Below are 55,297 nucleotides of genomic sequence, written 5' to 3'. Positions count from 1 at the left end.
CGACGCGCCGGTGCAGCGGCTTCCCGTACGCGGTGACGGTGCCCGCGGCCGGGGCGATGACGCCGGCGGCGGTGAGCAGCGTCGTGGTCTTGCCGGCGCCGTTGGGGCCGAGCAGCGCGACGACCTCGCCCTCGCCGACCTCGAGGTCGAGGTCCCGCACGGCGGGGACGCCCGCGTAGCCGGCGGTGACGCCCGCCAGCTTCAGGACGGCGGTCATGAGGGCACCTCCTGAGGGGCGCCGGCGTCGGCTTCTGACGGGGCGTCGGCTTCTGACGGGGCGCCGAGGTACGCGGTCCGCACGGCCGGGTCGGCGCGGACCTCGTGGGGCGTGCCGGCGGCGATGACGGCGCCGTAGTCCAGGACGTACACGCGGTCGCAGACGTCGAAGACGAGGTTCATGTCGTGGTCGATGAGCAGCACGCCGAGGCCCGCATCGGCGATCGCCCGCACGTGCCCGCCGAACTCGGCGCTCTCGTCGGTGTCGAGCCCGGCGGCAGGCTCGTCGAGCAGGACCGCCTCGGTCCCGCCGGCGAGGGCGCGGGCCACCCCGACGATCTTCTGCCGGCCCAGGCTCAGCTCGCCGGGGCGCCGGTCCGCCACGAACTGCAGGCCGAACATCTCCAGTGCCGCGTCCACGTCGCCGGCACGGGCGGCCCGCCCGGTCAGGTCGCTCCACAGGTTGCGCAGCGGCCCCCGGGCGGCGGCGACGGCGACGTTCTGCCGGACGGTCAGGTCGCCGAAGAGCTCGCCCGCCTGCCAGGTGCGGGCCAGCCCGGCGCGGCGGCGGGCGTGCGGCGGGAGCCCGTCGAGGCGCCGCCCGGCGAGGGTGACGGTGCCGCGGGCGGCGGTGAAGCCGGTGACGGCGTCGACGAACGTGGTCTTGCCGGCGCCGTTCGGCCCGATCAGCCCGACCACCTCGCCGGCGCCGACGTGGAGGGTGACGTCGGTGTTGGCGAGGACGCCGCCGTACCGCACCGTGAGTCCGGTGGCTTCCAGGAGTGTCATGCCGCGACCTTCCTGCGGTGGAGATGTCCGGCGATGACCTTCCGGCGGTGGAGGCTGCCGGCGATGCCGGAGGGGTTGAGCACCGCGGTGACGACGAGCGCGCACGCGGCGATGAGCGTGTAGTACCGGCCGAGGCCGAACGTCGTGTTGAGCAGCGTGTACAGCACCCCGAGCGGCGCGACGAGACCGGCGATGACGGCGCCGCCGATGCGGGTGATGCCGCCGACGTAGGTCATGCACAGCACGCCGAGGCCGACGATGACGTTGAACGACTCCGCGGACAGCTGCGAGCGGCTGTACCCGATGAGGCAGCCGCCGACGCCGGCGAGGAACGCGGCGACGGCGAACCCGGCGAGCTTCGTGCGGGCCACGTCGATGCCGGCCGCGGCCGCCGCGCGCTCGTTGGCGCGCACCGCGAGGAACGCCTGCCCGGTCGTGCCGGCGAGCAGCCGCGCGACGGCGGCGGCGAGCACCCCGACCACGACGACGACCGTGCCGGCGAACGCGGTCGTCGTCAGGTCGGTGCCGCGCCGCACCTCGAGGTTCCAGCCGAGGAGGGTGGGCCCGTCGATGAGGTTGCCCTCGAACGGGGTCAGCGCCGGGTTGGCGAACACGAGCTGCTGGATGGCGATCGCGCCGGCGAGCGTGACCACCGCCAGCTGGGCGCCGCGGATCCGCAGCGCCGGCAGGCCGACGGCGACACCGACGAGCGTGGCGACGCCCGCCGACACGAGGATGGTGAGCGGGAAGGGCAGCCCCCAGGCGACGGTGGCCCTGGAGAGCACGAAGCCACCCGTACCGGCGAAGGCCATGGACGCGAGGGAGATCTGCCCCAGGTAGCCGGTGAGCACGACCAGGGACAGGGCGATCAGCGCCATGATGATCGAGGTGACGACCCCGAAGCGCCAGCTGCCGGACGTGAGGGCGATCGCGGCGGCGGCCGCGCCCGTGAGCAGCAGGCCCGCTCGCAGCCGGCGCCGGGGCAGCGCCACCGCCGGCATCCGGTCCGCGCCGGGCGCGCCGCGGGCGGGGATGCCGCGGCCGAGCACGACGAGCGCGACGACGACGAGCACGAACGGCACCGCGTCGCCGAGCCCGGCCTGCGCCCAGGCGGGCCAGCCGTCGACGGTGCTCGCCAGCAGCAGCAGCGACTGGAAGCAGCCGATGCCGACGCCGGCGAGCCCCGCGGTCATGACCGACGTGAGCCGGGCCAGCAGCGCCGCGGCGAGCCCGGGCAGGACGTAGAACATGTAACCGATCGGGTCGAGCCCGACGGTCGGCGCGGCGAGGACCGCGACCAGCGCCGTCGCGGCGCCGGTGCACAGCCACGCGACGGCGGCGAGCCGGTCCGGCGAGAGGCCGGTGAGCCGGGCGGCCCGCTCGTCCTCGGCGCAGGCCCGGGTCGCGACGCCCCAGCGGGTCCGGCGGAAGTACACCGCGAACGCCACGGTCGCGGTCAACGCCACCGCGAGGAGGATCAGGTCGCTCACGTTGAGCCGCGTCCCGGCGACCCCGAGCGTCCGGTCGGTGAGCAGCGGCGCCGCGAGCGCGCCGTCGGTCCGGAACCGCAGGGGCACCAGCGAGCCGATCGCGAGCATCAGCCCGACCGACGCCACCACCTGCGACAGCGGTGGCGCGCCGCGCAGCGGCCGGAACACCAGCCAGTGCGCGGCGAACGCCAGCGCCGCGGTGCTCAGCACCCCGAGCGCCACCGCCGTCCACGCGGACATCGGCCCGTCGGCGAGCGGCACCGACCCGACCGGCAGCACGAGCGTGCCGCTGCGGCGCAGCTCGGCGACGACCCAGACGCCCCACAGCGCGAGCGATCCCTGCGCGAAGTTGAGGACCCCGGTGGCGACGTGCAGCGCCACGATGGACGTGGCGATGACCGCGTACACGGCGCCGGCGGCGAAGCCGAGCGTGAGGAAGAGCAGGACCTGATCCATGGTGCTGCTACACCGCGCCTGGGATCGCGGCGAGGACCTGCGGGACCGGCGTGATCCAGGTGTCCGTGACGGGTTTCGCCGAGCCGTCGGGCTGCACGACGTACAGCAGGATCTGCGTGGTGCAGTTCGGTGAGGTGGCGCTGCCGCAGTTGAGCCGCGGGCCGAGGAAGCTCGGGAAGTCCTTGAGGCCCTTGAGCGTCTTGAGCACGCCGGGGCCGGTCAGGTCGGTCTCGGCGGCGCTGGACATCGCCTTGGCGAAGTTCACCAGCAGCGCGAACTCGCCGACGGCGTAGTAGCCGCCGGTGCCGCCCTCGACGCCGTCGATGTACTTCGTGGCCAGGGACAGCTCCCGTTGCAGCTCGGCGGGCACGTACTTCGCCGCGACCGGCAGCCAGTTGGAGGAATACAGTGCCCCGCCGGCGGCCTGTGCGGGGCCGGCCTTGATGTAGTCGGTGCAGGCGGCGGTGAAGATGTCGCCCTTGTACTGCAGCTGCCGCAGCGCCTTCACCAGCGCCGTGCACACGGCCTCGCTGGGGGAGGCGACGAGGCCGCCGACGTCGGGCTTGTCCTGGGCGATGGTGGAGGCGACGGCGGTGAAGTTGGGGTTGGTGGGGGAGAAGTAGATGCCCTTGGCGGTGATGCCGAGGGTCTTCGCCAGCACCGGCAGCAGGTTGTCGATGGTCTGGTGTGACGACGGGGTGTCGACGAGCGCGAGGGTGACCGACGTCTTCCCGGCGGTCTTGAACGCCTGGAGCGCGCCGACGAGGAACGACGCCTGCGGGGCGGCGAAGAACACCCGGTTCTCGGCCTTGGCGCCGGTGACGGAGTCGAACGGGATCATGCCGACGAGCGGGATCTGCGCGGCGGTCAGCGCGGGCAGGGTGGCGCTGGAGGACAGGTTGTAGCCGTCCATGACGGCGACGACCTTCTTCTCCACGAACGTGTTGGCGCACGACTGCGCCTTCTCCGGGGTCGTGTCGGTGTCGCAGTACACGACCTCGAGCGGGTGGCCGTTGATGCCGCCGAGCTCGGTGTTGACGTACTTGAGGGCGGCCTTGACGCCGGTGTCGGTGCCGGGCTGCGGGACCGGCCCGCCGTTCGGGTTGAGGAAGCCGACGGTGATCGGCGGCTTCGAGAAGCTGGGGGTGGCGCGCTGCGGTTCGGCGGTGTCCTCGGCGCAGGCGGCGGTGACCAGGACGAGGGCGGCGGCGGTAAGGGCTTTGATTCGGAGCATGGGAACTCCACTTCGATCACATGGTTGCCTCGAGGGGGCGGGCGGGGCCCGTGAGGCGTCGCGGCGCGCTTTCCCGGCGACGCCCGTGGGGCGCCGCCGGCATTGCCGGCGACGCCCGTGGATCGCGTAGGAGGCACTGTAAGTCAGCGTTAACTTCTTGGGAAGTATCCGCGCGGCACTACTGTGAATCTCTGCTAACTTCGTGCAGTCCGTAGGTCTTGGCGATGATGTCGCGCTGGATCTCGCTGGTGCCGCCGTACACCGTGGAGACGATCGACGAGCGGACCAGGCGCTCCATGTCGAACTCGGTGGCATAGCCGTAGCCGCCCATCATCTGCATCGCGTCGAGCGTCACCCGGCGGGCGGTCTCGGTCGCCTTCAGCTTCGCCATCGACGTCTCCCGCGGCAGCACCGTGTCGGGCGCGCGGTCGACCTGCGCGGCCGTCGCGTACACGAGCAGCCGGGCGCACTCGATCTCGGTGGCGAGGTCGGCGAGGCGGTGCCGCAGCACCTGGAACGAGCCGATCGGCCGGCCGAACTGCCGGCGCCCCTTCACGTAGTCCACGACGTCGTCGAACGCGCGCTGCGCGGTGCCGAGCATGAGGCTGGCGAGGATCAGCCGCTCCAGGTTGAGCCCCGCCATCAGCTGCCGCCAGCCGGCGTCGAGCGTGCCGACGACGGCGTCCGCGGGCAGCGCGCAGTCGGTGAAGTACAGGTCGTTGACCTCCCGGCCGCCCATCGTGTCGATGCCGGAGACGGTCAGCCCGGCGGCCGTCGTGGGCACCTGGAACATGGTGAGTCCACTGTGGTCACCGGCGCGGCCGCCGGTCCGCGCGACGAGCAGGATGCGCTCGGCGAGGTGCGCGTTGGAGCACCACGTCTTCTGCCCGTTGACCACCCACTCGTCGCCGCGGCGCTCGGCGCGGCAGCTGAGGTTCGCCACGTCCGAGCCGGCCTCGGGCTCCGACATGGCGATCGCCTCGATGGCGCCGCGGGCGACCCCGCCGAGGACGACCTTCTTCTGCTCGGGTGAGCCGAAGCGCTCGTACGCGGCGGCGACGATGATCGAGGTGGTGAAGCCGCCGATCGGGGCCATCGCCTTCGCGGTCGTCTCCAGGAACAGGCACAGGTCGACCATGCCGGCGCCACCGCCGCCGAACTCCTCCGGCAGCGCCATGCCGAGCCAGCCGAGGTCGGCCATCTTGCGGTAGAGCTCGGGGCTGTGGTTCTCCCTGCCACCGTCGGTCAGCGCCAGGCGCTGCTCCCGGCTGCCGGCCTCCCGGCGGCAGAAGTCCTGCACCGCGGCCACCAGTGATCGTTGTTCGTCGTTGTATTCCACAGCTGGGTCCTCCATGGATGCCGTTGTGAACGCGGGGATTGACACCGAGGCTAAACTATCGAATATCAAATGTCAGGGAGGTCTCGATGACGTCGACCGTCGCGCACGAGGTGGCTGTTGAGGCGGCGGTGGAGCGCGCCCGCGCTGCCGCCGGCTGGTGGGCGGGCCTCACCGCCCGGCAGCGACGGCACCATCTGCTGGCGTTCAAGGCGTCGATCGCCCGAGGGGTCACCGAGCTCGCTTCGCTGATCCGCGAGGAGACCGGCAAGCCGCTCGCGGGGGCGCTGCTGGAGGTGATGCTCACCGTCGAGCACCTCGACTGGGCCGCCCGCCACGCCGGCCGCGTGCTCAGGCGGCGCTCCGTGTCCTCGGGCATGCTCGCCTTCAACCAGGCCAGCACCGTCGAGTACGTGCCGTTCGGGGTGGTCGGCGTGATCGGCCCGTGGAACTACCCCTTTTACACGCCGATGGGCTCCATCTCCCACGCGCTCGCCGCCGGCAACGCGGTCGTGTTCAAGCCCAGCGAGTTCACGCCCGGCGTCGGGTCGTGGCTCGCCTCGCGCTGGTCTTCGTTGGTGCCCGAGCACCCTGTCCTGCAGGTGGTCACCGGCGATGGCGCGACCGGCGCCGCGCTGTGCCGGGCGGGCGTGGACAAGATCGCGTTCACCGGCTCCGCGGCCACGGCCCGTCGCGTCATGGCGGCCTGCGCGGAGCGGCTCACCCCGATCGTCATCGAGGGCGGCGGCAAGGACGCGCTCATCGTCACCGCCGACGCCGACCTGCCGGCCGCGGCGAGCGCCGCGGTGTTCGGCGGCCTCGGCAACGCGGGCCAGACCTGCGCCGGCGTCGAGCGCATCTACGTCGTCGACGCCGTCCACGACGCGTTCCTGGCCGAACTGACCCCGCTGCTGCGCGAGGTGCGGCCGGGCGCCGAGGCCGACGCGCCGTACGGCCCGATGACCACGCCCGCGCAGCCGGAGATCGTCCGGCGGCACATCACCGACGCGATCGACCGCGGCGGCCGGGCCGTCGTCGGCGACGCGGCCTCGGTGCGCCCGCCGTTCGTCGACCCGGTCCTGCTCGCCGACGTCCCCGAGGACAGCGCCGCCGTCACCGAGGAGACGTTCGGCCCGGTGCTGATCGTCAACCGGGTCGCCGACGCCGACGAGGCGCTGCGCCGCGCGAACGCCACCGCCTACGGGCTGGCCGGCTCCATCTTCACCCGCCGCCGCGCGACCGGCCGGGCGCTCGCCGCGGGCCTGCGGGCGGGCGCGGTCTCGGTCAACTCGGTCCTCGGCTACGCCGCCGTGCCCGCGCTGCCCTTCGGCGGCGTCGGCGACTCAGGCTTCGGCCGGGTCCACGGCGCCGACGGGCTGCGCGAGTTCAGCCGGGCCAAGTCCGTGACGTGGCAGCGCTTCCGCCCGCCGATCGACCTGCTGACCCTGCAGCCCGCCGAGAAGGCGATGCGGACGTCGCTGACGATGTTCAAGCTGCGTCACGGGCGCGGGTGAGGCCATGTGCGAGCTGCGTCACGGGCGCGGGTGAGGCCATGTGCGAGCTGCGTCACGGGCGCGGGTGAGGTCGGCCGTTGCGAAGCCCGTCCACAAGCCCGTCGAGGTGCCCGTCCAACCCGTCGATTAGCCCGTCCACGAGCGCGTCGACATGTCCGTCGAGTAGCCCGTCCACGCGCCGGTCGAGCAGCCTGTCCACGAGCGCGTCGAGGCGCCCGTCCAGAAGCTCGTCCACGAGCCCGCCGAGTAGCCCGTCCACGCGCCGGTCGAGCAGCCTGTCCACGAGCGCGTCGACATGTCCGCCCAGAAGCTCGTCCACGCGCCGGTCGGGTAGCCCGTCCACGAGCCCGGCGACATGCTGTCCGTTCAGAAGCCCGTCCGCGGGTGAGTCGCGTCCGCTGGCCTGGGGCCCGTCCACCAGTGCGTCGCGTCTGCTGCCATCCTCGCCCGCGAGCTGGAGCCCGTCCGCGAGCTGGTGCCCGTCCCCGTCCGCGGGCGCGTCGGCGAGTCCGTCCAGACGTCCGTTCGGAAGCGCGTCCAGCAGTTCGTCCAGCAGTTCGTCCAGCAGTTCGTCCAGCAGTTCGTCCAGTGGCGAGGCGGCATGCCGTGATCGGGTGGATTCCGGTGTGCTGCGTTCCGCTCTCAGAGCACCTTACAGCATCTTTCCAAACCGGCAGGTCACGCGTGCTGTCACCCTATCACTCACCGTGACGGGTGTCGGTGGGCGGCAAAATGCCTGGTCAGGCGGTCCAGAGGCCGAGGTCGTCGAGGTGCTTCACGAGGCGCTCGGCGCCGTCGGTGAAGTGGCGGGCCATGACGGGGCGGGCCGCGTCGGCGTCGTTGGCCGCCAGGGCCGCCAGCAGCGCCTCGTGGTCGGTGACCATGGCGGCGCGCCAGGCGGCGTCGGCGGCGTAGAAGCGGGTCGGCGTGTAGCGGGTCGCGGCCCGCAGCAGCCACGACAGCTTGCGGGCGTCGGCGAGCCGGTTGATGCCGCGGTGGAACTCGAACTCCAGCTGCTCCACCTTGCTCGCCTGCCGCGCCTGCGCGGCCCTGGCCAGCCGCTGGTGCACCGCGCGCAGCTCGTCCAGCTGCGCCGGGGTGATGACGGCGGCGACCCGGGCGACCAGCTCCCCGGCGATGTGCCCCTGCAGCCCGAAGACGTCGATGATGTCCTGCCGGGACAGCGGCGCGACCACGTGCCCGCGGCGCGGCTGCAGCTCGACCATGTCCTCGGCGCGCAGCATCAGCAGCGCCTCGCGGACCGGGGTGATGCTCAGGCCGGTCTCCTCGGCGACCTGCTCGAGCCGGATCCGCGAGCCGGGGCGCAGCTGGCCGGACATGATCCGGTCCCGCAGCAGGCTCGCCACGGTCTCCGACAACTGCGGGCGGCCGTCTGACAGCTTGGACATGCCCGCAATAGTATCAAATGTCAAAAGTCAAAGAGGGAGTGCGATGAGCAGTGGCCTGCGGGTCGAGACCCGCGACGGCGTACGCACGATCTGGTTCGACCGGCCGGACCACCGTAACGCCATGACGTGGGAGATGTTCCGCGACTACTACGCGGCGCTCAAGGCGGCCGACGACGACCCGGCGGTCCGCGCGATCGTCGTCACCGGCGCCGGCGACTGGTTCTGCGCCGGCGCCGACCCCGCCGCGCTGCAGGCGTTGCTCGACCCCGGGCACCGCGACCAGCTGCTGCACGAGCTCGGCTTCGAGCCGCACCTGCCGCTGACCCTCGGCACCCCGATCGTCGCCGCGGTCAACGGCAGCGCCGCGGGCCTCGGGCTCGTCCACGCCCTCTACGCCGACGTGCGGTTCCTCGCCGCCGAGGCGCGCCTGTCCACCGCGTTCAGCCGGCTCGGCCTCATCGCCGAATACGGCAGCGCCTGGCTGCTGCCCCGCCTCATCGGCGTCGGCAACGCCATGGACCTGCTCGTCTCCGGCCGCAAGATCGACGCGGCGGAGGCGCAGCGGATGGGCCTGGCGCAGCGGGTCCTGCCCCGCGCCGAGGTCCTGCCCGCCGCCCAGGCCTACGCCGCCGACCTCGCCGTGCACTGCGCGCCGTCGTCGATGGCGATCATCCGGCGCCAGGTGTGGGCCGGCTTGGACAGCACCGCACAGGACGCGACCGCCGACGCCGTCCGCCTGATGGGGGAGTCCCTGTCAGGTCCGGACTTCCATGCCGCGGCGGCGGCGTTGGTACAGGGCAGCACGCCGAGGTGGGACGCATGACCGGACCGGAACACAGCGCAGGAGCCGCGAATCGGCGGCGCGGGGCGGAGGTGGCGGCATGAGCGGTCCGGAGCGCAGCGGAGGAGCCGTGAATCGGCATTGCAGGTGTGGGTCAGGCCGACGCCGGAGCGTAGCGGAGGTGGCGGCATGACCGGACCGCTCACGGGTGTCAGGGTCCTGGAGCTCGCCGGTATCGGGCCCGGCCCGTTCGCCGCCATGCTGCTGGCCGACCTCGGCGCCGACGTCGTGCGCGTCGACCGCCCCGAGCCCGGCCCGCTGGCCGCCGGCGACCCCCGCACCGACCTGCTCAACCGCGGCAAGCGCTCGATCGTCGTCGACCTGAAGGACCCCGCCGGCCCCGGCCGGGTCCTCGACCTCGCCGCGAAGGCCGACATCGTCGTGGAAGGCTGGCGCCCCGGCGTCGCCGAACGCCTCGGCGTCGGCCCGGACGCGGCCCTGAATCGCAACCCGGCCCTGGTGTACGGGCGGATGACCGGCTGGGGTCAGGACGGCCCGCTCGCGCAGACCGCCGGGCACGACGTCGACTACATCGCGCTCGCCGGTGCCCTGCACCCGATCGGCGCCGCGGCCGGCCCGCCGCAGATCCCGCTCAACCTCGTCGGCGACTTCGGCGGCGGCTCGCTGTACCTCGTCGTCGGCTGCCTCGCCGCGCTGCACGTCGCCCGCACCACGGGCGTGGGGCAGGTCGTGGACGCCGCGATCGTCGACGGCACCGCGCACCTCACCACGATGTTCGCAGGGTTCCTCGCCACCGGCGCCTGGCGCCCGCAGCGGGGGCGGAACCTGCTGGACGGCGGCGCCCCGTTCTACGCCGTCTACGCCACCGCCGACGGCGGGCACATGGCCGTCGGCGCGCTGGAGCCGCAGTTCTACGCAGAGCTGCTGCGCCTGCTCGGCCTCGACGCCGACCCGGACCTGCCCGCCCAGCACGACGTCAAGGGCTGGCCCGTACTACGGGAGCGGCTCACAGCGGTATTCGCCACCCGTACCAGAGCGGAATGGACCGCGGTGTTCGACGGCACCGACGCGTGCGTGTCGCCGGTGCTGTCGCTCGCCGAGGCCGCGGGCCACCCGCACCTGGTCGCGCGCGGCACCTTCGAGGTCCACAACGGCATCGTGCAGCCCGCCGCCGCGCCCCGCTTCTCACAGACCCCGGGCGCGATCGGTGGCCTGCCACCGGTGCCCGGGCAGCACACCGACGACGTCCTCAAGGACTGGCTGGGAGGCCCCTGATGCGCATCGCCACCGCACTCCCGGTGGACGCCGACCCGAGGGCGGCCGCCGACCGCGTCGCGGCCTGGGAGGACGACGGGCTCGACATCGTGTGGGTGTCCGAGGCGTACGGGTTCGACGCGCCGACCGTCATGGGCTACCTCGCGGCGAAGACGACGAGGCTCAGCATCGGATCCTCGATCCTGCCGCTGTACTCCCGTACCCCCGCGCTCATCGCGCAGACCGCCGCCGGCCTCGACGCGGTCTCCGGCGGCCGTGCCATCCTCGGCGTCGGCGCATCCGGGCCGCAGGTCGTCGAGGGCTGGCACGGCGTCCCGTACGACAGGCCGCTCGCCCGCACCCGCGAGCTGATCGGCATCTGCAGGAGAGTGTGGCGCCGGGAGACGCTCGTCAACGACGGCGCCTACCAGCTACCGCTCCCGCCCGGTGCCGGGACAGGCCTCGGCAGGCCGCTGAAGATCCTCAGCCACCCGGTCCGCGACAGCATCCCGATCTACGTCGCGGCGCTCGGCGACCGCAACGTGCGGATGACCGCCGAGCTCGCCGACGGCTGGATGCCGTTCCTGTACGACCCTTCCCGCGCCGCCGACGTGTGGGGCGCCGCCCTGGCCGCCGGGCGGGAGAAACGCGACCCGGCGCTGGGGCCGCTGGAGATCGCCGCCGGCGGGCCGCTCGCGATCGGCGACGACGTCATCGGGCTGCGGGACCTGGCCCGCCCGCTGATCGCGCTCTACGTCGGCGGGATGGGCGCCAAGGACCGCAACTTCTACCACGACCTCGTCAGCCGGTACGGGTTCGCCGCCGAGGCCGACCGCATCCAGGAGCTGTACCTGGCCGGCCGCAAGGAGGAGGCAGCCGCCGCCGTGCCGGCGGAGCTGCTGGAACGGACCAGCCTCATCGGGCCGGAGCGCTACGTCCGGGACCGGGTGCAGGCATACCGCGACGCCGGCGTCACGATCCTCAACGTGACGCCCCTCGGGCCCGACCCGCGCCGCCTGATCGCCGCCGTCAAAGCCATGACCCAGTAGGGAGTCACCGTGGAGCGCACCGTCTTCACCGCCGAGCACCGGGCGTTCGCCGAGCTGGTGCGGGCGTTCATCGACAAGGAGATCGCCCCGCACCACGAGCGGTGGGAGGCCGACGGGGTCGTCGACCGGGATGTGTGGCGGGCCGCCGGCGCCGCCGGCCTGCTCGGGTTCTTCGTCGACGAGCGCTATGGCGGCGCCGGCGTCACCGACCGGGTGTTCAGCGCCGTCCTCACCGAGGGCCTCGCCCGCGCCGGCGCGACCGGGCCCGCGTTCGGCCTGCACAACGACATCATCGGCCCGTACCTCACCGACCTCACCGACGAGGAGCAGAAGCGGCGGTGGCTGCCGGGCTTCTGCTCCGGCGACATCATCACCGCCATCGCCATGTCGGAGCCGGGTGCGGGCAGCGACCTGCAGGGCATCACCACCACCGCGGTGCGCGACGGCGACACGTACGTCCTGAACGGGCAGAAGACGTTCATCAGCAACGGCATCCTGTCCGACCTCGTCATCGTCGTCGCCCGTACCGACCCGGCGGCGGGGCACCGGGGGATCAGCCTGCTCGTCGTCGAGCGCGGCATGGCCGGCTTCGAGCGGGGCCGCAACCTCGACAAGATCGGGCAGAAGGCGCAGGACACCGCCGAGCTGTTCTTCTCCGACGTGCGGGTGCCGGCCGCGAACCTGCTCGGCGAGGAGGGGCAGGGCTTCGCGTACCTCATGCGGAACCTGCCCTTCGAGCGGCTGTCGATCGCCGTCGCCGCGCTCGCCGCGGCCGAGACCGTGTTCGAGCAGACCGTGGCGTACTGCCGGCAGCGGCAGGCGTTCGGCAAGCCGATCGGCAGCTTCCAGCACAATCGGTTCGTGCTGGCGGAGCTGGCGACGGAGCTGCGCCTCGGCCGGGTCTTCGTGGACCGCTGCCTGGTCGAGCCGACGCTGACGGCCGAGACGGCGGCGATGGCGAAGTGGTGGTGCACGGAGCTGCAGCAGCGCACCGTGGACCGGTGCCTGCAGCTGCACGGCGGTTACGGGTACATGCGCGAATACCCGGTGGCGAAGGCGTTCCTGGACTCGCGGGTGCAGACCATCTACGGCGGCACCACGGAGATCATGAAGGAAGTGATCGGCCGGTCGCTGGGGCTGTGAGCAGGCCCGCCTCCCGCACCTGGGTCAGGGAGACCGTGGCCAGGCTGAGCTCGTGCGGCGCCGGATCGTCGACGAGGACGATCCGGCGCAGGCTCGGCAGGTCCGCGAGGATCGGCCGCCACCGGGCCAGCTCGGCGGCGCTCTCCAGCACGAGCAGCTGCGGTGCGGCGTGCCGGGCGAGGTGCCGCAGCCGGTCGGGGCGCGTCGCCGGGTCGACCGCCGCGGGCACCGCGCCGAGCGAGGCGGCGGCGAGGTCGATCAGCCACTGCTCGGCCCGGCCGGGCAGCACGATCAGCAGCCTGCCGCCGGGCCTGAGCCCGATCCGGGTCAGGCCGCGGGCGAGCAGTGCCACCTCGGGGGGAAGGTCGGCGTCCATGGCTTCATTCCGGGCGCAGCATCGGCACGAGGAACTGGCGGGCGACCGCCGCCAGCTGCTCGTCGTCGTCGAGGTCGACGACCTTGCTCGGGATCGCGAGGAACGACGCGGAGACCCGGACCATCATCTCGGCGACGAGGTCGGCGTCGAGGTCGCCGGGCAGGTTGCCGGCGCGCTGCTCCTGGCGCAGCTGCCCGGCGACGAACTGCCGCACGGTGGCGAGGGTCTGCCCGCCGTCGCCGAGCATCGACGGCATCAGCAGGTCGGGCTCGGCGGCCATGAGCCCGCCGATGAGCGGGTTGCGCCGGATCGCCCGCAGCGAGCTCACGAAGCCGAACACGACCCGGTCGGCGACGGTCTCGGCCTGCTGGATGTCGGTGAGGAACACCTCGAAGTAGCGCCGGAACTCGCGGCGCACGACGTGCTCGACGAGGAGGTCCTTGGTGGCGAACCGCCGGTAGACGGTGATCCGGGAGACGCGGGCCCGCCGGGCCACGTCCTCCATGGTGGAGCGCTGGATGCCCATGCGGCAGAACTGCTCGTAGGCCGCGTCGAGGATGCGGCCGCGGGCCTCGTCGAGGTCATCGACGCGCTCGACGGCGTCGAGGTAGGCGCGCTCCAGCAACGACTGGTCCGGGTCCACGATCACCTCCTGCTGGTGCCGATTCTGCCCTGCCCGGCAGTCGATGTCACTGGATGCCTTGTGATTGCCGACACCATGTGTTGTCATCGATGATACGCGGACGCGGGATGCGTTTCATCGTATCACCGCCGGTCCGGTACTCGAAGGAGGCGAAGGCATGGGCAACATCAGCCGGCGCAAGGTATTGACCACCGGCACTGCATTGGGCGCGCTCGGGGCGCTGAGCGTCGCCACGCCGGCCTGGAGCTGGTCGCCCGCCGGGTCGGTGGCCGGCGCGGGACCCGGCGCCGACCCGCGCTGGGTGTGGGACGACGAGGCCGACCCGCTGGTCGCGTCGCTGCTCGACCGCGGCGACGTGCCGCAGGTCAACGCGCTGCTGCGCACCTGGAAGAAGAACGGCCAGCCGCTGCCCGACGGGCTGCCGGCCGACCTGCGCGACTTCATGGAGCGGGCCCGCCAGCTGCCCGCGTGGACCGACCAGCGCAAGCTGGCCCTGGCCGTCGAGTTCAACCGCAAGCGCGGCCTCTACCTCGGCGTCCTGTACGGCCTGGCCAGCGGCATGATGAGCACCGTCATCCCGCACGAGGCCCGGGCCGTGTACTACTCCCAGGGCGGCGCGGACATGAAGGACCGCATCTCCAAGACCGCCAAGCTCGGCTACGACATCGGCTCGCTCAAGGCCTACCAGCCCGACGGCGAGATGATCGTGACCTGCGTCAAGACCCGCCTCGTCCACGCCGCCGTGCGCCACCTGCTGCCGCAGTCGCCGTACTGGCCGGGCGCCGCCGACGAGCAGATCCCGATCAGCCAGCGCGACATGATGGTCACCTGGCACAGCCTGCCCACCACCGTGATGCAGAAGCTGACCGACTGGCGGGTGCCGATCCCCGCCGCCGAGTCCGACGCGTTCCTGCACTCGTGGCAGGTCGGCGCGCACATGCTCGGCATCCGCGACGAATACATCCCCGCGTCGTGGGCCGAGGCCAACTCGCAGGCCGCCCAGGTCCTCACCCCGGTCCTGGCGCCGACCCCGGAGGGCATCAAGCTCGCCGACATCCTGCTCGGCCTGGGCGCGGTCATCGACGCCGGCCTGCTGACCAAGCCGATCCTGGGCTCGTTCACCCGCTTCATGCTCGGCGACCAGATCGCCGGGTGGCTGCGGATCCCGCGCGAGCCGCTGTGGGACAGCCTGCTCAAGGTCGCCTGGGGCCCGTTCATCGCCGTCCGCGAAGGGTTGTTGCCGTTCCCGCTCGCCCCGCAGGCGTACTGGCTGTTCGACGAGTTCCTGCGTAAGGCGGCGCTGCTGTTCCTGTCCGACGCCGGCCCGATCAGCATCGAGATCCCGCAGACCAACCGACCTTCATGAATTGGATATCATCGATATGACGGAATTGAGCAGACGCAAAGTGCTGATGGCCGGCGGCGCCCTCGGGGCGCTCGGCGCGCTGAGCGTCGCGACGCCGGCCTGGACCTGGGCCCCCGAAGGGTCGATCGCCGGCGCCGGCGCGGGCGCCGACCCGCGCTGGGTGTGGGACGAGGAGGCGGACCCGCTCGTCGCGTCGCTGCTCGACCGCGGCGGCGTCCCGGAGGTCAACCGGCTGCTGTGGGACTGGACCCGCAACGACCAGCCCACGCCCGCCGGCCTGCCCGCCGACGTGAAGGCGTTCATCGACCACGCCCGGCAGCTGCCGGACTGGGCCGACCGCGGCAAGCTCGAGGCCGCCGCCACCTTCAACAAGTCCCGCGGCCTCTACCTCAACCTGCTCAACGGCGTCGGCGGCGGCATGCTGAGCACCGCCATCCCCAAGGAGGCCCGCGCGGTCTACTACTCCAAGGGCGGCGCCGACATGGAGGACCGCGTCGCCAAGACGAGCATCCTCGGCTTCGCCGTCGGCGCGCTCAACGCCTACCGCCCCGACGGCAACTGCATCGTCAACGCCGTCAAGACCCGGCTCGTGCACGCCGCCGTCCGGCACCTGCTGCAGCAGTCCCCGCACTGGGACGGCACCATCCCGATCAGCCAGGAGGACATGCTCGTCACCTGGCACACCCTGCCGACCTTCGCGATGCGCAAGATGCGCGAGTGGAAGGTGCCGATCCCCGCCGCCGACGCCGAGGCCTACCTGCACGTCTGGCAGGTCACCGCGCACCTGCTCGGCATCCGCGACGAGTACATCCCCGCCACGTGGACCGCCGCGAACGCCCAGTCCGACCAGGTCCTGCCCCGCAACATGGGACCGACCCCCGAAGGCGTCATCCTCACCGACGTCCTGCTCGGCCAGCTCGCCGAGCAGACCAGCCCCGGCAGCGTCAGCCGGCCGCTGTGCAACGCGCTCGCCCGGTATCTCGTGGGCAACCAGGTCGCCGACTGGGACGCCATCCCGCGCGAGCCGGTGTGGGACCCGCTGATCGCCACCGTCTGGCCGCCGCTCGTGAAGTTCCGCGAGGGCCTCATGCCGCTGCCGCTCGTCCCCGCCGCCGCGTGGGTCGTCGACGAGGCGGTCCGCCAGTACATCCTCTTCTACCTCACCAAGGGTCAGGAGACGAAGATCGAGATCCCCACCATCAACCGGCCGTCGTGAGCGAGGGCATCCGGCGGCGGCAGTTCATCGGCTTCGTCGTCGCCGCTCCTGTACTGGTGACCGCCGCCGCACTGGATGCCCCGGCACCCGCCTCCGCCGCCGCCGACATCACCGACATCGTGGACCTCAACGACCTCATGACCGTGGCCGCCCTGCCGACCTCGGGCCTCATCTCCGTCGAGGTCACCCCGGACGGCACCGTGTCGTTCGCGCTGCCCCGCGCCGAGGTCGGGCAGGGCATCACCACCTCCACCGCCATGCTGATCGCCGAGGAACTGTCCGTGCCGCTGGAGCGGGTGCGGGTGACGCTCGCCGACGCCCGGCCCGAGCTGCTGTTCAACCAGCTGACCGGCGGCTCCAACACCACCATCGCCACCTACACGCCGATCCGGGTCGCCGCCGCGATCGCCCGGACCCGGCTCCTGCAGGCCGCCGCCCAGTCCCTCGGCACCGCCGTGGCCGACCTGACCCTGCGGGCCGGAGTGATCACCGATCGCTCCGGCCGGTACCTCGACATCGGAGCGCTCGCCGTCGCGGCGGCGAGCGCCCGCACCACACCGATGGCGGTGGAGCTCACCGCCCGCGAGAGCTTCACCGTCATCGGCAAGCCCCACAACCGCGTCGACGCCCGCGACGCCGTCACCGGCCGCAAGCGCTTCGCCATGGACCTCGACGTCCCCGACGCCAAACCGACCATGGTCTGCCGCCCGCCGACCATCAACGGCAAGGTCGGCTCGGTCGCCAACCTCGCCGAGGTCCAGGCGATGCCCGGCGTCACCCACGTCGTCGTCATCGGCACCGGCGTCGCCGTCCGCGCCCAGACGTTCGGCCAGTGCATCGACGCCGTCCGCGCCCTGCGCGTCACCTGGCGGCCCGGCACCGCCGAAGGCAAGTCCGACCAGACCATCCGGCAGGAGCTCGCCCTCGCCGAGCTGCCGATCGGGCTGCGGGCGCCGACCCCGGTCGTCGACGCCCGCTTCACCTTCCACTTCCGCAACAACAGCGCCCTGGAGCCCAACTGCGCCATCGCCGACGTCCGCGCCGGCCGCGCCGAGATCTGGTCGGCGCTCAAGGCACCGATCGTCGCCAAGCAGGCGATCGCCGCCAAGCTCGGCCTGCCGGCCGGCGCCGTCACCGTCCACGTCACCGAGGGCGGCGGCTCGTTCGGCCGCAAACTGTTCTTCGACGCCGCCCTCGAGGCCGCCGAGGTGTCGCAGAAGATCGGCCGGCCGGTGAAGCTCATGTGGCACCGCGCCGACGACTCCCGCCAGGGCCGGGTGCACCCGATGGCGACGTCGCGGGTGCGCGCCGGGTACCTCGGCAACACCGTCCTCAGCTACGACCAGCGGCACACCAGCGTCGCCACCGACCTCAGCCACGGCCTCGGCGAGATCATCACCGCCTTCGCCGCCCGCCTGCCCGTCGGCGACATCGGCTTCTCCGAGACCTTCTTCCAGCTCAGCCAGACGATGTCCTACGACTTCGGGGTCACCAGCCGGCTGCTCAACGAGACCGACAAGGGCTTCAACACCGGCAGCATGCGCAACGTCTACTCACCCGACGTCACCTGCGCCCGCGAGCTCGTCGTCGACCAGCTCGCCGCCCGCATGGGCCGGGACCCGTACCAGTTCCGGCGGGCCTTCCTGCGCGACGACCGCTCCCGCGCCGTCCTCGACCGGGTCGCCACCGCCGGCGGCTGGGGCCGTTCCCTACCGGCCGGCGTGGCGCAGGGCATCGCGTTGCACGCCGAGTACAAGGCCGTCAGCGCCGTCCTCGTCGAGCTCGACTGCCGCCCCGCCACCGTCAACCGCTCGATCCGCGACGGCGTCGCCGGCCCCCGCGTCACCCGCGCGGTGGTCGCCGTCGACGTCGGTCTCGCCGTCAACCCGCGCGGGCTGGAGGCGCAGATGATGGGCTGCGTCATGGACGGCATCGCCCTGGCGCTGACGTCCAGCCTGCACCTGCGCGACGGGTACTTCCTCGAGGCCAGCTGGGACAACTACTTCTACACCCGCCAGTGGAACACCCCACCCGACCTGCAGGTCATCGTCATGCCCAGCACGTCCGACCAGCCCGGCGGCGCCGGCGAGCTCGGCGTGGCCGCCTCGATGGCCGCGGTCGCGTGCGCCTACGGCCGGGCCACCGGCACCATGCCGACCACGTTCCCGATCAACCACGGCACGCTGTCCTTCACCCCCAAGCCGACCGTCCCGCCGATCCCGCCGTCGCCCACCGACGGGCTTGCATAGGAGCCGCTCGCATGCCCCAGCACACCTTCCGCGTCAACGGCTCCCAGGTCACCGTCGACGCCGCCGACGACGAGCGCCTGCTGTGGGTGCTGCGCGACCTCCTCGGGATCACCGGCCCCAAGTACGGCTGCGGTATCAACGTCTGCAAGGCGTGCACCAGCCACCTCAACGGCCGGGCCGTGAACCCGTGCGCCATCCCGGTGAAGGACCTCGCCCCCACCGACGAGGTCACCACCATCGAGGGCCTGGCCGCGACCGCCGGCGGCGACCTGCACCCCATGCAGCAGGCGTGGCTCGACCACGACGTGGCCCAGTGCGGCTACTGCCAGCCCGGCCAGATCATGGCCGCCGTCGACCTCGTCCGCCGCACCGCCGCCGAGGGCCGCGACATCACCGACGCGGACCTCGACACCCTGCGCAACATCTGCCGCTGCGGCACGTACCCCCGCATCCGCGCCGCCATCAAGGACGCCGCCAAACGCATGTAGCCCGCGTCATGCCGGGCAGCACGGTTCCCATGGCCGTCATGGCGGCCGTCGAGCTCGCCACCACGCATGCGGACGCCATCGAGCTCGCCGGCAGCGAACGACGGCCTCATGCGATCGACGGCGGCGACGGCCGGCTCTGGGCACGCACCGTGGCGTGACCAGAGCCGATCGGCGGCTACGCGGCGAGGGCGGCGAGGAGGTTGTCCACCGCGGCCTCGGCCGCGCGGCGTGAGCTCTCGGCCGTGGCCGCGCCCAGGTGCGGCGTCGGCACCACCCGGGGCTGACGCAGCAGCTCGGAGGGCTCCGGCGGCTCGCGGTCGAAGGCGTCGACCGAATAGAGCGCGATCCGCCCGGCCCGCAGCTCGGCCAGCAGTGCGGCCTCGTCGACCAGCGTCGAGCGGGCCGTGTTGAGCAGCACCACGTCGTCGCGCAGCAGGGCCAGCTCGGCCGCGCCGAGCAGCGGCCCGTCCGGGGACGGAGGCACGTGCAGGGACACGACCTCGCTCGTGCGCAGCAGCACGTCGAGGGACACCAGCGGGACATCCGCGACGTCGACGAACGGGTCGTGGGCCATCACCGTCATGCCGAGCCCGCGGGCCAGCCCGGCGAGGCGGCGCCCGATCGCGCCGTAGCCGACGATGCCCAGGCTGCGCCCGGCCGCCTCCCGGCCCGTGCTGCGCTGCCACGTGCCCGAGCGCAGCGCTTCGGCCGCCTCCGGCAGGCCGCGCAGGCCCATCAGGGTCAGCGCCAGGGCCAGCTCGGCGACGCCCTGCGCGTTGGCGCCCCGGGCGGTGATGACCCGCACGCCGTGCGCCTCCGCGGCGCGCGCGTCGATCGCGTCACTGCCGGCACCGTTGCGGCTGATGACGCGGAGGCGGTCGGCGCGGGCCAGGACCTCGGCACCGATCGGCTCCACGCCGGCGACCCAGCCGACCACGCCGGGCACGGCGTCGAGCAGTTCCTCGGTGGTGGGCTGGCGCCCGGGCGACGGGGTGACGATCTCGTAGCCGGCGGCGCTGAGCCGGTCCAGCGCGGGCGAGCCCGCCGCCGACATGCTGCGCGGCGTGACCAGGACCTTCATGCGGCCACGACCGGCGCGACGGGGTTGAGCACGCGGATGAGGCGGGTGACCTCGGCGGCCATGACGTCGCGGGCGGGGGCCACGTACTTGCGGGCGTCCATGAGCTTCGGGTCGGCCTCCAGGCGGGCGCGGACCACGGCGGTGAAGCACTTGTTGAGGTGGGTGGCGATGTTGACCTTCGTCATGCCGGCGGTCACCGCCCGGGCCAGCGTCTCGTCGTCGACGCCGGAGGAGCCGTGCAGCACGAGGGGCACCGGCACCCGGGCCGCGATCGCCGCGACCAGCTCCACGTCCACGACGGCGTCGCGGGTCGCCATGGCGTGCGACGTGCCGACGGCCACGGCCAGGGAGTCCACGCCCGTGTCGGCCACGAACGCGGCGGCGTCGCCGGGGTCGGTGCGCACCCCGGGGGCGTGCACGCCGTCCTTGCCGCCGACCTCGCCCAGCTCGGCCTCGACCGCGACCCCGGCGGCGTGGCAGAAGGCCACGACCTCGCCCGTGACGGCCCGGTTGCGCGCGTCGTCGAGCCGGGAACCGTCGAACATGACCGAGGTGAAGCCCAGGTCGACCGCCTCGTGGACCAGGTCGACGTCCTCGGCGTGGTCCAGGTGCAGCACGACCGGCACCGTCGCGGCCTCGGCGAGGGCCCGGGCGGCCAGCGCCAGCGGGCGCAGGGAGCCGTGGTAGCGGACCGCGTTCTCGCTGATCTGCATGATGAGCGGCGCCGCGGCCGCCTCGGCGCCGGCGACGAGCGCCTCGGCGTGTTCGAGCAGGGTCGTGTTGAAGGCGCCGATGCCGTGCCCGCTGGCGCGGGCGGCGGCGAGGATGGGGCGTGGATCAGCGAGGGGCACGGTGGAACTCCAAGAGCGTTGAGCGTTATGTGACTTCGGACTGGGCTCGCACGGCCGCGCGGGCGGCGTGGAAGCGGGCCCGGGGCAGGGCATAGTCGGCGGCCGCACCGGCGCGCGGGACGACGACGTCGGCCTCGCCGGTGTCACGCCCTCCCGGCAGCTCCCGGGTGTCACGCCCTCCCGGCAGCTCCCGGGCCTCGGTGCCGGCGGCCAGCGGGGCGGTCGAGTCCCAGGCGCCGATGCCGAGCCAGCCCAGGGCCGCCGCGCCGAGCGCCGCGCAGTGCTGGGCGTCGGCTGGGCGGGTGACGGGCCGGTCGAGCAGGTCGGCGAGGACCTGGAGCAGGAGGGCGCCGCGGGCGCCGCCGCCGACGGCGGTGATCGGGGCGCCGGGCGGCGCGCCGGCGAGCATCACCGCGGCGGCGTCGGCCAGGCTGAAGCCGATGCCCTCCACGACGGCTCGGGCGACGTGGCCCTGGGTGTGGCCGAGGTCGAGTCCGAGGAATGCGCCGCGCACGGAGGGGCCGCCTTCCGCGACGGTGCCGCCGGCGAGCGTCGGCACGCAGGTCAGGCCGGCGGCGCCGACGGGGGCCGCGGCCGCCTCGGCCAGCAGCGCGTCGAGGTCGCCGTCCCGCCCGAGCAGGCCGGCGAGCCAGGTGAGGCTGCTGCCGCCGCCGAACGTGGACAGCGCCGAGACGTACAGGCCGGGCAGCACGTGGTCGAAGACGAACGGCCGCTGCACGGCGTCGAGGACCGGCTCGGCGCCGGCGACGGTGACCCAGTTGGACGAGCCGAGGGAGAGGTACGCGGCGCCGGGCCGGTCCAGCCCGGCGCCGAGGGCCATGCAGGAGTTGTCGACGCCGCCGGCCACGACGGGCACCCCGGCCGGGATGCCGGTCTCGGCGGCGGCCGCCGCGGTGACGGTGCCGACGACCGCGGTGGAGGCGACGATGTCGGGCCACCAGCCGGCCGGCACGCCGAGCGCCGCGAACACGTCCGGGCGCAGGGCGCGGGTCAGCAGGTCGTAGGCGCCCGACCCGGAGGCGTAGCTGGGGTCGGTGGCCTGCACGCCGGTGAGCCGGGCGTTGATCCAGTCCTTGCTGCCCAGGATGCGCGCGACCCGTGGGCCCAGCGGCGTCTCGGACCGCAGCCAGGCCGCCTTGAACACGGTGTACATGCCGGCGGGGAAGCCGTTGCCCGTGGACGCGTACCAGTCGTGCTCGGCCGCGTGCCCGAAGAAGGCCGTCGCGGCGGCCTCGCCGCGCACGTCCGACCAGATGGGCACGGACTCCAGCAACAGTGCGCCGTCCGCGTCGACCGGCACCATCGCCAGGCTGTGCCCCGACAGCGCCACGGCCCGGACCCGGTGCCCGGACAGCGGCAGCCGGCTCGTCGCGGCGGCCAGGGCGGCCCACCAGTCGGCCGGGCGCTGCTCGTGGCGACCCGGGGCCGGGTAGGCGGTCGGGTAGGCGACGAACGCGGTGGCGAGCACGCGCGCGGAGGCGTCGACGAGGGCGGCCTTGCAGCCGCCGGTGCCGAGGTCGAAGGCGAGGACCACATCAAGCGTCGTCATGCGCGCGGCATCCCCGATCGCATCCGGGACAGCCGCGTCTTCATGGTGCGGATGTCCTCCAGGGCGGACTCCTCGCGGCGCAGCAGCACCATCGTGGCGAGGATGTCGACGACGACGAGCTGGGCCAGGCGCGAGATCGTCGGCGTGTAGACGTCGGTGTTGTCCAGCGACTCGACGAGGATGGCGATGTTGGACAGCTCGGCCAGCGGCGACGGGCCGCCGGTGATGCCGATGACGGTGGCGCCGCGCTCCCGCGCGACGCGCACGGTGTCGAGGATGGACACGGTGCGGCCGGTGTTGGAGATCGCCACGAACGCGGTGTCGGGCCGGCTGGTCGAGGCGGCCAGGAACTGCTGGTGGGTGTCGATCTGGGCCGAGCACGGCACGCCGAAGAGGGGGAACTTCTGCTCGGCGTCCATCGCCACGATCCCGGACGCGCCGAGGCCGATGAACACGATGTTCGAGCAGGAGGCGAGGGTGTCCACGGCCCGGCCGATCGCGTCGAGATCGAGGTGGCGGCGCACGTGGTCCAGCGAGGTGATGGAGAAGTCGAAGATCTTGCCGACCGTGGTGGCGGTGTCGTCCTGGGCCTCGATGACCGACTGGGTGGCCGGCACGCCGAGCGCGACGCTCTGCGCCAGCTGGATGCGGAAGTCGTGGAAGCCGTCGCAGCCGATGGCGTTGGCGAAGCGCACGATCGTGGGCTGGCTGACCCCGGCCGCCTCGGCGAGCTCGGCCAGGGTCATCTGCACCACGCCGCGCGGGTTGGCCAGCACCACGTCGGCGACCTTGCGCTCGGAGCGGCGCAGCTGGTCGAGGTGCTGGTTGATCCGGACGAGCACGGGGCCGCCGGCCGGGCCGTTCATCGACGCCCCCGCAGGATCATCGTGGCGCCGTGCACCGGCAGCTGGACGGTGACGCCGAGGCGCCCGGCGAGGCCGAAGTCGAACCCGGCCGGGTCAGCGGAATTGAAGGCGAACATGCCCCAATGATGTGGGACGAGGGTGCCGATCCCGGCGGCGGCGCACAACCGCACGGCCTCCTCGAAGGTGAAGTTGCCGGGCACGCCGTTGTCGCGGCGGTGCGCGTCGCGCCCGTTGACCGGCAGCAGCGCCACGTCGACGGCCATGGACCCCAGCCACTCGGCCAGGCCGTCCCAGGGCGCGCAGTCGCCGGAGTGGTAGACCCGGGTGCCGGCGGCGTCGATGACGTAGCCGAGGAACCGGTCGTCGCCGTGCTCGTCGAACTCGCGCTCCTCGTGGGCGGAGGGCACCGCGCTGATCGCGAACGGGCCGTAGCCGGTCTGCTCGCCTGCGCGCAGCGGATCCAGCCGGGACGCGTCCGCGCCGCTGCGGCGCAGTGCCTCCCCGGTGACGGCGCGCGGGCAGACCAGGCGCAGCCGCGGCTGGTCGGCCATGAGCGGGGTCAGGGTCGCGGGGTCCATGTGGTCGGTGTGCGCGTGGGTGCACACCACGGCGACCAGCGGCGGCAGCTGCCGCGGAGCGAGCGGGGCGGGGCGCATGCGGGTGTGCGGGAACAGGCGCCCGGCGTACTTCTCGGCGAGTGAGTCCGACAGGTACGGGTCGACGGCGAGGTGCGCCACCCCCGCGGTGAGCACGAACCCGGCCTGGCCGAGCCAGCGGGCCAGCAGGGTCACCGGACCTCCTGCGCCGCGGCGTAGAGCCGGTCGAAGCCGGCGCCCTCCGTCGGCAGGCCGAGGTCGAAGACGGCGTCGATGGCGCGGGTCCAGCCGTGCACGAAGTACCGCCATCCGTCCTCGACGGTGAGCGCGTCGGCGGCGGCGCGGGCCCGGGCCTGGCGCAGGAAGCCCAGCTCGCCGCGGTAGTTGAACTCCCAGACCGCCCCGCCGTGCGGGAAGACGGCCGCGTCGCTGAGCGGCGAGCCGGGCCGGTCCTTGCCCATCCCGGTCGCGTTGACCACGAGCGCGCCGGGGGCCAGCTCGGCCAGCAGCGCGTCGTGGTTGTCGCCGCGGGCCAGCAGGCGGGACTGCCAGGCGATGCCCGGGTCGCCCCCGGCGGTCGCCTTGACGATGGCGGTCAGGCGCTCCTCGGCGATGTCGGTGACGACGACCCTCGCGGGGGCGTCGGGGCCGGACCGGTGGGCGAAGTAGTCGCACAGCGCGAGGGCGGCGCCGCCCGCGCCCATGACGAGCACGTCGCGCCCGGCGAGGGCCGGCACGATCGCGTGCAGTGACAGCTCGCTGGTGATGGTGTCCAGCGCCAGCCCGTCGATGAAGCCGTCGCCGGCGACGAGGGCGCTGACCTCGTGCAGCCGCGCGGCGTCGCCGTTGACGCCGCGCAGCTGGTCCTGGGTGGCGGCGTAGAGGTCGAGTTTGTGGGTGGTGACCAGGGCGCCGCGGGAGAGGGGATCGTCGCGCAGGTGGGCCACGACCGCGCGGTAGTCGGGGGCGGGCGCACCGACGGGGATGTCGATGCCGGTCAGCTCGACGCCGTCGAGGCCGAGCAGGGGGCGCCAGGCGGCGAAGACGCGGTGGATGGCGGAGGAGCCGGTGGTGACGCCGACGAAGTACATGGTCGGCGCGGTGGCCGGGACCAGGGTGGCGGGGGTGAGGACGGTGGGCATCAGGCGCCGGCCTCGGCGACGAGCCGCACGGCGATGGCGGTGTTGATGCCGAAGCGGGTGGCGCCGGCGGCGATCAGCGCGCGGATCTGCTCCAGCGAGCGGACGCCGCCGGAGGCCTTGATCTCGGGTCCGGGGCCGGCGGCCGCGCGCATGATCTCGACGTGCCGCGGGGTGGTGGCCACGCCCTGCCAGCCGGTGCCGGTCTTGAGCGAGGTGGCCCCGGCGTCCAGGGCGGCGCGGGCGGCGTCGCGGAGCTGCCCCTCGTCGAGCAGCCCGACCTCCAGGATCACCTTGACGGGCACCGCGCCCCCGACCGCCGACAGCACCGCCGCCACGTCCCGGCCGGCCGCGGCGAGCTCGCCCGAGCGCACCAGGCCGATGTTCATGACGACGTCCATCTCCTGTACGCCGGCCTCGATCAGCCACCCGGCCTCGGCGACCTTGATCGGGGTGGCCGAGCCGCCGGAGGGGAACCCGACCGGCGAGCCGGCGTTGGTGGTGGACCCGGCCAGCAGCGGGCGCAGCACCGGCAGCCAGGCCGGCAGCACGTGCGCGGCCACGAAGTCGCCCTCGAGGGCGTGCCGGGCAAGGGCCTCGACGTCGGCGCGGCCGTGCTGGGCCTGGACCGCGCTGATGTCGACCATGCGGGCCAGGGTGCGGCCGGTCAGCTCATCGGGCGACATAGTTGGGGTTCTCCTTCAGGCGCCATCCGCCGGCCTCGCCGACGGCTAGGTGCCGCATGCCGCCGGCGCGGGCGATGATGCCGTAGTCCTGTCCGGCGTCGGCCGGGTAGCAGAAGACGGTGACCAGGTCGGTGTCGCCGACGTTGACGCTGCGGTGGATGTGCACCGGCGGGACGTAGGCGATGACGCCCGGCCGCAGCTCGGTGACGACGGTCTGCCCGTCGAGCGTCTCCATCAGCATGAGGCCGTGCCCGGCCAGGCAGTGGTAGATCTCGGTCCGGTCGTGCTGGGCGTGGATGTGCCCGCGGGTCATGTGGAACTCGTCGCCGACCTTGCCCGGCGAGAGCGTGGAGATGCCGGTGATGAGGTCGCCGGCCGCCTCGGACGGGCGGAACTCGTCGACGTGGTAGATGACCCGGTCGGCCTCCTGGGCCAGGCGGGCGGCGAACGCCCCGGCGTCGGCAAAGAGGCCGTCGAGGTCGGCCAGCCGCTTCTCGTACCGGCCCGTGCGGTTCGTCAGCCCGTCCGGCGTGACGACCAGCTCGGGGCCGCTGCGCACTTCGCTCACCGTGCTCCTCCGTCGTGCGTGGTGCTTGCTGGCTTCAGTTTGTAGCAAACTTACAAGACCGTGTCACGTGGAAGTTGAATCCACTACACAAAGCCACCTCGGATGTAGTGAAGTTCCACGATATTGCGACCGGCTATCTGGCTCAATGCCCATCTAACCGGACATAAGCGCACGCATATTCGGGCGGCGCTGACACGCGTACGTAAAGATCACAAAATCTTGCGTTGACAACTTCTGGACCGGATGTAGTGTGGCTCCACAAGCGATGTGGGTTCACCCACAACCCCCACACGGAAATCCACAGGGGCTCCGTGCAGGCGGCATGGAAGGGAGGTGGCGCGATGCAGGCGGCCGAGCGCCGGCGCGAGATCACCGAGATCGTCCGCAGCAGCGGGCGCGTGCAGGCAGCCGAGCTGTCGAGCCGCTTCTCGGTCAACGCCGAGACCATCCGCCGCGACCTGTCGGCGCTGGAGGCCGCGGGCGACCTGCAGCGGGTGCACGGCGGCGCCGTGGCCCGCGCGACGCTCGCCGCCGAGGGGCGCGTCTCCAACCGGATCGCCGAGCGGCGCGACGAGAAGATCGCCATCGCCCGGGCCGCGGCCGAGGAGATCCCGCCCTTCGGCGCCATCTTCATCGAGGCCGGCTCCACGACAGGCCACCTCGCCGCACTCCTGCCGGACCGCGGCGACCTGCTCATCGTCACCAACGCCCTGCAGATCGCCCTCGCCCTGACCGACCTGGGCCACTCCACGGTGATGACGATCGGCGGCCGGGTGCGCCCGGCAAGCTACGCCGAGGTCGACACCTGGGCCCTGGAACGCCTGGCCGGGCTGCGCTTCGACGTCGCGTTCGTCGGTGCCAACGCGATCGACCTGGCGTGGGGGCTCTCCACGCCCGATCCGGCCGAGGCGGCCGTCAAGGCGGCCATCCTCGCCTCCGCGCAGAAGTCGGTGCTGCTCACCGACAACAGCAAGTTCGGCCTCCAGGCCGCCTGCCGCTACGGCTCGATCGAGGACATCGACCTCGTCGTGACCGACAGCGGCCTCAGTCCCACCGTCGTCGAGGAGATCCGGGCCCTGGGCACCGCGGTCCGCCTCGCCGGCGGCTGAACCACGACCCCCCGAAACACCGCATCCCCAGGCCCCGCACGGCCGCATGGGCGAACACACCCCTTGGAGGACAGATGAACCTACGCACCGGGATCCGGTCGCTCACGCGCGGCACCGCCGTGCTGGTGGCCGTCGCGATGCTCGCCGCCGCATGCGGTGGTGGCGATGACAGCAAGGCCGCCTCCGGCCCGTCCGACGTCATCAGCGGCCGGCCCGCGCCGACCGAGCAGAAGCCGGACAAGCAGGTCAAGGTGGCGATGATCGGCTTCGCGAACAACCCGTACTGGGTGTCGGTGAAGTCGGGAGCGGACTACGCCAACCGGGTGCTCGCCTCCCGCAACGGCAAGGTCGACTGGATCGTCGCCGGCGACAACATCGACGTGCAGACGGTGTCGAGCGCGATCAAGGGCGCCGACGCGCAGGGGTACAAGGGCATCGGCTTCTTCATCGCCGGCGAGGGCAACTGCGCCGACATCAAGACGCTGTCGGCCAAGGGCGACAAGCTCGGCGCGTACAACACGCTGTTCGACTGCGTCGGCTCCTCGGGCGGCACGGTCAACTACGCGCAGGAGCAGTACAAGGCCGGCCAGACCGCGGCCAAGGAGATGATCAAGGCGACCGGCGGCAAGGCCGGCAAGGTCGGCATCATCGTCAGCCAGTTCACCGCCCCGGGCTCCGAGCAGCGCCGCAAGGGCTTCGTCGACGGCCTGCAGGGCTCCAGCCTGACCCTCGTCGGGCAGGGCGTGGAGGCCAAGGACTCCGCCTCCAACACCTTCACGGCCGCGCAGAACTACCTGCAGTCCAACTCGGACCTGGTCGGCATCTACGCCACCGCCGGCGGCCCGTTCGGCGCCGCGCAGGCCGTAGCCGCCGCCAAGAAGCAGGACACGGTCAAGGTCATCGGCTTCGACATCACCACCGAGAACATCGACGCGATCAAGAACGGCTCGATGTACGGCGTGATCGGCCAGGACGCGTTCGGCCAGGGCTACAACGTCGCCATCCAGCTGTACAACGCCGTCGTCACCGGCAAGAACCCGGACCAGGTCGCCCAGGAGGCCGAGGCTCCGTTCGTGACCAAGGACAACCTGGCCCAGCACGACCCGTCCTCCGTGCCGCTGGGCACGCCGGGCGCTTCCTGACCGGTAGCACCTGAAGGTTGTGGCAAGCATGACGAGCACTGAGAAGCCGGCGGCCCTCGCGGTCGCCGGCCTGGCGAAATCGTTCGGCGCCGTCCGGGCCGTGCGTGACGTGTCGCTGGCCTTCCCGGCCGGGCAGGTCACCGGGCTGCTCGGCGAGAACGGCGCGGGCAAGTCCACCCTCATCCGGCTCTGTTCCGGAGAGATGCGCCCCGATCGCGGGCGGCTCACCCTCGCCGGGCAGGAGGTGAGCTTCGGCTCGCCGCTCGAGGCGATCGCCGCCGGTGTCGTTGTCGTGCACCAGGAGCCGCTGCTGATCAGCGAGCTCACCATCGCCGACAACCTGTTCCTCTACGACCTCGGCGAGCGGCCCGCCTACGCGGCCGCCCGCCGGGGCGAGAACGTCGCCCGGGCCCGCGAGCTGCTGCGCGACCTGGGCATGACCGACTACCTGCCGGACCCCGCGACGCTGTGCCGCGAGCTGTCGGCCGCCTCGCGGCAGATGGTGGACATCGTGCGGGCCCTGTCCCGCCAGCCCAAGGTGCTGTTCCTCGACGAGCCCAACTCCAGCCTCACCCACGAGGAGTCGGAGCGGCTGTTCAGCGTCGTGCGGCGGCTGCGCGCCGACGGTGTGGCGGTGGTGCTGGTCAGCCACCGCCTCGCCGAGGTGTTCTCGATCGTCGACCACGTCATCGTGCTGCGCGACGGCACGTTCGTCGCGGCCGGCGACCCGACCGAGATCAACGAGCAGCGGGCCGTGGCGCTCATGGCCGGCGAGCGCAAGCGGGCCGTGGTCGCCGAGACCGTCGCGGAGCGCCGCGACGCCGTCGCGCACGCCCGGGACGCCGAGGTCGCGCTGGAGCTCGCCAACCTCTCGGGCGAGGGCTTCGCCGACGTGAGCTTCGCGCTGCGCCGCGGCGAGATCCTCGGCATGTCCGGCCTGGTCGGCGCCGGGCGCACCGAGATCGCCGAGGCGGTCATCGGCGCGCGGCGCATCAGCGGCGGCCGGGTCCTGGTCGGCGGCCGCCCGGCCCGCATCTCCGGCCCCGGGCGGGCCCAGAAGCTCGGCATCGCCTACGTCGCCGAGGAGCGGCGCACCGAGGTCTTCCACGCCCAGACGGTCGGCTACAACCTCACGGTCCGCATCCTGTCCACGCTCGGGCCGTTCGGCTTCGTGTCGGCCCGGCGCACCAACGCCGCGGCGCGCGAGCTCACCCGCCGCTTCGGGGTGAAGACCGCCTCCACCGAGGCGCCGATCACCGCGCTGTCCGGCGGCAACCAGCAGAAGGTGCTGCTGGCCCGCGCCCTGGCCGCCAAGCCGCGGGTGCTGATCCTCGACGAGCCGACCCGCGGCGTGGACGTCGGCACGAAGGCCGAGATCTACGCGACCCTGCGCGAGCTGGCCCACACCGAGGGCCTCGCCGTGTGGTTCATCTCCTCCGAGCTCGAGGAGGTCGTGGAGCTGGCCGACCGCGTCGTGGTGGTCCGCCAGGGCCGGCTGACCCTCGACGCGCCCAACACCGCAGGACCGCAGCCCATCGTGGCCGCCGCCATGGGATCGACCGAAGGATGAGCATGTCTGCCCCCACCGTCACCGCACCGGCCCCGCAGCGCAGCCGCTCCGCGAAGGACGTCGCGCGCGCGGTCTTCAAGCGGCAGGAGACCGGCCTGCTCGGCGTGATCATCCTGCTGGGCTTCGTCGTCAGCCTCATCAACAGCAACTTCCTGCGCACGGACAACCTCTACAACGTCCTGCAGACCGTCGTCGTGGTCGGTGTCATCGCCGTCGGCCAGACGTTCGTGCTCATCGCCAAGGAGATCGACCTGTCGGTCGGCTCCGTGCTGGCGCTGTCCGCGGTCACCGCCGGCTCCGTCTACGGCAGCGGCGCCAACCCGTGGATTGCCATGCTCGCCGGCATCGCCGTCGGCGGCGTCTGTGGCCTGCTCGTCGGCACCGTCGTGGTCATCGGCCGGGTCAGCTCGTTCATCGTGACCCTCGGCATGCTGTCCATCGCCCGCGGCCTGACCCAGCTCGTCACCGGCGGCCTGCCCCAGTCGATGCCCTCCGAGCTGTCATTCATCGGGCAGGGCCGGGTGTTCGGCGGCGTCCCGGTCAGCGTCATCATCTTCATCGTGCTGGTCCTCCTCGGCCAGCTGCTGCTCACCCGCACCGTCTTCGGCCTGCGGGTCACGGCGATCGGCGACAACGACGCCGCCGCCCGCACCGGCGGCATCCCGGTCGGGCGCACCCGCATCCTCACGTTCGTGCTCATCGGCCTGCTCGCGGGTCTGGCCGGCATCATCTTCTCCACCCAGGTCGGCGTCGCCGAGGCGCAGGCCGGCACGGGCTACGAGCTCGACGTCATCGCCGCCGCGGTCATCGGCGGGGCCAGCCTCTCCGGCGGCCGTGGCTCCATCATCGGCGCGTTCCTCGGCGCCTGCCTGCTCGGCGTCCTGCGCAACGCGTTCATCCTGCTCGCCCTCTCCCCGTTCCTGCAACAGCTCAGCATCGGCCTGGTCATCGTCCTGGCCGCGCTGTTCGACCAGGGCCGGCAGGGCAACCTGCGCCACCTGAGCCCGGCCGCGTTGCGCCAGCGCTTCCTGTCCGGCCGCTGAGCCGGCTCCGTTCTCCGAAAGGACCCTGAGATGAAGCCCCAACCCTTCCGCGTCCATGACCAGCGGGTCGTCAAGGCGTTCGTCGAGGCGCGCCGCTCCCACACCGCCAACGAGCCGCGCCTGAAGTTCGGCTGGAGCAACTGGGGCTTCGGCACCGAGGAGCTCGGGGTGTCGGCGCAGCGGCTGGCGAAGTACGGCGTGCAGTACATCGAGCTGCACGGCAACCTGTACTCCGACGACTTCGGCTACAAGCCTGACGCCACCCTCAAGACCCTCGGCGACCACGGCATCACCGTCTCGGGCATCTGCGGCATGGTCACCCCCGACCAGGAGTTCGCGCACAACAAGCCGCACGTGCGCGCCCGGGCCGTGGAGTACTTCCGCCGGCAGGCCGCCTTCACCCAGGCAGTCGGCGGGACCTACCTGCTCTTCGGCGCGGGCTCGGTCGGGCGCCCGGCCGCGTTCGACTCCTACGAGCTGGAGCGTTCGGCCAGCACCATGCGCCACGTCGCCGACGACTTCGCCCAGGCCGGGATCCGCGGCGCCGTCGAGCCGATCCGTCCCGAGGAGACGAGCGTCGTGCACACCTTCGAGCAGGCGCTGCGGCTGCTCGACCTCGTCGACCACCCGGCGATCTCGCACATCAACGGCGACACCTATCACATGCTCAGCGGCGAGCTGCACATCGGCGCCACGCTGCTCGACCACGGCCACCGGATGCTCAACCTGCACCTGGCCGACACCAACCGGCGCGCCCTCGGCCACGGCCTGCTCGACCTCGACGTCATCATCATGGCGTTGTACGCGATCGGCTACCAGCGCGGCGACAACTACTGCTCGGCCGAGCCGCTCGGCGCCGGCGGCAACCCGTACGCGGCGATGAACCTGCCGCCGCAGGCCGACAGGCTCGACGAGCTCGTCCGGGTCACCGCGCAGACGTTCCGCGAGCGGGAGCAGGAGGTCCTCGGGGCCACCGACGAGGAGCTGTTCGCGCTGTACCAGATCGACGGCGAATAGTGACAGGCTTCACCTTGCATGTGGTCTGTCCCAACCCGGCCCTCGACCGGCTGCAGGTCGTCGAGCACTTCGCGCCGTTCGAGGTCAACCGGGTCGTGGACGTGCAGAGCCTTCCCGGCGGCAAGGGCATGATCGTGTGCCGGGGCGCCCGGCGCCTCGGGGCGACCGTCGCCGCCCACGGGTTCGTCGGCGGCTTCGTCGGCCAGGTCATCCGCCGCGGCTGCGAGGAGATGGGCGTCGCCGACCGGCACATCGAGATCGCCGGCGAGACCCGGGTGACGCCGGTCGTCATCGAGCGGTCCACCGGGCGCTCGACGGTGCTCAACGAGCGCGGTCCCCAGGTCACCCGCGGCGAGCAGGAGCAGCTCGCCGCGGGCCTGGCCGCCGCGGTCCGGCCGGGCGACGTGGTCGTCTCCACGGGCAGCCTGCCGCCCGGGTGCGCGCCCGACCTGCACGCCGTCGTCGCCCGCGCGGCCCTGAGCCACGGCGCGACCGCTCTCGTCGACGCCCACGGCGACGCCCTCGCCCGGGTCATCGACGACGCCGGCACCCGCGGGACCCGCGGCGGCCGGCTGGTGATCAAGCCCAACGCCCACGAGCTGGCCGGCATCCTGGGCCGCGACCTGTCCGACCCGGCCGACCTGCTCGCCGCCGCGCGCGAGCTGCACGCCGCGACCGGCGCCACCCTCGTGGTCACCAGCGGCGCCGGCGGCGCGGTCTGGGTCGGCCCCGGCGAGCGGCTCACCGCGGACAGCCCGGCGGTCGACACGGTCAACGCCACCGGCTCCGGGGACTCGTTCCTGGCCGGGCTCGCGGTGGCACTCGGCCGCGGCGAGACGCCGGCAGCGGCCCTGACCCTGGCGGCGGCGATGGGCGCGGCCAACGCGGCCTCGCTCGCCCCGGACGTCGACCCGGACCTGGTCGCCACCCTCCGCGAGCGCGTGACGGTCTCCACATGAGCTTGTTCCTCGGTGTCGACATCGGCACCACCCGGACGAAGGTCGGCTGCTACGACGCCGAAGCCGGACGGCTCATCGCGCTGTACTCGGCGCCGACCGAGGTCAGCGACGACGCGTGGGGCGGGCGGCGCGACCCCGCCCGGCTCACCGCGGCGGTGGCCGGGCTGCTGCGGCGGCTGCTGGACGACCCGGCCGTCCGCCCGCGGGACATCGCCGGCATCGGCGTCGGCTCCGTCGGCGAGGAGGTCGTGATGCTCGGCGCCGGCGGCGAGGTCACCGCCCCGGTGCCGGCCTGGTTCGCCGGCCACGGCCGCGAGGCCAAGCCGCACGCGGGCGAGGCCTGGGCGGGCGTCGACGACACGTTCTCCGTCTTCAAGCTGCTCTGGCTGGACCGCGCCGGCCTGCTCGGCGGCGCCCGCACGTTCACCTCCCTCGCCGACTTCGTCGCCCGGGACCTGCTGGCCGACCCGTCCGCGCCGGTGTTCCTCAACGTCTCGCACGCCTCCCGCACCGGCCTGCTCGACGTGCGGGCCGGCACCCTGGACGAGGCGGCCCTGCCCTCCCTCGGCCTGGGTGCCATGCGCCTGCCCGCCCTCACCGGCAGCGCCACGGTCGTCGGGCACACCTCCGGCGCCGGGGTCCTGCCCCGGGGCGTCGCCGTCGTCACCGGCGGCCACGACCACATGTGCGGGGCATTCGGCTCCGGCGTGCGCAAGCCCGGCGACGTCTACGTCTCGGCGGGCACGTCGGAGGCGCAGGTGCTGCTCGTCGACGCCCTGCCCGAGCGGGTCGACGCCGGGATCGACGTGGGCGTGTTCGTGGCGGGCGGGCTGCGGTACCTGCACCGCGCCACCCCGTCCGGCCGGTTCTACCAGTCGTGGCGGCGGATGCTGTACGCCGAGCAGCCCGACGACGTCATGTGGTCCGAGGTCGACGCGGTCCTGGGCACCGTCGGCCCGGCCGGCATCGACTCGGACGCGCGCACGGTGCGCCCTGCCGCCCTGCCGATGGACGTCACCCGGGCCCAGGCCATGGCCAGTCTCCTCAAGGGCCTGGCCGTCGAGGCCGACGCCACCACCACCCGTCTCGGCGCACTCGGCGGCACCCGCATTGCGGACGTGACCGTCGCGGGCGTCGCCGCCGGCTGGGCTCCCTGGCGCCGGCTGCGCCAGGACGCCACCGCGCGCCGGCTGCGCTTCGTCGCCGAGCCGGAGGCCACCGTCCTCGGCGTGGCCGCCCTGGCCCGGCTCGGCGTCACCGGCGCGGCCGACGTTCCCACCCGAATCCTCGCGAAGGACCTCCCCGCATGAGCAGCATTGTCGATGTCGTCGGCGGCAACCGGATCGTCCCCGTGGTCGTGCTGGACGACCCGGCCGCCGCGGAACCCCTGGCCGACGCCCTGGTGGCCGGCGGCCTGCCGATCGCCGAGGTCACGTTCCGCACGGACGCGGCCGCCGCGGCGATCGCCCGGATGGCCGGGCACGGCGGCGTCACGGTCGGCGCCGGCACCGTCACCACCCCGGCCCAGGTCGACGCGGCCGTGGCGGCGGGCGCCACGTTCGTCGTCTCCCCGGGCCTCAGCGCCGCGGTCGTGACCCGGTGCCGTTTCCACAACGTGCCCGCCCTGCCCGGCGCCACCACGGCGACCGAGATCATGGCGGCGCTGGAGCTGGGCGTCGACGTGCTGAAGTTCTTCCCCGCGGGCACGTCCGGCGGCGCCCGCGCGGTGGCCGCGCTCGCCGCCCCGTTCGCCCAGGTCCGCTTCGTGCCGACGGGCGGGATCGACGCGTCGAACGTGCGGGACTACCTCGCCGTGCCCTCGGTGCTGGCCGTCGGCGGCAGCTGGATGGTGCCCCGCGCGTCCATCGCCGCCGGCGACTTCGCCGCGGTGACCGCCCTCGCCGCCGGGGCCGTGGCCGCCGCGGCCTGATCAGAGCGCGTCCAGGTCGGCTTCGAGCGGCTCGGGCACCAGGTCGGGGCATCGGGCGTGCACCCGGTGCAGCACGGCCCACTCCCGGCGGTGTTCCCCGCGCGACCACGAGACGTACCGCTTGATCAGTCGACCCCCGTCGACGTGAAGATGGTGCGTCTGCGACACCCGTCGAATCTAGGCCGTCAGGGGCTCCTCGTCGGGGTCCCAGGCGACGAGCAGGTCGAAGTGGCGGCGGTCGCCGGTGAGGGGCAGGGAGTCGAAGGGGACGCGGCCGTACAAGGTGAGGACCAGGTCGCTGGCGGTGGCGTGCAGGGCGGCGTCGGCCGGGGTCGGGGCCGGGGAGCGGGTGAGGCGGACGGCGTCGGCGGTGAGGGACAGGCGCCAGGAGCGGCCCTCGGTGGCGTGGTAGTCGAGGGTGGCGGGAGTGTGCGGCCAGCGGTAGGCGCCGGCGCAGCAGGTGGCCAGGAACTCCTCGACGCCGTCGAGGGCGATGCCGGTCGGGAGGGGTTGCGGCGCGCCGGTGGTGAGCTGGGCGTCGTACGTGTGCACGGCGACCTCCTGGAGCTGGTGGCGGGCCACGGCGCCGCTGGTCTGCTGGGACTCCGAGTCCGCCCACCAGGTCCAGCAGCCGCGGTCGGGGCCGGCGGACCGCAGCGCGTCCAGCAGCTGCCGCGTCGAGGCGGCCAGCCAGGGCAGCAGGGCCGAGCGGTCCTGTGGCGCGGGTTCCGCCGGGACGGGCGGCGGGGGAGTGGACGCGGGGCCGGCGGCGACGATCGACGCCCACTTGCGGCGGCCGTCGCCCAGGTGGTGTGCCAGGTCGAGCAGCGTCCACCCGGGGCAGGTCGGCACCTGCGCGTCGAGTGCGGGCGCGGCGGCGACCGCGGCGCTGAAGGCGGTGGACCGTTCGTCGATCAGCCGGAGCAGCTCAGGAAACTCCACCCGGGGTGTGTACCACCGGGCCAGGTGGACGGGACAGCGAGTTTCCGACGCGGCTGACAGACTGCGATCATGGACGGGGATGTATCGATGCGGGCGTTGTTGGTGCCGCCGGGTGAGGGTGAGCTGATCGACGTGGCGGGGGTGGAGCACCTGTTCCGCCTGACGTCGGCGCAGACCGGTGGGCGGTTCGGGTTCGAGGAGTTCACGCTCGGGCCGGGGACGGTCGGCGCGCGGCCGCACGTGCACCACGCGCACGACGAGTTCTTCTATGTCCTGGACGGGGAGCTCACGCTGCACGACGGCAGCGGCGAGGTCACGGCCGGGCCGGGGAGCCTGCTGGCCGCGCTGCGCGGGGCGCCGCACGGGTTCCGCAACGCCGGCGACGCTCCCGCGCGGGGGCTGTGCCTGTACACGCCGGCCGGGTACGAGGACTACTTCCGGCAGGTGCACGCGGCGGTCGCCGGCGGTGCGGAGGTCGACGACGAGATGCTCAACGAGTTCCGCGGCCGGTTCAACACCACCCCGCACCGGACCGCCTGAGCTACTCCTCGGCGAGCAGCCTCGCCTTCGGCAGGCCGCGCAGCGATCGCACCGGCAGGATCGCGGCGGCGACGGCCAGCAGCGTGCCGGCGAGGGCCGCGGCGGCGGCGACCGCGAACGAGGTGCCGGTGAGCTCGGAGCTGAGCAGGGCGGCGGTGCCGAGCGCGATCCCAGTCCCGGTGGTCGCGCCCAGGACGCCGAGCGCCAGCGCCTCGTACCCGGCGAGGCGGGCGGTCCACGCGTCGGTCCAGCCCACCGCGCCCAGCAGGGCGAACTCGGCGGCCCGTTCGCGGATGTTGACGTAGAGGACGTCGGCGACCGTGGCGGCGCCGAGCAGGGTGGTGAGTGCCGCCGCGATGTAGTCGGTGGCCTGCACCTGGACGGTGATCGCGTCGCCCAGGACCGTGCCGGAGACGCTGCCGCGGAACGTCAGATTGATGATGACGAGGAGGGTCAGCGAGGCCACGCCGATCGCCAGACTGGCCGCGCCGACGGCGGTGCGGCCGGGGGTGCGCAGGACGTTGCCGAGGGCGAGGCCGGCGATGCGCTGCGGGGCCCGGGGGCGGCGGGCCGGCGCGACCGCGGGCCGCACGGCTGCCACCGGGTCGGCGCGGGTGGCCCGCCACGCGGGTGGCAGCGCCGCCAGGAGACTCAGCAGCAGGGCCGCCGGGATGGCCAGGAGCGCGTAGCCGGCGCCGAGGTCGACGCCGAGCACGCGGGACAGCGCCAGCGCCAGGATCGTGCCCAGCAGGCCGGCGACCGCACCCACCGCCGACGACTCCGCCGCCACGAGCGCGAACAGGCGCCTGCGGGGCCAGCCGACGCAGGCGAGCACGGCGAGCTCGGTGGACCGGCCGCGGACCGCGGCGCCGGTCGCGTTGCCGACGGCGAGGGCGCAGGCGACCAGGACGAGGATCGACAGGACCAGCGACTTACGGTCGATCGCGGACACGATAGTGGTGGCGACGCCGAGCTTCAGCCAGTTGTCGCGGACGGCGAGGGCCGGGCGGCCGAACTTGCCGGCCGGCAGCGCCAGCGGAACGGCCGCCGCCGACGAGCCGACGGTGAGGTCGACCCGCAGCCCGGTCGCGAGGTGGATCTGGTCGGCGACGGCACGGACCCGCTCCCGGGAGAACGCGTCCATGCCGACGGTGCCCGCGACGCGGACCCGCACCATCGAGATCGGGGCGCCGGCGTCGACGCCGTGCGCGGGATCCAGGCTGTTGTACGGCGCCCGGTGCAGCGCCGGCAGCGCCGACAGCGTGGTGAGCAGGTGCGGCCGCTGGCCGAGCGGGCCGGCGAAGCTGGTGCCGGCGATCAGCGGCCGGTCGCCGAGCGCGGCGCGGGCCGCGTCGTCGGCGCCGGTCGCGGCGGGCCCGGCGTACAGGTCGAACGGCGGCCGGGACAGGGCCGGGCCGGTGTCGACCTTCGCCGGGTCGTACACGCCGACGCCGCGCAGGAACGCGCTGGCCGCCTTGCTGTCGCCGTCCCGCCCGTGCCGGACGACGGCGCGGACGGGGTCGTCGGCGAGGCCCATCGGCAGCGGCTTGCCGTCCGGCATGCCGTGCGGGACCTTCCCCCACTCGCCGCCCGAGTAGGGCACCACGGCGGCGGAGCCGTCCGCGAGCGTCAGGGGGCTGGTGGTCCACCACTCGTTGACGACCGAGGTGCCCGCCGCCGGTGGGAAGCCGCCGGCGGCGGGAGGGTGCGCGATCGCGTCGAGCACGGCCGGGTACAGGTCCTGCGCGCTGAACGCCCGCGCGCCGATCGGGGTGGACGGCTGGGTGGCGTAGTAGTCGACCGCGTTGTCCAGCCGCATGCCGGCGCCGGTCTTGTCGGCCGCGTCGCCGCCGATGCGTTCGATCTCCACGCGCACCTGCTGGTCGAGGTCCAGGCTGCCGGCGGCGAGGACCGGGATGCCCGCGGCGGTGTCGCCGGCGTTCAGGTAGCCGCCGGAGACGACGGCGCGGTCGAGGCCGTCGAGCCTGGCCTCCTGCACCGGGTCGATCGCGGCGAGCAGCAGCGGGATCGGGAAGAGCACCCGCACCTGCGGCCGCGGGGTCCGCTCGATGCTGGACGTGGGGTCGCTGGACCAGCAGTGGGCCTCGGTGCGGTCGCTCACCGACAGCGCGTCGACCGTGTCGAAGTACCCGGTGATGCCCTCGCACACCGCGGTCACGCCGGCGGCGCCGTGCTCATGGATCTCCGGCGGCTTGGGCAGGGCCGAGCTGTCGTAGTTCTTGCCCTCGATCCACGGCTCCCCCGGCACGAACTCGAGGGCGTTCCGCGTCGCGTAGAGGTACTTCGGCCCGTCGGCGATGCTGGACAGGCCCCGGTCGCCGGTGAAGACGGGGCGGACGCGCAGCACCTGCCGCTGCCCGCCGGCGGCGACGTGGTCGGTGAGGTCGACGGTGATGACGGCGGTCTGCATGACGTAGCCGGCCATCGCGACGGGCGCGGCGACGTCCACGCCGGGCAGGTCGAGGATCCGGCGCCACTGCGCCTCGGTGATGCCGCCGTAGGTGGAGGTGACCCGGTCGGGACGGACCAGCCCGTCCTGCGATGGCAGGGCGGCGGGCGGGCGGACCAGGATGTCGTACGTGGGCCGGAAGTTGGCCTGCACCGTGCCGTTGACCTGGACCTGCGAGCCGCGGGACGCCGACGCCAGCAGCGCGAAGCTGGCCACGGCCACGGCGACCGCCGCGATCGTGGCGACCAGCCGGCCGCGGCGGAAGAGCAACTGAGCGCGGATCAGCGAGAACAACGGCCACCCCCGGCAGCGGATCATCCACGCAGGGACGTCCGACGCATTCAGGGCCCCCGCTCCGTGCACCGACCATCCATTGATCCGGCTCTTGTGTCAAGACACGAAAAAACGGGTGCCAGGGCGCGGCGGGACGGGGACGGTGGAAGACTGATGACCATGAGCGACTGGAATGACAAGATCATTGAAGAGTTCCGCGCCAACGGCGGCAAGGTCGGGGGCAACTTCGAGGGCGCTCCGCTGCTGTTGCTGCACACGGTCGGCGCCCGCAGCGGCCAGGAGCGGGTCCATCCGATGATGTACCAGAAGGTCGACGGCGGCTACGCCGTGTTCGCCTCCTACGCGGGCGCACCCACCAACCCGGCCTGGTTCCACAACCTCGTCGCCCAGCCCCGGGTCACGGCCGAGATCGGCACCGGCACGCAGGAGCTCGTCGCCCGGGTGGCCGACGGGGAGGAGCGGGAGCGGATCTGGAGCGCGCAGAAGGCGGCGTACCCGGGCTTCGCCGACTACGAGCAAAAGACCACGCGGCAGATCCCGGTCGTGGTGCTGGAGCCCGCCGCCTGACGCGGAAGGGCGGCGCCGGACGGCTCGCGCAGTCCCCGGTGGACGGCGAGAGCGCCCGAGCAGGGTGACGGCGCCGCCCACCAGCAGCGCCAGGCGGATGCCGGATAGCATCGGTCGGGGCGGCCGCGGCGACGGCGCTCACCGCCGGGATGCCGGCGGTGAGCGCGAGCGGACGTTCACCTGTGCGGCGCTGCAGCTGCTGGCGCGGGCGGTCTACGGCTGAGGCTCACGCCGCGCGGAGGTGCTCCTCGGCGGCGGCGGGTGCCGTCTCGTAGATCATGAACGTCTGCGCGTCGGCGGTCTCGCAGCGGACCCGGTTGTCCGAGATGCGGCGCAGCCACGTGTTGATGGCCCGGTCCAGGCGGTAGGCGTCGATGTTGTGCCGGCAGATGTCCAGCGAGATGACGCCGTCGTGCTGCTCGGCGTGGCGGTACATCGCCTCGATGAGCTTCACGAACATGCCGTGCTCGTGGGTGGGCACGGCGACGAAGCCGCAGTACCAGATCCGCTGGTCGGCGTAGTGCACCGGCCAGCGCCGGGCGAAGTACTCCGGCGAGATCAGCGGCCAGGCGCTGAGCTGGTTGGTGTATGTGGCGAGCCCGAGCAGGACACCGTCGTCGGAGTACGCGAGCCACTTCTCGACCCGGCGGTCGGACATGACGTCGTCGAACTCCGAGCGGTACATGAGATGCCGTTGAATGGTGAGCGCGTTGAGGTGCCGGAACGCTGCCTCGTACAGCTGCCATGCCTGTTCGAGCTGCTCGTCGACGAGATCCGTGCGGACGTCGATCTTCATCTGACGCCTCCCGAGTACGTTCGGTACAGAAGGTGTGTACAGAATGTACGTACGGATCGAGAGATCGACAATCAGCGAAATTCCCGCCATAAGGGAGGCCACAACCGGGTGTGCAGGACTCCGAGTCCAGGACTCGCGGGCCGGTCCCGCCCCGGGACCCGATCCGGACGCGGGAGGAGCGGGCAACCGGCCGTCCGGCGGTGCACCGCGCAATGTGCATGTTCCGAACCTGCGCTTTATCGAACAGTGATGTTTGCATCTGGCTCGATGGGGAACCGAGGCGCAGGTGCAAGGGCGGGTGCTCGGTGGGCGGTACCACCTCCACGAGGTGCTGGGCGTGGGTGGCATGTCGACGGTGTGGCGGGCCCACGACGTGGTCCTCGGTCGCGACGTCGCGGTCAAGGTGTTGTCGGGCCGGCATGCCGGTGACGCCGGATCGCGGCGGCAGATCCGGGTCGAGGCCCGCGCCGCCGCCGGGCTGGCGCACCCGAACGTCGCCCAGGTCCACGACTTCGGTGAGACCGTCGAGGACGGGCAGCGCACGCCGTACATCGTGATGGAGCTGGTGCCCGGACCGACGCTGCACCAGCGCTTCGCCGGCGCGCCGATCCCGCCGCCGCTGGTGTTCCGGATCTGCGCCGAGGTGGCCGCGGGGCTCGCCGCCGCGCACGCCGACGGTCTCGTGCACCGCGACGTCAAGCCTGCCAACGTGATCCTCGCCCCGACCGGGGCGAAGGTCGTGGACTTCGGCATCGCGGCCGGGTTCGGCGCCGTCGAGGACGACGACCTGCTCGGCACGCCGGAGTACCTGGCGCCGGAGCGGATGACCGAGGACGCCGTCACGCCCGCGTCCGACGTCTACAGTCTCGGTGTCCTGCTGTACCGGCTGCTGGCGGGCCGCCTGCCGTGGACCGCGTCGGGGTCGGCCGGCCTGCTCGAGGCGCACCTGCTCACGCCGCCGGCGGCGCTGCCGGCGTTACCGGGCGTGCCTTTCGGCGCTCGCGCGGCTGTGCGAACGGTGCCTGGCAAAGGATCCGGCGGACCGGCCGACCGCGGCGGAGGTGGCCGCCATCCTCGCGGCAGCCGCAGTGTCCACGCCGGCCGGCGCGTTCGGCGCCGCCTTTCCTGACACCGCCGGTGACGAGCCGGCCGTTGCGGCGTCTGTACGCGCACCGGCCGCGACGGGTGGTGCCACAGCGGTCGTGCCCATTGGCTCTGCGGCGCCCGCGCCCGGTGGTGCCACGGCAGGCGCTGCCGGTGGTGGTGCGGCGGGCGGGTCGGGCGGTGGCGGGTGGCGCCGGACACGGCTCGCCGCCGGGCTGGCCGGGGCGACGGCCGCTGGGCTGCTCGTCTGGCTGGCGCTGCCGGCACCCGACCCCATCTCGTCGGCACCCGCGCAGGCGGATCCCGGTGTCCAGAACCCGGCAGCGCTCGCGGGGTCGGCCCCGGCGGGTCAGCCGTCCGCCGGGACTGTTCCCACAACGCCCGGGGCGTCCGGCAACCCCGGCACATCGGCGGCGTCCGGCCCGTCGGCACGACCGGTCGGCGGCGCCGGGTCGGGTGTTCCGCCGTCGTCGGGCAGCGGCGCGCCGGCGAGCGCCACCCCGGCGGGCGTGACTCCGACGAGCGCGGCGCCGCCCGGCCCCGGCGCGGCGGAGACGTTCGTATCCGAAGGAGGGACCGTCCGGGCCCGGTGCGCCTCGCCGGGCGTCGCGGAGCTGCTCTCGTGGGCGCCGGCGGCCCCGTACAAGACGGACTGGGTGAGCGCGGGCCCGGCCGCCGCCGCGACCGTCACCTTCGTGCACGGCAACCGGACCGTCGGCATGACCGTCACGTGCGGCGGCCTGGACCCCAGCTCCGGGACCACCACGACCGGCGGTTGACGTTTCAGCGCGGTTTCAGCGCCTACCGGCACGGTTTCCTCATCAGCACTCCGAACTCGGGATCGAGGAAACCACTCATGAAGATGCGCAACCTTGCCGTCGTCGCGGCCGCTGCCGCCGTCCTGCTCGGCACCGCCGGGGCGCAGGCGTCCGCCGGGGCGCAGGCGTCCGGCCCGGAGGTGCCCGACGCGGTGCGGGTGCCGGCCGGCAACGTGCTCGTCGCGGCGTTCCTGGCGCGTGGCGTGCAGGTGTACCAGTGCGCGGGCGGCGCCTGGTCGTTCGTCGAGCCGGCGGCGCACCTCGCCGGTTGGGCGAAGCGGCCCGGCAGCCTCGCCACGGCCGTGCACTTCCGCGGCCCGAGCTGGGAGTCCACAGAGGACGGTTCGCTGGTGGAGGCGAAGGCCGTCGCGTCGTCGCCGGTGCCCGGCTCGATCCCGCAGCTGCTGCTGCAGGCGACCCGCACCCGCGGCGACGGGGTCCTCGGCGCCGTCAGCTACATCCAGCGCCTGTCGACCCGCGGCGGCACCGCCCCGGCCGGCACCTGCACCGACGGCACGACGACCGGCGTCCCGTACACCGCCGACTACCGCTTCTACCAGCCGGCCAGCTGAAGCACCGCTGAGCCCGCCGCCGTGCGCCGCCCGCCGTCGACCCGGGCGGAGCACGCGAGCGTCCATGCGGGCGCCAGCGCGGGCGTCCATGCGGGCGCCAGCGCGGGCGTCCATGCGGGCGTCAGCGCGGGCGTCCATGCGGGCGTCAGCGCGGGCGTCCACGCGGGGGTCAGCGCGAGGGTCAGCGCGGGCGGGTGGGGGGTCGCGTCGCGGATGACGGTGCCGTCGGCCAGGGTCAGGTCGAAGGTGAGGACGCCGGTCGAGGGGCCGGGCCACCAGGCGACGTAGCGGCCGTCGCGGACCGAGGCCTGCACGGTGTGGTCGCCGGCGTGGACGGTGACGCCCGTGCCGGCGGCGCCGTCGGTGATGGAGGCGTTGCGGTAACCGGCGAGCGCGCCCTGGGTGAAGCCGAGCGCGGGCGGGATCAGCGCGGGCCCCTCACCGCCGCCGACGGCCGCCTGGAGATCGTCGACGTCATCGGTACCGCGCGGCTGCCGGGCCAGGCACGACCCTGACATGTCGGGTCGTCGGTGCGGTAGAGCAGCACGACGTACTCGCCGCGCCGCTCGGCCAGCGCCAGCCGGGCCCGCCGCACGTCGAGGCTGCCCGACCCCCCGACCGCCGACGCTCCGGCCGCGCCGCCACCGCTCGACCCGCCGAACGCCACCCCCCGACCGCCGACGCTCCGGCCGCGCCGCCACCGCTCGACCCGCCGAACGCCACCCCCCGACCGCCGACGATCCAGCCGCTGGCCACCCCGCTCCGTCCATTGCCGCCTCCGCCGATGGGCACAGCACAGACGTTGATCAATGCGCAGGTTTGCGGCTTTGTCCCATAGACAGTGCGCGATCCACCCCCGTTTCAGCGATCGAATTGGGGGTGGATCGCGCAGCGTCGATTCGGAAAAGGGGCTTTTCGGGGCATTGATCGATGTCTGTGCAGGAGCGGAGCAGATCCGTACAAGAGCAGAGCAGCGCAGCGCAGGGCAGAGCGGCTGTCAGGACTCGGGCAAGGGGCGGCAGGACGCGGGTGGTGTCGTAGTCCAGGACCTGCGCGATCCGGCGGGCGTGCCGCTCGTTGCCGGAGAAAGACGTGGACAGGAACGCCGTCACGAGGGCGGTGGCCTCGTCGAGCGTGTGCTGGCGGGCGCCGACGGCCACGATGTTGGCGTCGTTGTACCCGCGGCCGAGGCGGGCGGTGCCCGGGTTCCAGGCCAGGGCGGCGGTGACGCCCAGCACCCGCGCCGCCTGCGCGGAGGTGAGGTCGTCGAACACGCACAGCGCCAGCGTCTCCTGCTCCGCCTGGCTCAGCTGATGCCAGGCGGCGGCGAGCAGCACGCGCTCCACGACCGCCTCGTCCTCCGCCGGGCCGGCCGCCGGCGCGGGTGCGTGCTCGGCGATGCGGACCGCGAGGGCGTCGTGGCGCTTCAGTCCCCGCTGCGTGTTGAGCAGGCAGTGCCGGGTGATGCCGAACAGCCAGGCCCGCGCGTCGTCGGGGCGTCCCGGCACTTCGTCGAATCGGCGCCACGCGACGAGGTACGCGTCGGCGACGGCGTCCTCCGCGTGGCTCGGGTGGACCCGCCGCTGCGCGAAGCGCAGGACGTCGGCGTAGGTCAGGTCGTACAGCGTCCGGAAACGCCGCTCGTCATCGCTCGCACCTCTACCTGTCCGGCAGCGCCGCCGCTGTCACACGGGCCGCGAGGTCCTGCACGGCCGCGTGGAACGCCGTCAGCGCGGGCGCCGGCGGGGTGTCGCGGGTGACGGTGACCAGGCGGCGCCGGAGGGTGGACTCGGCGAGGTCGCGGACGGCGAGCGCCGGGTCGCCGGGCGGCAGGGCGAGCGGCGGCATCAGGGCGACCGCGGCGCCGACCCGGACGAGCTCCAGCTGCACGTCGGCGTCGTTGGAGCGGTGCCGCACGTCGGGCTCGTAGCCGCCGAGCGCCCGGCACGTGCCCTGGACCATCGCGTGGTGCCCGGTGCCTTCGGCGGACGCGGTCCACACGTCGTCGCGCAGCTCGGCGATCGCGACCGGGCCCCCGCCGCCGGCCAGGGGATGCGCGGCCGGGAGCACCACCCGCAGCGGCTCCTCGAGCAGGACCGCGAAGCGCATCCCGGCGGGGCGCGGCCGTGGATGGCCGTCGTATTCGTCGCCGATCACCAGGTCCACCGTGCCGAGCCGCAGGCCGGGCAGCGCCTGCTCGAGCTCCAGCTCGAAGATCTCCACCCGTACCCCCGGCCGCTCGGCCCGCATCCGGGCGACGGCGGGCACGAGCAGCCGCCGCGCCGCGGACTGCAGGCCGCCGGCGCGGACGGTGCCGCGGATGTCGCCGCCGAGCGCGGCCAGGTCGGCCTCCGCCGCCTCGGCGGCCGACAGCAGCACCCGCGCGTGCCCGGCGAGGAGCCGGCCGGCGTCGTTGAGCCGCACCCCGCGGCCGGCCTTCTCCAGCAGCGGGGTGCCGACGTCCTTCTCCAGCAGCGCCAGCTGCTGCGAGACCGTCGACGGGCTGTAGCCCAGCGCGGCGGCGACCGCGGCGAGGGTGCCGCGCTCCTCGAACTCGCGCAGGAACCGCAGCCGACGCAGATCCAGCGCGACCATGCGGGAATCCTAACGAATCAGCACCGGGAATCATCGCTGGACCTGCACGGTTTCATGGTCAACGCTCGACGCATGGGCCCGGCTCTGTGTCTCGTCTCCGCGGCGTGCTTCGGCGCGCTCGCGATCTTCGGCAAGTTCGCCTACGACGCGGGCGTCTCGCCCGGGGCGCTGCTGCTGGTCCGCTTCGTCCTCGCCGCCGCGCTGCTGTGGCTCGTCCTGCTGCTGCGCCCCGAGCTGCGCGGCGGTGCCCCGTCGCGGCGCGCCGTCGGCATGGCCCTCGGACTCGGCGCGATCGGCTACGCCGCCCAGGCGAGCCTGTTCTTCGCGGCGCTGCGCCTCATGGACGCCTCGTTGCTGTCGCTGATCCTGTACACGTTCCCGGTCCTGGTGACCGTCGCGGCGGTCCTGCTCGGCCGCGACCGCCTCACCCCCCGCCGTGGCGCGGCCCTCGTCGCCGCGTCGACCGGCACGCTGCTGGTCCTGCTCGGCACCGGCAGCGTGAGCTTCCACCCGCTCGGCGCGCTGCTCGGCTTCGGCTCCGCGGTCGTCTACACCGTCTACATCCTGGTCGCCGACACGGTCGTGCACAGCATGCCGCCGGTGCTGCTGTCCGCGCTGGTGATGACGGGCGCCGCCGGTACCCTGGCCGTCAACGCCATGCTGAACGGCGGTGTCGGCCTGAGCTTCGCCCCGGTGGGTTGGCTGTGGCTGGGCTGCATCGCGGTCGTCTCGACGGTCGCGGCCATGCTGACGTTCTTCGCCGGCCTGCAGCGCACCGGGCCGTCCACCGCCGCGATCCTGTCCACGTTCGAGCCGGTCGTCACCACCGCCCTCGCCGCCGTCCTCCTCGGCGAGTCCCTCACCCCGGTCCAGCTCGCCGGCGCCGCCCTCGTGCTCGCCTCCGCCGTCGTCCTGCAGACGGCGGCTCGCAGGGAACCCGCCGTTTTGCCCGTCGCCGCAACGGTGGCGGACTAGCTTGGGCGGTGATGAACAGCGACGACTTCTGGCGGCTGATCGACGGCGTCCTCGACCTGCCGTTCGACGCGCGGGCGGCCCGGCTGGTGGACCTGCTCGCCGTGCGGGCGGAGGGCGACATCACCGGCTTCGAGGACCGCCTCGCCGAGGCGCTGCACCGGCTGGACACGCCGGCGCACGCCGTGGCGCACGGTGACGCGTTCCTATACATCCGCTGCGCCGCGGTGCTGTCCGGATCGCGGGCGTTCCGGCGCATCGTCGAGGACCCGCCGTCGCTGCTCGCCCTGGCCGACGTCGAGGCGGAGGACCTGCTGTTCGTGGCGTCCACGGCGTACGAGCGGGTGACGGACCGGCCCTGGGAGCACCGGGCGCCGGTGAGCTACGAGAGCGGCACCAGCGCCGCGTGGGGACGGCCGGCCGAGGACGGCACGGATGCGTGGCAGCCGGCGTGGCTGAGCTGGTCCGGAGGCTATGGCCTCGGCGTCCAGGTGTCTGCGGAGTACGAGCTGACGCGGCTGCACCTGGTCGAGGCGCTGGACGCGGCCGAGGAGTGGCGGCGGTGGTGGGACGCCGCGCCGGCCCCGCAGGCCGACGTCATGTTCGTCATCGACCCGGGCATGCCGGAGCAGACGAAGGTCCGGAAGGGGCGCAAGATCGTGCGGGCCGAGGTGGTCCGCGACCGGCACGGGTTCGCCAGTGCCCCCGCCGCCACGGAGCCGGAGAAGGCCCGCGACGACCTGGTCGCGGTGCTGACCATCACCGCGGAGCAGCTCCGGATGCCGGCGATGCCGCAGTTCCCGCCGATGCCGGCGCTGTCCGGCGAGGAGCTGCGCAACCAGCGCCAGGGTCACGAGGAGTCCGCCGCGATCGATCGCATGGCCGCCGAGATGGTGGCCCGTCACCTCGGCCCAGGCGTGTGGGGCGGCATGCCCTGACGGGTATCTACACTGCGACGATGCCGATCACCCGGGGCGCGGCCCGCCCGATCACCTACTACGGCACGCCGGTGCTGCACCGCCGGTGTGCCGACGTCACCGCCTTCGACGAGCCGCTCGCCGCGCTGATCGACGACATGTTCGCCTCCATGTACGCGGCGGAGGGCGTGGGCCTCGCCGCCAACCAGATCGGCGTGGACCTGCGGGTGTTCGTCTACGACTGCCCCGACGACGACGGCGTCCGCCATGTCGGGCACGTCGTCAACCCGGTGCTGCGGGAGGCGTCCGCGCTCGCCGGGACGGCCACCGGCACCGAGGGCTGCCTGTCGGTGCCGGGGCCCCGCGCGGAGGTGCCGCGGTCCGCGGTCGCGACGGTGACCGGCTTCGACCGGAACGGCGCGCCGATCACCGTGACCGGCACCGGGTTCTTCGCCCGGTGCCTGCAGCACGAGTGCGACCACCTCGACGGCACCGTGTACGTCGACCGGCTCCCGGCGCAGCGGCGCGAGCGGCTGCTGCGGGAGGCCGGGCTGCTCGGCTCATGACGAAAGGGCGGCCCCGGCAATGCCGGGCCCGCCCCCTCACGACGAACCGGTCAGGACCAGGTGCCGCCGGCCCAGCCGTCGCTGGACCAGGTACGGCCCGACCAGGTGCCCGCCGACCACGTCCGGCCGGACCAGGTGCGGCCGGACCACGCCGGGTCGCTCCAGCCGGCGGCGGCGCTGCCGGCCCATGGCGCGGCGGCCCACGTCGCCGACGCCCACGTCCGGGACGCCCAGGACGTGCCGGTCCAGTCGTTGCCGGCGATCTGGTAGCCCAGCCACGACCCGCCGGACCACGACGGCGTGGTCGACTTGGCCCACTGGGCGCCGTTGAACGAGCCCCAGATGGTGCGCTCACCGGTGAGCTTCACGCCGTCGAGGGTGAGGCTGCTGGTGCCGCGCGAGCCCTGGATCGACCCGGTGCCGCTGGACAGTTGCAGCGCCGGCGCGGTCACGGTCGTGCCGGTGCGGGCGAGCGCGCCGTTGACGTTGAGCGTCGCCAGGCCGAGGGTCTTCGCCGTGCCGGATCCGAGCGCGGTGGCGCCCTTGACCAGCCAGTCCTTGACTTGGTCGGGGGTGGCGGACGGCTTCGCCTGCAGGACCAGCGCGGCGGCCGCGGTGACGACGGCGGTGGCCTGCGAGGTGCCGCTGCCCTTGAACAGGGTCTCGCCGACCCGCGCCGACGGGTAGAGGTTGTCGACGTTGGAGCCGGGGACGCGCAGCGACGCGATCGACGTGCCCGGGGCGAGCAGGTCCACCTGACCGGCGACGCCGGCGGTGGTGGTCGAGGCCAGGTTGGTGAAGGTGGCCAGGGTGTCGTCGGTCGTGGCGGCGGTGCCGTTGGTGGCGGTGGCGCCGACGGCGAGGACCCAGTCGTCGACGGCCGGGTTGGTCAGCGTGCCGGCGGCGTTGCCGTTGTTGCCGGCCGCGGCGACCACGACGATGCCGGCCTGCCACGCCTTCTCCACCGCGAACTGCAGCGGGTCGGTCCACGACTGCCCTGAGCCGCCCGAGCCGTAGGACAGGTTCAGCACCCTGATCGGGTTGGCGGCGTCGTCGTTGCGGTGCGCCACGACCCAGTCGATCGCGGCGATCATCTGCGACACGTCGACGGCACCGGTCGACGTGCCGACCTTCAGCGAGGTCAGCTTGACGCCGGGGGCGATGCCCTTGGTGCCGGTGGCGGTGTCGTTGCCGACGATGATGCCGGCCATGTGCGTGCCGTGGCCGTAGGTGTCCAGGTACCGCAGGTTCGCCGCCTGCGACTCGAACGACAGGTCCGGGCCGTTGACGATCTGCGCCGCGGGCAGGCCGGGCACCGACGCCACGCCCGTGTCGATCAGGGCCACGCCGACGCCCTTGCCGGTCAGTGTCGCCGCGGTGCCGGTGTCGGCGCCGATGGCCGACCGCACCTGCGCCAGGGTGGTCGCCGACGCGGCTGTGTCCGCGGCCTTGACGACCGCGTGCGCCTGTCCCGCGGCGAGCGCGACCGCGGCCGGCGCCAGCAGCGCGCCCGCCGCGGCGGCCCGCAGTCTCTTGGCGATGTTCACGGTGGGGAGCTCCGTCCTTGGAGGTGATCTCTTCGACCCCAACCATGACCGTCGTCGGTTGCGGCACCACTGTTCGCGGTGGCGAACTGTCCGACCACCCGACACGAACTGCCCACCCGGTGTCCGCCGGTCGGTTCGACGCTCACCGATCCGCAACCGGACCGCACCGCACCGGAGCGCGCCGGACGCGGGCAGGCGCGCCCGGGCCGCACCGCTCCGGAACGCGCCGGACGCGGGAAGGCGCGCCCGGGCCGGGCCGCTACTGGAGCGCGGGCCGGATGCGGAAGGAGCACTCCGCCCGGAAGGCGGCGGTGCCGTCGTCCTGGTCGACCCAGAGCTGCTCGCCGCGGTGGTGCAGGAACCAGCCGGGGTAGATCTGCGCGTCGAGCACGACCGTGCCCGCGGCCGCGCCGGCCCGGGTGCAGAACGTGGCGTCGCCGCGGAACAGCGGCGTGCCCTCGTCCCGGCTGAGCTGGAACCGCCAGGACGCGTGCCGCAGGAACCGGCCGTCGTCGGCGCGGAACGTGAAGCACGCCGGGTCGGCCAGCCCGGCGAGCACGGTGAACGTCGCGCGGCGCCGTTGCGCGGCGTCGCCGTCCGCCGGGACCGCCGCGAGCACGCCGAGGCCGTCGACGGTCGTGACGAAGAGCCCTGGCTCGTGGGCCGACTCGATCGAGACGGTCCGCCCGGGGGCCAGGGTGGCGGTGCGCGCGGACGGCGAGCCGGTGGCGGCGGTGGTCGCCGGTGGTCTCGACGCCGGCCCGGCGGTGGCGGCCGGGGGAGCGGCGGACGGCACCCGCACCGCGGTCGTCACCGCCGGCTGCAGCCCCTGGGACGGCGGCGGGTCGGCGGGCAGGGCGGTGACGGTGACGGCGGCGCCGGCCGCGACGGCGACGGCCACCGTCGCGGCGACGGGGTGCGCCGCGAGGATCTGGGCGAGGTGACCGAACACCCCGGCCTTGACGGTCGCGCCGAGGGTGGCCTTGCCGATCAGGCCCGAGCTGAGCGCGGCCGGGACCGGCAGCAGCGCGAACCCGGGCAGCAGCCGGTCCGCGCTGATCAGCCCCTCGGCGGCGGGGGCGCAGACCGGGCATGGCCGCACGTGCCGGGCGAGGCGCTTGCGCCACAGCGGGCCCGGCGTGCCGTCCCAACCGTCGACGAGCGCGTCCAGGTCGGGGCACCGGGGCGTGGCGTCCAGCGCGGCGACGATCTCCCGGCTCAGGTCGAGCTGGTGGCGCATGCGCTGGACACGGACGGCGGCGTGGGCGACGCTGACGCCCAGCGCGCCGGCCAGCTCGGTGCGGCTGAGCACGCCGGCGATCTCCAGCCACCACAGCGGCAGCAGCGCGCGGTCGGCCGGGTCCAGCCAGTGGGCGGCCCGCCGCACCTGGCGGCGCTGGCCGGACAGCTCCAGGCGCAGCCCGGTGACGTCCTCGACCTCGGCGGCGGCGTCCGGCACCTCGGCGGCCTCCTCCAGTGGCGCCATCCGCCGCGCGGCGGTGCCGCGGCGGTGCAGGTGGGTGCTCACCTGGTGGACCGCGATCGCCGCCAGCCAGGCGCGGAAGCTCTCCGGCTGGTGCAGTGCCGGCAGCTGCCGCACGGCCCGCAGCATGGTGTCCTGCACGACGTCGTCGATGTCGGCATGCCCGTCCAGCGCGCGGCGGACGATCGTGTAGACCAGCGGCAGGCCGGCGGCGACGAGCTCATCGACGGCCTGCCGGTCACCGGCCTGGGCCGCCAACACGAGGTCCGTTTCGTTCACGTCGGTGGTTCGCATCGTCACATCGCAGTCACAGCATCCACAGCACTCACCGTGCAGCCGCCCGGCATGGTCGTTGACTGTCACCGACGACCGGCCGTCGCGTCAAGCATCCGGCGGGCGCGACCATGTGTTCCGCCCGCACATAACACAAATCCGTCGACCTCTTTGTTGTTATTCGTAGGCCGCTGGAAATGTCGCAGGAATTCACGCGTGAAAATTTCGGCGATGTTACGTCACGAAAGACATTGCATGTCCGTGGCCTCTTGAATGTTCGCATTCGGTCTGGCAATCTCGCGAACTGGATGTGAGCGCTAACACGATTTCGAGGAGCACCGCATGGCGGTCCGTAACAAGGCGTCGGGCATCGTCACCCTGCTCGTCGCGGCCCTGGTCGGCGGTGCGGTCGCCGTCACGAACATGACCACCGCATCGGCCGCCACGGTCGACACGAGCGCCTCCTACGTGCTGGTCAACCGCAACAGCGGCAAGGCCCTGGACGTCTACAACTTCTCCACCGCCGACGGCGGCCGCATCACGCAGTGGACCCGCGGCGACGGCGCGAACCAGCAGTGGCAGTTCGTCGATTCCGGCGGGGGCTATTACCGGATCCGCTCCAAGCACTCCGGCAAGGTCCTGGACGTCTCCAACTTCTCCACCGCCGACGGCGGGACCGTCGTGCAGTGGTCGGACCTCAACGGCACCAACCAGCAGTGGCGGCTCGCGGACTCGTCCGGCGGGTACGTGCGGCTGATCAACCGCAACTCCGGCAAGGCGCTGGAGGTGCAGGGCGCCTCGACCGCCGACGGCGGCAACATCGTGCAGTACAGCGACTGGGGCGGCAACAACCAGCAGTGGCAGCTGGTGAAGCTCGGCGGCACCGACCCCACCACGCCGGCCGGGCAGTACAACAACCCGGTCGTCTGGCAGGACTTCGCCGACGGCGACATCATCCGCGTCGGCGACGCCTACTACTACTCGGCGTCCACGATGCACTACTCGCCGGGCGCGCCGATCCTGCGCTCCTACGACCTGGTCAACTGGGAGTACGCCGGGCACTCGGTGCCCCGCCTGGACTTCGGGTCGTCGAACTACGACCTGACCGGTGGGCGGGCCTACGTCAAGGGTATCTGGGCATCGACGCTGAACTACCGCAAGAGCAACAGCACGTACTACTGGCTCGGCTGTGTCGAGTTCAACCGCACCTACGTCTACACCGCCTCGGCCGTCGACGGCACGTGGACGAAGCGGTCGCAGATCAACAACTGCTACTACGACGCCGGGCTGCTCGTCGACGACAACGACACGATGTACGTCGCGTACGGCAACAGCACGCTCAGCGTCGCCCAGCTGTCCGCCGACGGGCTCAGCCAGGTCCGGACCCAGCAGGTGTTCACCACGCCGTCGAGCGTCGGCACCCTCGAAGGCTCGCGGTTCTACAAGCGCAACGGCAGCTACTACATCTTCGTGACCCGGCCGGCCAACGGCCAGTACATCCTCAAGTCCAGCAGTCCTTGGGGGCCGTACGAGATGCGGCAGGTGCTGCTCAACATGCCGAGCCCGATCTCCGGCGGCGGCACCCCGCACCAGGGCGGCCTGGTCCAGACGCAGAACGGCGACTGGTACTACATGTCCTTCGTCGACGCGTACCCCGGCGGCCGCGTGCCGGCGCTCGCGCCGATCAGCTGGACCTCCGACGGCTGGCCCGTCGTGCAGACCGTCAACGGCGGCTGGGGCGCGTCATACCCGAAGCCGAACATCACCACCTCCAAGACGGTCAAGCCGATGACCGGCGCCGACACGTTCACCGGCGCGGCGCTCGGCCCGCAGTGGGAGTGGAACCACAACCCCGACACCTCGAAGTTCTCCACCGGCAGCGGGCTGCGGCTGCAGACCGCGACGGTGACCAACGACCTGTACCAGGCCCGCAACACCCTCACCCACCGCATCCAGGGGCCGACGTCGACCGCCACGATCGAGCTCGACTACTCCGCGCTCGCCGACGGTGACCGGGCCGGCCTGGCCATGCTGCGCGACTCGTCGGCGTGGATCGGCGTCCGGCGCGACGGCGGCACCACCCGGGTCGCCATGGTCAACGGACTGACCATGAACAGCAGCTGGGGGACCAGCAGCACCGGCACGGAGGCGGCGAGCGCCGTCGTGTCCGGCGGGCGGATCTGGCTGCGGGCCACCGCCGACATCCGGCCCGGCTCGGGCCGCCAGGCGCGGTTCTCCTACAGCACCGACGGCACCAACTTCACGTCGCTGGGCACCGCGCTGACCCTCAACAACGCGTGGCAGTTCTTCATGGGCTACCGCTACGCGATCTTCAACTACGCCACCAAAGCGCTCGGCGGCACCGCCACCGTCAGCCGCTTCGACATGACCACCCCGTAAGGAAGGACCGCTCGTGAGAAGACGCGTGATACTGCCGCTGATCGCGGCCGTCGTGCTCGCCGCCGGCACGGCCGTGCTCGTCAACGGCTCCGCCGACGCCGGCACCACCCTCGGCACCTCGGCCGCGGAGAAGGGGCGCTACTTCGGCGCCGCCGTCGCCGCCGGCCGGCTCGGTGACAGCACCTACGTCGGCATTCTCGACCGCGAGTTCAACGCGATCACACCCGAGAACGAGATGAAGTGGGACGCCACCGAGCCCAACCAGGGCCAGTTCCGCTGGACCGGCGGCGACCAGATCGTCGCCCACGCCCAGGCCCACGGGCAGAAGGTCCGCGGGCACACCCTCACCTGGCACGCCCAGCAGCCCGGCTGGGCGCAGAACCTGTCCGGCAGCGCGCTGCGCAACGCGATGGTCAACCACATCACCCAGGTCGCCACCCACTACAAGGGCAAGGTCTTCGCCTGGGACGTGGTCAACGAGGCGTTCGCCGACGGCGGCAGCGGCGGCCGGCGCGACTCCAACCTGCAGCGCACCGGCAACGACTGGATCGAGGCCGCCTTCCGCACCGCGCGGGCCGCCGACCCGGGCGCGAAGCTCTGCTACAACGACTACAACACCGACGGGATCAACGCGAAGAGCACCGGCATCTACAACATGGTGCGCGACTTCAAGTCCCGCGGCGTGCCGATCGACTGCGTCGGCTTCCAGTCCCACCTGGGCAACTCGGTGTCCGGCGACTACCAGGCCAACCTGCAGCGCTTCGCCGACCTCGGCGTCGACGTGCAGATCACCGAGCTGGACATCGCCGGCAGCAACCAGGCCAACAACTACGCGACGGTCGTGCGCTCCTGTCTCGCCGTCTCCAGGTGTACGGGCATCACCGTCTGGGGCATCCGGGACAGCGACTCGTGGCGTACCGGCGAGAACCCGCTGCTCTTCACGGCCTCCGGCGCGAAGAAGGCGGCCTACACCTCGACCCTGAACGCGCTCAACGCCGGCACGAACCCCGGCCCGACCGGCTCCACGGGCGTGGACACCAGCGCCTGGTACGTGCTGGTCAACCGCAACAGCGGCAAGGCCGTCGACGTCTACAACTTCGCCACCAACGACGGCGGCCGGATCACCCAGTGGACGCGGACCAGCGCCGCCAACCAGCAGTGGCAGTTCGTCGACTCCGGCGGCGGCTACTACCGGATCCGCTCCAAGCACTCCGGCAAGGTCCTGGACGTCTCCAACTTCTCCACCGCCGACGGCGGGACCGTCGTGCAGTGGTCGGACCTCAA

Annotated in this window: 54 protein-coding genes and 2 pseudogenes (1 of these 56 cut by a window edge); 29 read left to right on the top strand and 27 right to left on the bottom strand. The window is 73.2% G+C overall.

Translation table 11 applies throughout. The features are described from left to right. The 5 genes from AB0I21_RS44370 to AB0I21_RS44350 form a co-directional block, all read right to left on the bottom strand. Positions 1-217 carry the 5' portion of an ABC transporter ATP-binding protein gene (locus AB0I21_RS44370; protein ID WP_360569971.1) on the bottom strand. 497 nt of this gene lie to the left of the window's left edge, so 217 of the gene's 714 nt are visible here — the first part of the coding sequence; it begins with the start codon at positions 215-217; its stop codon lies off the left edge, out of view. Further along, positions 214-1,005: an ABC transporter ATP-binding protein gene (locus AB0I21_RS44365; protein WP_360569969.1), complete on the bottom strand. Its 792-nt coding sequence runs from the start codon at positions 1,003-1,005 to the stop codon at positions 214-216. Before AB0I21_RS44365 ends, AB0I21_RS44370 begins: the two co-directional genes overlap by 4 nt. Beyond that, positions 1,002-2,951, bottom strand: coding sequence for an ABC transporter permease (locus AB0I21_RS44360; RefSeq protein ID WP_360569967.1), 1,950 nt, complete (start codon positions 2,949-2,951; stop codon positions 1,002-1,004). Before AB0I21_RS44360 ends, AB0I21_RS44365 begins: the two co-directional genes overlap by 4 nt. Positions 2,952-2,958: 7 nt before the next feature. Beyond that, positions 2,959-4,185, bottom strand: coding sequence for an ABC transporter substrate-binding protein (locus tag AB0I21_RS44355; RefSeq protein WP_360569965.1), 1,227 nt, complete (start codon positions 4,183-4,185; stop codon positions 2,959-2,961). Between the two features lie 178 nt (positions 4,186-4,363). Continuing rightward, positions 4,364-5,539, bottom strand: a complete 1,176-nt coding sequence (locus AB0I21_RS44350) for an acyl-CoA dehydrogenase family protein (RefSeq protein ID WP_360569963.1) — start codon at positions 5,537-5,539, stop codon at positions 4,364-4,366. 71 nt (positions 5,540-5,610) lie between these two features. Between AB0I21_RS44350 and AB0I21_RS44345 the strand changes: the two genes are divergently transcribed. Then, positions 5,611-7,035, top strand: a complete 1,425-nt coding sequence (locus AB0I21_RS44345; RefSeq protein ID WP_360569961.1) for an aldehyde dehydrogenase family protein — start codon at positions 5,611-5,613, stop codon at positions 7,033-7,035. A gap of 52 nt (positions 7,036-7,087) precedes the next feature. Here AB0I21_RS44345 and AB0I21_RS44340 read toward each other — a convergent pair whose 3' ends face one another. Further along, positions 7,088-7,354, bottom strand: coding sequence for a hypothetical protein (locus tag AB0I21_RS44340; RefSeq protein ID WP_360569959.1), 267 nt, complete (start codon positions 7,352-7,354; stop codon positions 7,088-7,090). A gap of 156 nt (positions 7,355-7,510) precedes the next feature. Between AB0I21_RS44340 and AB0I21_RS44335 the strand changes: the two genes are divergently transcribed. Continuing rightward, positions 7,511-7,645 carry a hypothetical protein gene (locus tag AB0I21_RS44335; RefSeq protein WP_360569957.1) on the top strand — a complete coding sequence of 45 codons (135 nt, stop codon included), beginning with the start codon at positions 7,511-7,513 and terminating at the stop codon, positions 7,643-7,645. Between the two features lie 130 nt (positions 7,646-7,775). Here the strand turns inward: AB0I21_RS44335 and AB0I21_RS44330 are convergent, their stop codons facing one another. After that, positions 7,776-8,444: a GntR family transcriptional regulator gene (locus AB0I21_RS44330; protein WP_360569955.1), complete on the bottom strand. Its 669-nt coding sequence runs from the start codon at positions 8,442-8,444 to the stop codon at positions 7,776-7,778. A 43-nt stretch (positions 8,445-8,487) separates the two neighbouring features. Between AB0I21_RS44330 and AB0I21_RS44325 the strand changes: the two genes are divergently transcribed. From AB0I21_RS44325 to AB0I21_RS44310, 4 genes are all read left to right on the top strand, one after another. Beyond that, positions 8,488-9,267 (top strand): enoyl-CoA hydratase-related protein, encoded by a 780-nt coding sequence (locus tag AB0I21_RS44325; protein WP_360569953.1) that lies wholly within the window; start codon positions 8,488-8,490, stop codon positions 9,265-9,267. Positions 9,268-9,414: 147 nt separating this feature from the next. Further along, complete coding sequence (locus AB0I21_RS44320) at positions 9,415-10,521, top strand: CaiB/BaiF CoA-transferase family protein (RefSeq protein ID WP_360569951.1); 1,107 nt, start codon at positions 9,415-9,417, stop codon at positions 10,519-10,521. After that, positions 10,521-11,549 carry an LLM class F420-dependent oxidoreductase gene (locus AB0I21_RS44315; protein ID WP_360569949.1) on the top strand — a complete coding sequence of 343 codons (1,029 nt, stop codon included), beginning with the start codon at positions 10,521-10,523 and terminating at the stop codon, positions 11,547-11,549. Before AB0I21_RS44320 ends, AB0I21_RS44315 begins: the two co-directional genes overlap by 1 nt. Before the next feature lie 9 nt (positions 11,550-11,558). Next, on the top strand, positions 11,559-12,692 hold the full coding sequence (locus AB0I21_RS44310) for an acyl-CoA dehydrogenase family protein (protein WP_360569947.1): 1,134 nt from the start codon (positions 11,559-11,561) through the stop codon (positions 12,690-12,692). On the opposite strand, the gene AB0I21_RS44305 is transcribed toward AB0I21_RS44310, so the two are convergent. Continuing rightward, the gene (locus AB0I21_RS44305) at positions 12,655-13,068 is read right to left on the bottom strand and encodes an AMP-binding protein (RefSeq protein ID WP_344505439.1); all 414 of its coding nucleotides are present in this window, start codon (positions 13,066-13,068) and stop codon (positions 12,655-12,657) included. The two genes, AB0I21_RS44310 and AB0I21_RS44305, sit on opposite strands and share 38 nt — an antisense overlap. A gap of 4 nt (positions 13,069-13,072) precedes the next feature. After that, a complete protein-coding gene (locus tag AB0I21_RS44300; RefSeq protein WP_360569945.1) occupies positions 13,073-13,711 on the bottom strand; it encodes a helix-turn-helix domain-containing protein in 639 nt (212 codons plus the stop codon). Between the two features lie 157 nt (positions 13,712-13,868). Between AB0I21_RS44300 and AB0I21_RS44295 the strand changes: the two genes are divergently transcribed. From AB0I21_RS44295 to AB0I21_RS44280, 4 genes are read left to right on the top strand one after another with little or no spacing between them, the layout of a single operon-like run. After that, positions 13,869-15,077, top strand: coding sequence for an oxygenase MpaB family protein (locus tag AB0I21_RS44295; protein ID WP_360569943.1), 1,209 nt, complete (start codon positions 13,869-13,871; stop codon positions 15,075-15,077). 16 nt (positions 15,078-15,093) lie between these two features. After that, entirely contained in the window at positions 15,094-16,293 is a 1,200-nt protein-coding gene (locus tag AB0I21_RS44290; protein WP_360569941.1) for an oxygenase MpaB family protein, read from the top strand. After that, complete coding sequence (locus AB0I21_RS44285; RefSeq protein WP_360569939.1) at positions 16,290-18,542, top strand: molybdopterin cofactor-binding domain-containing protein; 2,253 nt, start codon at positions 16,290-16,292, stop codon at positions 18,540-18,542. Before AB0I21_RS44290 ends, AB0I21_RS44285 begins: the two co-directional genes overlap by 4 nt. Before the next feature lie 11 nt (positions 18,543-18,553). Then, the gene (locus AB0I21_RS44280; RefSeq protein ID WP_344505434.1) at positions 18,554-19,030 is read left to right on the top strand and encodes a (2Fe-2S)-binding protein; all 477 of its coding nucleotides are present in this window, start codon (positions 18,554-18,556) and stop codon (positions 19,028-19,030) included. Between the two features lie 175 nt (positions 19,031-19,205). On the opposite strand, the gene AB0I21_RS44275 is transcribed toward AB0I21_RS44280, so the two are convergent. Genes AB0I21_RS44275 through AB0I21_RS44240 form a run of 8 tightly spaced genes read right to left on the bottom strand, consistent with a single transcriptional unit; the run spans position 19,206 to position 26,387 of the window. Beyond that, on the bottom strand, positions 19,206-20,111 hold the full coding sequence (locus AB0I21_RS44275) for an NAD(P)-dependent oxidoreductase (RefSeq protein WP_354895643.1): 906 nt from the start codon (positions 20,109-20,111) through the stop codon (positions 19,206-19,208). Then, entirely contained in the window at positions 20,108-20,962 is an 855-nt protein-coding gene (locus tag AB0I21_RS44270; protein ID WP_360569936.1) for a class II fructose-bisphosphate aldolase, read from the bottom strand. The genes AB0I21_RS44275 and AB0I21_RS44270 overlap by 4 nt, the downstream gene beginning before the upstream one ends. 25 nt (positions 20,963-20,987) lie before the next feature. Beyond that, positions 20,988-22,532 carry an FGGY family carbohydrate kinase gene (locus AB0I21_RS44265; RefSeq protein ID WP_360569934.1) on the bottom strand — a complete coding sequence of 515 codons (1,545 nt, stop codon included), beginning with the start codon at positions 22,530-22,532 and terminating at the stop codon, positions 20,988-20,990. Beyond that, the gene (locus AB0I21_RS44260) at positions 22,529-23,398 is read right to left on the bottom strand and encodes an SIS domain-containing protein (protein ID WP_360569932.1); all 870 of its coding nucleotides are present in this window, start codon (positions 23,396-23,398) and stop codon (positions 22,529-22,531) included. The genes AB0I21_RS44265 and AB0I21_RS44260 overlap by 4 nt, the downstream gene beginning before the upstream one ends. After that, positions 23,395-24,189 carry an MBL fold metallo-hydrolase gene (locus tag AB0I21_RS44255; RefSeq protein WP_360569930.1) on the bottom strand — a complete coding sequence of 265 codons (795 nt, stop codon included), beginning with the start codon at positions 24,187-24,189 and terminating at the stop codon, positions 23,395-23,397. The genes AB0I21_RS44260 and AB0I21_RS44255 overlap by 4 nt, the downstream gene beginning before the upstream one ends. Next, a complete protein-coding gene (locus AB0I21_RS44250; RefSeq protein WP_360569928.1) occupies positions 24,186-25,136 on the bottom strand; it encodes a hypothetical protein in 951 nt (316 codons plus the stop codon). Before AB0I21_RS44250 ends, AB0I21_RS44255 begins: the two co-directional genes overlap by 4 nt. Then, a complete protein-coding gene (gene deoC, locus AB0I21_RS44245) occupies positions 25,136-25,819 on the bottom strand; it encodes a deoxyribose-phosphate aldolase (RefSeq protein WP_360569926.1) in 684 nt (227 codons plus the stop codon). The genes AB0I21_RS44250 and deoC overlap by 1 nt, the downstream gene beginning before the upstream one ends. After that, positions 25,806-26,387, bottom strand: coding sequence for a glucose-6-phosphate isomerase family protein (locus tag AB0I21_RS44240; RefSeq protein WP_360569924.1), 582 nt, complete (start codon positions 26,385-26,387; stop codon positions 25,806-25,808). Before AB0I21_RS44240 ends, deoC begins: the two co-directional genes overlap by 14 nt. Before the next feature lie 341 nt (positions 26,388-26,728). Here AB0I21_RS44240 and AB0I21_RS44235 point away from each other — a divergent pair, with 341 nt between their 5' ends. The 8 genes from AB0I21_RS44235 (at position 26,729) to eda (ending at position 35,157) form a co-directional block, all read left to right on the top strand. Then, positions 26,729-27,496 (top strand): DeoR/GlpR family DNA-binding transcription regulator, encoded by a 768-nt coding sequence (locus AB0I21_RS44235; protein WP_360569922.1) that lies wholly within the window; start codon positions 26,729-26,731, stop codon positions 27,494-27,496. A gap of 74 nt (positions 27,497-27,570) precedes the next feature. Further along, on the top strand, positions 27,571-28,638 hold the full coding sequence (locus AB0I21_RS44230) for a sugar ABC transporter substrate-binding protein (protein WP_360569920.1): 1,068 nt from the start codon (positions 27,571-27,573) through the stop codon (positions 28,636-28,638). Positions 28,639-28,666: 28 nt separating this feature from the next. Continuing rightward, positions 28,667-30,208 (top strand): sugar ABC transporter ATP-binding protein, encoded by a 1,542-nt coding sequence (locus tag AB0I21_RS44225; RefSeq protein ID WP_360569918.1) that lies wholly within the window; start codon positions 28,667-28,669, stop codon positions 30,206-30,208. A 2-nt stretch (positions 30,209-30,210) separates the two neighbouring features. Further along, complete coding sequence (locus AB0I21_RS44220; protein ID WP_360569916.1) at positions 30,211-31,251, top strand: ABC transporter permease; 1,041 nt, start codon at positions 30,211-30,213, stop codon at positions 31,249-31,251. Positions 31,252-31,281: 30 nt separating this feature from the next. Further along, the gene (locus AB0I21_RS44215) at positions 31,282-32,268 is read left to right on the top strand and encodes a sugar phosphate isomerase/epimerase family protein (RefSeq protein ID WP_360569914.1); all 987 of its coding nucleotides are present in this window, start codon (positions 31,282-31,284) and stop codon (positions 32,266-32,268) included. 20 nt (positions 32,269-32,288) lie between these two features. Next, a complete protein-coding gene (locus AB0I21_RS44210; RefSeq protein ID WP_360569981.1) occupies positions 32,289-33,227 on the top strand; it encodes a hexose kinase in 939 nt (312 codons plus the stop codon). Continuing rightward, positions 33,224-34,537, top strand: a complete 1,314-nt coding sequence (locus tag AB0I21_RS44205) for an FGGY family carbohydrate kinase (RefSeq protein WP_360569912.1) — start codon at positions 33,224-33,226, stop codon at positions 34,535-34,537. Before AB0I21_RS44210 ends, AB0I21_RS44205 begins: the two co-directional genes overlap by 4 nt. After that, the gene (eda, locus tag AB0I21_RS44200) at positions 34,534-35,157 is read left to right on the top strand and encodes a bifunctional 4-hydroxy-2-oxoglutarate aldolase/2-dehydro-3-deoxy-phosphogluconate aldolase (RefSeq protein WP_360569910.1); all 624 of its coding nucleotides are present in this window, start codon (positions 34,534-34,536) and stop codon (positions 35,155-35,157) included. Before AB0I21_RS44205 ends, eda begins: the two co-directional genes overlap by 4 nt. Here the strand turns inward: eda and AB0I21_RS44195 are convergent, their stop codons facing one another. Together AB0I21_RS44195 and AB0I21_RS44190 are read right to left on the bottom strand one after the other, a co-directional pair. Beyond that, positions 35,158-35,325: a hypothetical protein gene (locus AB0I21_RS44195; RefSeq protein ID WP_360569908.1), complete on the bottom strand. Its 168-nt coding sequence runs from the start codon at positions 35,323-35,325 to the stop codon at positions 35,158-35,160. A 9-nt stretch (positions 35,326-35,334) separates the two neighbouring features. Further along, positions 35,335-36,099, bottom strand: a complete 765-nt coding sequence (locus AB0I21_RS44190) for a maleylpyruvate isomerase family mycothiol-dependent enzyme (RefSeq protein WP_360569906.1) — start codon at positions 36,097-36,099, stop codon at positions 35,335-35,337. A 69-nt stretch (positions 36,100-36,168) separates the two neighbouring features. On the opposite strand from AB0I21_RS44190, the gene AB0I21_RS44185 reads away from it, so the two are divergent. Further along, positions 36,169-36,639, top strand: a complete 471-nt coding sequence (locus tag AB0I21_RS44185) for a cupin domain-containing protein (RefSeq protein ID WP_344505413.1) — start codon at positions 36,169-36,171, stop codon at positions 36,637-36,639. 1 nt (position 36,640) lies between these two features. Here AB0I21_RS44185 and AB0I21_RS44180 read toward each other — a convergent pair whose 3' ends face one another. Next, positions 36,641-39,403 (bottom strand): FtsX-like permease family protein, encoded by a 2,763-nt coding sequence (locus tag AB0I21_RS44180; RefSeq protein ID WP_360569904.1) that lies wholly within the window; start codon positions 39,401-39,403, stop codon positions 36,641-36,643. Between the two features lie 159 nt (positions 39,404-39,562). Here AB0I21_RS44180 and AB0I21_RS44175 point away from each other — a divergent pair, with 159 nt between their 5' ends. Together AB0I21_RS44175 and AB0I21_RS44170 are read left to right on the top strand one after the other, a co-directional pair. Next, positions 39,563-39,970 carry a nitroreductase family deazaflavin-dependent oxidoreductase gene (locus AB0I21_RS44175; RefSeq protein WP_360569902.1) on the top strand — a complete coding sequence of 136 codons (408 nt, stop codon included), beginning with the start codon at positions 39,563-39,565 and terminating at the stop codon, positions 39,968-39,970. Between the two features lie 97 nt (positions 39,971-40,067). Then, complete coding sequence (locus tag AB0I21_RS44170) at positions 40,068-40,193, top strand: hypothetical protein (protein WP_360569900.1); 126 nt, start codon at positions 40,068-40,070, stop codon at positions 40,191-40,193. Positions 40,194-40,196: 3 nt separating this feature from the next. On the opposite strand, the gene AB0I21_RS44165 is transcribed toward AB0I21_RS44170, so the two are convergent. Then, a complete protein-coding gene (locus AB0I21_RS44165; RefSeq protein WP_344505408.1) occupies positions 40,197-40,766 on the bottom strand; it encodes a hypothetical protein in 570 nt (189 codons plus the stop codon). 286 nt (positions 40,767-41,052) lie between these two features. On the opposite strand from AB0I21_RS44165, the gene AB0I21_RS44160 reads away from it, so the two are divergent. From AB0I21_RS44160 to AB0I21_RS44150, 3 genes are all read left to right on the top strand, one after another. Then, a complete protein-coding gene (locus tag AB0I21_RS44160; protein WP_360569897.1) occupies positions 41,053-41,895 on the top strand; it encodes a serine/threonine-protein kinase in 843 nt (280 codons plus the stop codon). Positions 41,896-41,968: 73 nt separating this feature from the next. Beyond that, positions 41,969-42,649, top strand: coding sequence for a hypothetical protein (locus AB0I21_RS44155; RefSeq protein ID WP_360569895.1), 681 nt, complete (start codon positions 41,969-41,971; stop codon positions 42,647-42,649). A gap of 77 nt (positions 42,650-42,726) precedes the next feature. Further along, positions 42,727-43,260, top strand: coding sequence for a DUF3455 domain-containing protein (locus AB0I21_RS44150; RefSeq protein ID WP_360569893.1), 534 nt, complete (start codon positions 42,727-42,729; stop codon positions 43,258-43,260). Here the strand turns inward: AB0I21_RS44150 and AB0I21_RS44145 are convergent. From AB0I21_RS44145 to AB0I21_RS44130, 4 genes and pseudogenes are all read right to left on the bottom strand, one after another. Beyond that, on the bottom strand, positions 43,242-43,778 hold the full coding sequence (locus AB0I21_RS44145; protein WP_360569891.1) for a hypothetical protein: 537 nt from the start codon (positions 43,776-43,778) through the stop codon (positions 43,242-43,244). The genes AB0I21_RS44150 and AB0I21_RS44145 overlap by 19 nt on opposite strands. A gap of 492 nt (positions 43,779-44,270) precedes the next feature. Beyond that, positions 44,271-44,546, bottom strand: a pseudogene (locus AB0I21_RS44140) (RpiB/LacA/LacB family sugar-phosphate isomerase); the annotation flags it as partial. Positions 44,547-44,693: 147 nt separating this feature from the next. Then, positions 44,694-44,876 (bottom strand): annotated as a pseudogene (locus AB0I21_RS44135) (sigma factor); the annotation flags it as partial. Between the two features lie 43 nt (positions 44,877-44,919). Continuing rightward, positions 44,920-45,855 (bottom strand): LysR family transcriptional regulator, encoded by a 936-nt coding sequence (locus tag AB0I21_RS44130; protein ID WP_360569889.1) that lies wholly within the window; start codon positions 45,853-45,855, stop codon positions 44,920-44,922. 72 nt (positions 45,856-45,927) lie between these two features. Here AB0I21_RS44130 and AB0I21_RS44125 point away from each other — a divergent pair, with 72 nt between their 5' ends. From AB0I21_RS44125 to def, 3 genes are read left to right on the top strand one after another with little or no spacing between them, the layout of a single operon-like run. Continuing rightward, on the top strand, positions 45,928-46,830 hold the full coding sequence (locus AB0I21_RS44125) for a DMT family transporter (protein ID WP_360569887.1): 903 nt from the start codon (positions 45,928-45,930) through the stop codon (positions 46,828-46,830). 11 nt (positions 46,831-46,841) lie between these two features. Continuing rightward, positions 46,842-47,765, top strand: a complete 924-nt coding sequence (locus AB0I21_RS44120; RefSeq protein ID WP_360569885.1) for a DUF4240 domain-containing protein — start codon at positions 46,842-46,844, stop codon at positions 47,763-47,765. 20 nt (positions 47,766-47,785) lie between these two features. Then, the gene (def, locus tag AB0I21_RS44115; RefSeq protein WP_360569883.1) at positions 47,786-48,310 is read left to right on the top strand and encodes a peptide deformylase; all 525 of its coding nucleotides are present in this window, start codon (positions 47,786-47,788) and stop codon (positions 48,308-48,310) included. A gap of 50 nt (positions 48,311-48,360) precedes the next feature. On the opposite strand, the gene AB0I21_RS44110 is transcribed toward def, so the two are convergent. Next, the gene (locus AB0I21_RS44110) at positions 48,361-49,857 is read right to left on the bottom strand and encodes a S8 family serine peptidase (RefSeq protein WP_360569881.1); all 1,497 of its coding nucleotides are present in this window, start codon (positions 49,855-49,857) and stop codon (positions 48,361-48,363) included. A gap of 259 nt (positions 49,858-50,116) precedes the next feature. Then, positions 50,117-51,634 carry a sigma-70 family RNA polymerase sigma factor gene (locus AB0I21_RS44105; RefSeq protein WP_360569879.1) on the bottom strand — a complete coding sequence of 506 codons (1,518 nt, stop codon included), beginning with the start codon at positions 51,632-51,634 and terminating at the stop codon, positions 50,117-50,119. Between the two features lie 321 nt (positions 51,635-51,955). On the opposite strand from AB0I21_RS44105, the gene AB0I21_RS44100 reads away from it, so the two are divergent. Further along, complete coding sequence (locus AB0I21_RS44100) at positions 51,956-54,013, top strand: RICIN domain-containing protein (RefSeq protein WP_360569877.1); 2,058 nt, start codon at positions 51,956-51,958, stop codon at positions 54,011-54,013. 13 nt (positions 54,014-54,026) lie between these two features. Continuing rightward, positions 54,027-55,297, top strand: a 1,271-nt coding sequence (locus tag AB0I21_RS44095) for an endo-1,4-beta-xylanase (RefSeq protein ID WP_360569875.1), incomplete at its 3' end; no start/stop codon positions are given.

The organism is Dactylosporangium sp. NPDC050588 (assembly GCF_040654975.1).
GTDB classification, from domain to species: domain Bacteria; phylum Actinomycetota; class Actinomycetes; order Mycobacteriales; family Micromonosporaceae; genus Dactylosporangium; species Dactylosporangium maewongense.
Note: the sequence above shows the minus strand (reverse complement) of the source record. Positions and strands in the feature narration are given on the sequence as shown.

Coding starts and splice junctions, on each gene's coding strand:
- AB0I21_RS44305 (WP_344505439.1), bottom strand. CDS start 13,068: ATGGACGCCGACCTTCCCCCCGAGGTGGCACTGCTCGCCCGCGGCCTG.
- AB0I21_RS44360 (WP_360569967.1), bottom strand. CDS start 2,951: ATGGATCAGGTCCTGCTCTTCCTCACGCTCGGCTTCGCCGCCGGCGCC.
- AB0I21_RS44315 (WP_360569949.1), top strand. CDS start 10,521: ATGCGCATCGCCACCGCACTCCCGGTGGACGCCGACCCGAGGGCGGCC.
- AB0I21_RS44290 (WP_360569941.1), top strand. CDS start 15,094: ATGACGGAATTGAGCAGACGCAAAGTGCTGATGGCCGGCGGCGCCCTC.
- AB0I21_RS44130 (WP_360569889.1), bottom strand. CDS start 45,855: ATGGTCGCGCTGGATCTGCGTCGGCTGCGGTTCCTGCGCGAGTTCGAG.
- AB0I21_RS44150 (WP_360569893.1), top strand. CDS start 42,727: ATGAAGATGCGCAACCTTGCCGTCGTCGCGGCCGCTGCCGCCGTCCTG.
- AB0I21_RS44235 (WP_360569922.1), top strand. CDS start 26,729: ATGCAGGCGGCCGAGCGCCGGCGCGAGATCACCGAGATCGTCCGCAGC.
- AB0I21_RS44165 (WP_344505408.1), bottom strand. CDS start 40,766: ATGAAGATCGACGTCCGCACGGATCTCGTCGACGAGCAGCTCGAACAG.
- AB0I21_RS44225 (WP_360569918.1), top strand. CDS start 28,667: ATGACGAGCACTGAGAAGCCGGCGGCCCTCGCGGTCGCCGGCCTGGCG.
- AB0I21_RS44265 (WP_360569934.1), bottom strand. CDS start 22,532: ATGACGACGCTTGATGTGGTCCTCGCCTTCGACCTCGGCACCGGCGGC.
- AB0I21_RS44120 (WP_360569885.1), top strand. CDS start 46,842: ATGAACAGCGACGACTTCTGGCGGCTGATCGACGGCGTCCTCGACCTG.
- AB0I21_RS44250 (WP_360569928.1), bottom strand. CDS start 25,136: ATGCCCACCGTCCTCACCCCCGCCACCCTGGTCCCGGCCACCGCGCCG.
- AB0I21_RS44145 (WP_360569891.1), bottom strand. CDS start 43,778: ATGTCAGGGTCGTGCCTGGCCCGGCAGCCGCGCGGTACCGATGACGTC.
- AB0I21_RS44280 (WP_344505434.1), top strand. CDS start 18,554: ATGCCCCAGCACACCTTCCGCGTCAACGGCTCCCAGGTCACCGTCGAC.
- AB0I21_RS44215 (WP_360569914.1), top strand. CDS start 31,282: ATGAAGCCCCAACCCTTCCGCGTCCATGACCAGCGGGTCGTCAAGGCG.
- AB0I21_RS44320 (WP_360569951.1), top strand. CDS start 9,415: ATGACCGGACCGCTCACGGGTGTCAGGGTCCTGGAGCTCGCCGGTATC.
- AB0I21_RS44345 (WP_360569961.1), top strand. CDS start 5,611: ATGACGTCGACCGTCGCGCACGAGGTGGCTGTTGAGGCGGCGGTGGAG.
- AB0I21_RS44125 (WP_360569887.1), top strand. CDS start 45,928: ATGGGCCCGGCTCTGTGTCTCGTCTCCGCGGCGTGCTTCGGCGCGCTC.
- AB0I21_RS44275 (WP_354895643.1), bottom strand. CDS start 20,111: ATGAAGGTCCTGGTCACGCCGCGCAGCATGTCGGCGGCGGGCTCGCCC.
- AB0I21_RS44350 (WP_360569963.1), bottom strand. CDS start 5,539: ATGGAGGACCCAGCTGTGGAATACAACGACGAACAACGATCACTGGTG.
- AB0I21_RS44185 (WP_344505413.1), top strand. CDS start 36,169: ATGGACGGGGATGTATCGATGCGGGCGTTGTTGGTGCCGCCGGGTGAG.
- AB0I21_RS44105 (WP_360569879.1), bottom strand. CDS start 51,634: ATGCGAACCACCGACGTGAACGAAACGGACCTCGTGTTGGCGGCCCAG.
- AB0I21_RS44220 (WP_360569916.1), top strand. CDS start 30,211: ATGTCTGCCCCCACCGTCACCGCACCGGCCCCGCAGCGCAGCCGCTCC.
- AB0I21_RS44295 (WP_360569943.1), top strand. CDS start 13,869: ATGGGCAACATCAGCCGGCGCAAGGTATTGACCACCGGCACTGCATTG.
- AB0I21_RS44260 (WP_360569932.1), bottom strand. CDS start 23,398: ATGAACGGCCCGGCCGGCGGCCCCGTGCTCGTCCGGATCAACCAGCAC.
- AB0I21_RS44325 (WP_360569953.1), top strand. CDS start 8,488: ATGAGCAGTGGCCTGCGGGTCGAGACCCGCGACGGCGTACGCACGATC.
- AB0I21_RS44330 (WP_360569955.1), bottom strand. CDS start 8,444: ATGTCCAAGCTGTCAGACGGCCGCCCGCAGTTGTCGGAGACCGTGGCG.
- eda (WP_360569910.1), top strand. CDS start 34,534: ATGAGCAGCATTGTCGATGTCGTCGGCGGCAACCGGATCGTCCCCGTG.
- AB0I21_RS44230 (WP_360569920.1), top strand. CDS start 27,571: ATGAACCTACGCACCGGGATCCGGTCGCTCACGCGCGGCACCGCCGTG.
- AB0I21_RS44365 (WP_360569969.1), bottom strand. CDS start 1,005: ATGACACTCCTGGAAGCCACCGGACTCACGGTGCGGTACGGCGGCGTC.
- deoC (WP_360569926.1), bottom strand. CDS start 25,819: ATGTCGCCCGATGAGCTGACCGGCCGCACCCTGGCCCGCATGGTCGAC.
- AB0I21_RS44170 (WP_360569900.1), top strand. CDS start 40,068: ATGCCGGATAGCATCGGTCGGGGCGGCCGCGGCGACGGCGCTCACCGC.
- AB0I21_RS44205 (WP_360569912.1), top strand. CDS start 33,224: ATGAGCTTGTTCCTCGGTGTCGACATCGGCACCACCCGGACGAAGGTC.
- def (WP_360569883.1), top strand. CDS start 47,786: ATGCCGATCACCCGGGGCGCGGCCCGCCCGATCACCTACTACGGCACG.
- AB0I21_RS44355 (WP_360569965.1), bottom strand. CDS start 4,185: ATGCTCCGAATCAAAGCCCTTACCGCCGCCGCCCTCGTCCTGGTCACC.
- AB0I21_RS44175 (WP_360569902.1), top strand. CDS start 39,563: ATGAGCGACTGGAATGACAAGATCATTGAAGAGTTCCGCGCCAACGGC.
- AB0I21_RS44100 (WP_360569877.1), top strand. CDS start 51,956: ATGGCGGTCCGTAACAAGGCGTCGGGCATCGTCACCCTGCTCGTCGCG.